At 63.1% G+C, this 41,679-nt stretch carries 59 protein-coding genes, 1 tRNA gene and 1 pseudogene; 24 read left to right on the top strand and 37 right to left on the bottom strand.

The window, feature by feature from the left end; genetic code table 11:
• Both AAHG09_RS29640 and AAHG09_RS29635 read left to right on the top strand, forming a co-directional pair.
• Nucleotides 1-125 (top strand): annotated as a pseudogene (locus AAHG09_RS29640) (IS481 family transposase); the annotation flags it as partial.
• Nucleotides 126-139: 14 nt separating this feature from the next.
• Nucleotides 140-397, top strand: a complete 258-nt coding sequence (locus AAHG09_RS29635; protein WP_342111562.1) for a hypothetical protein — start codon at nt 140-142, stop codon at nt 395-397.
• Nucleotides 398-536: 139 nt separating this feature from the next.
• On the opposite strand, the gene AAHG09_RS29630 is transcribed toward AAHG09_RS29635, so the two are convergent.
• Both AAHG09_RS29630 and AAHG09_RS29625 read right to left on the bottom strand, forming a co-directional pair.
• Complete coding sequence (locus AAHG09_RS29630) at nt 537-788, bottom strand: 3',5'-cyclic-nucleotide phosphodiesterase (RefSeq protein ID WP_342111560.1); 252 nt, start codon at nt 786-788, stop codon at nt 537-539.
• A 127-nt stretch (nt 789-915) separates the two neighbouring features.
• Nucleotides 916-1,155: a 3',5'-cyclic-nucleotide phosphodiesterase gene (locus tag AAHG09_RS29625; protein WP_342111558.1), complete on the bottom strand. Its 240-nt coding sequence runs from the start codon at nt 1,153-1,155 to the stop codon at nt 916-918.
• A 225-nt stretch (nt 1,156-1,380) separates the two neighbouring features.
• Here AAHG09_RS29625 and AAHG09_RS29620 point away from each other — a divergent pair.
• Nucleotides 1,381-1,456 (top strand) — tRNA-Cys (locus AAHG09_RS29620).
• 750 nt (nt 1,457-2,206) lie between these two features.
• Here the strand turns inward: AAHG09_RS29620 and AAHG09_RS29615 are convergent.
• From AAHG09_RS29615 to AAHG09_RS29565, 11 genes are all read right to left on the bottom strand, one after another.
• The gene (locus AAHG09_RS29615; protein WP_342111556.1) at nt 2,207-2,965 is read right to left on the bottom strand and encodes a DUF3800 domain-containing protein; all 759 of its coding nucleotides are present in this window, start codon (nt 2,963-2,965) and stop codon (nt 2,207-2,209) included.
• 43 nt (nt 2,966-3,008) lie between these two features.
• The gene (locus tag AAHG09_RS29610; protein WP_342111554.1) at nt 3,009-3,776 is read right to left on the bottom strand and encodes a hypothetical protein; all 768 of its coding nucleotides are present in this window, start codon (nt 3,774-3,776) and stop codon (nt 3,009-3,011) included.
• A 195-nt stretch (nt 3,777-3,971) separates the two neighbouring features.
• Nucleotides 3,972-4,322 (bottom strand): cyclic nucleotide-binding domain-containing protein, encoded by a 351-nt coding sequence (locus AAHG09_RS29605; RefSeq protein ID WP_342111552.1) that lies wholly within the window; start codon nt 4,320-4,322, stop codon nt 3,972-3,974.
• Nucleotides 4,323-4,633: 311 nt separating this feature from the next.
• A complete protein-coding gene (locus tag AAHG09_RS29600; RefSeq protein ID WP_342111551.1) occupies nt 4,634-5,227 on the bottom strand; it encodes a PAS domain-containing protein in 594 nt (197 codons plus the stop codon).
• A gap of 204 nt (nt 5,228-5,431) precedes the next feature.
• Nucleotides 5,432-5,836 carry a helix-turn-helix domain-containing protein gene (locus tag AAHG09_RS29595; RefSeq protein ID WP_342111549.1) on the bottom strand — a complete coding sequence of 135 codons (405 nt, stop codon included), beginning with the start codon at nt 5,834-5,836 and terminating at the stop codon, nt 5,432-5,434.
• Between the two features lie 407 nt (nt 5,837-6,243).
• Entirely contained in the window at nt 6,244-7,404 is a 1,161-nt protein-coding gene (locus tag AAHG09_RS29590; protein WP_342111547.1) for a YihY/virulence factor BrkB family protein, read from the bottom strand.
• Nucleotides 7,405-7,519: 115 nt separating this feature from the next.
• Nucleotides 7,520-7,846 carry an integration host factor subunit beta gene (locus tag AAHG09_RS29585; protein ID WP_342111545.1) on the bottom strand — a complete coding sequence of 109 codons (327 nt, stop codon included), beginning with the start codon at nt 7,844-7,846 and terminating at the stop codon, nt 7,520-7,522.
• A gap of 376 nt (nt 7,847-8,222) precedes the next feature.
• The gene (locus AAHG09_RS29580) at nt 8,223-8,855 is read right to left on the bottom strand and encodes a TadE/TadG family type IV pilus assembly protein (RefSeq protein WP_342111542.1); all 633 of its coding nucleotides are present in this window, start codon (nt 8,853-8,855) and stop codon (nt 8,223-8,225) included.
• Between the two features lie 16 nt (nt 8,856-8,871).
• On the bottom strand, nt 8,872-9,462 hold the full coding sequence (locus tag AAHG09_RS29575) for a TadE/TadG family type IV pilus assembly protein (RefSeq protein WP_342111540.1): 591 nt from the start codon (nt 9,460-9,462) through the stop codon (nt 8,872-8,874).
• Nucleotides 9,463-9,540: 78 nt separating this feature from the next.
• A complete protein-coding gene (locus AAHG09_RS29570; RefSeq protein ID WP_342111538.1) occupies nt 9,541-10,632 on the bottom strand; it encodes a pilus assembly protein TadG-related protein in 1,092 nt (363 codons plus the stop codon).
• 336 nt (nt 10,633-10,968) lie between these two features.
• Complete coding sequence (locus tag AAHG09_RS29565) at nt 10,969-11,232, bottom strand: hypothetical protein (RefSeq protein WP_342111536.1); 264 nt, start codon at nt 11,230-11,232, stop codon at nt 10,969-10,971.
• Between the two features lie 310 nt (nt 11,233-11,542).
• On the opposite strand from AAHG09_RS29565, the gene AAHG09_RS29560 reads away from it, so the two are divergent.
• From AAHG09_RS29560 to AAHG09_RS29545, 4 genes are all read left to right on the top strand, one after another.
• Nucleotides 11,543-12,304 (top strand): hypothetical protein, encoded by a 762-nt coding sequence (locus AAHG09_RS29560; protein WP_342111534.1) that lies wholly within the window; start codon nt 11,543-11,545, stop codon nt 12,302-12,304.
• A gap of 72 nt (nt 12,305-12,376) precedes the next feature.
• Entirely contained in the window at nt 12,377-13,111 is a 735-nt protein-coding gene (locus AAHG09_RS29555; protein ID WP_412760108.1) for a sigma-70 family RNA polymerase sigma factor, read from the top strand.
• Nucleotides 13,112-13,146: 35 nt separating this feature from the next.
• Entirely contained in the window at nt 13,147-13,329 is a 183-nt protein-coding gene (locus AAHG09_RS29550) for a DUF2934 domain-containing protein (protein ID WP_342111570.1), read from the top strand.
• Between the two features lie 66 nt (nt 13,330-13,395).
• Nucleotides 13,396-13,752, top strand: a complete 357-nt coding sequence (locus AAHG09_RS29545) for a hypothetical protein (protein ID WP_342111532.1) — start codon at nt 13,396-13,398, stop codon at nt 13,750-13,752.
• Nucleotides 13,753-13,757: 5 nt separating this feature from the next.
• Here AAHG09_RS29545 and AAHG09_RS29540 read toward each other — a convergent pair whose 3' ends face one another.
• Entirely contained in the window at nt 13,758-15,431 is a 1,674-nt protein-coding gene (locus AAHG09_RS29540) for a methyl-accepting chemotaxis protein (protein ID WP_342111531.1), read from the bottom strand.
• A gap of 322 nt (nt 15,432-15,753) precedes the next feature.
• On the opposite strand from AAHG09_RS29540, the gene AAHG09_RS29535 reads away from it, so the two are divergent.
• Together AAHG09_RS29535 and AAHG09_RS29530 are read left to right on the top strand one after the other, a co-directional pair.
• A complete protein-coding gene (locus AAHG09_RS29535) occupies nt 15,754-16,116 on the top strand; it encodes an integron (protein WP_342111530.1) in 363 nt (120 codons plus the stop codon).
• A gap of 33 nt (nt 16,117-16,149) precedes the next feature.
• Nucleotides 16,150-16,623: a tellurite resistance TerB family protein gene (locus AAHG09_RS29530; protein ID WP_342111529.1), complete on the top strand. Its 474-nt coding sequence runs from the start codon at nt 16,150-16,152 to the stop codon at nt 16,621-16,623.
• Between the two features lie 47 nt (nt 16,624-16,670).
• Here the strand turns inward: AAHG09_RS29530 and AAHG09_RS29525 are convergent, their stop codons facing one another.
• On the bottom strand, nt 16,671-16,952 hold the full coding sequence (locus AAHG09_RS29525; protein ID WP_342111527.1) for a hypothetical protein: 282 nt from the start codon (nt 16,950-16,952) through the stop codon (nt 16,671-16,673).
• A 509-nt stretch (nt 16,953-17,461) separates the two neighbouring features.
• Here AAHG09_RS29525 and AAHG09_RS29520 point away from each other — a divergent pair.
• On the top strand, nt 17,462-17,863 hold the full coding sequence (locus tag AAHG09_RS29520; RefSeq protein ID WP_342111525.1) for a hypothetical protein: 402 nt from the start codon (nt 17,462-17,464) through the stop codon (nt 17,861-17,863).
• Between the two features lie 28 nt (nt 17,864-17,891).
• Here AAHG09_RS29520 and AAHG09_RS29515 read toward each other — a convergent pair whose 3' ends face one another.
• Entirely contained in the window at nt 17,892-18,257 is a 366-nt protein-coding gene (locus AAHG09_RS29515; protein ID WP_342111522.1) for a hypothetical protein, read from the bottom strand.
• A gap of 231 nt (nt 18,258-18,488) precedes the next feature.
• On the opposite strand from AAHG09_RS29515, the gene AAHG09_RS29510 reads away from it, so the two are divergent.
• Nucleotides 18,489-19,385, top strand: coding sequence for an outer membrane protein (locus AAHG09_RS29510; protein WP_342111520.1), 897 nt, complete (start codon nt 18,489-18,491; stop codon nt 19,383-19,385).
• Between the two features lie 259 nt (nt 19,386-19,644).
• Here AAHG09_RS29510 and AAHG09_RS29505 read toward each other — a convergent pair whose 3' ends face one another.
• Complete coding sequence (locus tag AAHG09_RS29505) at nt 19,645-20,385, bottom strand: carbonic anhydrase (protein ID WP_342111568.1); 741 nt, start codon at nt 20,383-20,385, stop codon at nt 19,645-19,647.
• Nucleotides 20,386-20,753: 368 nt separating this feature from the next.
• Here AAHG09_RS29505 and AAHG09_RS29500 point away from each other — a divergent pair, with 368 nt between their 5' ends.
• Nucleotides 20,754-20,951 carry a hypothetical protein gene (locus tag AAHG09_RS29500; RefSeq protein ID WP_412760107.1) on the top strand — a complete coding sequence of 66 codons (198 nt, stop codon included), beginning with the start codon at nt 20,754-20,756 and terminating at the stop codon, nt 20,949-20,951.
• A gap of 8 nt (nt 20,952-20,959) precedes the next feature.
• Here the strand turns inward: AAHG09_RS29500 and AAHG09_RS29495 are convergent, their stop codons facing one another.
• Nucleotides 20,960-21,178, bottom strand: coding sequence for a hypothetical protein (locus AAHG09_RS29495; RefSeq protein ID WP_342111516.1), 219 nt, complete (start codon nt 21,176-21,178; stop codon nt 20,960-20,962).
• 195 nt (nt 21,179-21,373) lie between these two features.
• On the opposite strand from AAHG09_RS29495, the gene AAHG09_RS29490 reads away from it, so the two are divergent.
• A complete protein-coding gene (locus tag AAHG09_RS29490; RefSeq protein WP_342111514.1) occupies nt 21,374-21,517 on the top strand; it encodes a hypothetical protein in 144 nt (47 codons plus the stop codon).
• 126 nt (nt 21,518-21,643) lie between these two features.
• A complete protein-coding gene (locus AAHG09_RS29485; RefSeq protein WP_342111512.1) occupies nt 21,644-21,835 on the top strand; it encodes a hypothetical protein in 192 nt (63 codons plus the stop codon).
• Between the two features lie 12 nt (nt 21,836-21,847).
• On the opposite strand, the gene AAHG09_RS29480 is transcribed toward AAHG09_RS29485, so the two are convergent.
• Nucleotides 21,848-22,279: a hypothetical protein gene (locus AAHG09_RS29480; RefSeq protein ID WP_342111510.1), complete on the bottom strand. Its 432-nt coding sequence runs from the start codon at nt 22,277-22,279 to the stop codon at nt 21,848-21,850.
• A 694-nt stretch (nt 22,280-22,973) separates the two neighbouring features.
• On the opposite strand from AAHG09_RS29480, the gene AAHG09_RS29475 reads away from it, so the two are divergent.
• Nucleotides 22,974-23,420: a Ros/MucR family transcriptional regulator gene (locus tag AAHG09_RS29475; RefSeq protein WP_342111566.1), complete on the top strand. Its 447-nt coding sequence runs from the start codon at nt 22,974-22,976 to the stop codon at nt 23,418-23,420.
• Nucleotides 23,421-23,438: 18 nt separating this feature from the next.
• On the opposite strand, the gene AAHG09_RS29470 is transcribed toward AAHG09_RS29475, so the two are convergent.
• Complete coding sequence (locus tag AAHG09_RS29470; RefSeq protein WP_342111508.1) at nt 23,439-23,957, bottom strand: Ros/MucR family transcriptional regulator; 519 nt, start codon at nt 23,955-23,957, stop codon at nt 23,439-23,441.
• Between the two features lie 90 nt (nt 23,958-24,047).
• Nucleotides 24,048-24,749 carry a response regulator transcription factor CtrA gene (gene ctrA, locus AAHG09_RS29465; protein ID WP_342111506.1) on the bottom strand — a complete coding sequence of 234 codons (702 nt, stop codon included), beginning with the start codon at nt 24,747-24,749 and terminating at the stop codon, nt 24,048-24,050.
• Between the two features lie 341 nt (nt 24,750-25,090).
• On the opposite strand from ctrA, the gene AAHG09_RS29460 reads away from it, so the two are divergent.
• Both AAHG09_RS29460 and AAHG09_RS29455 read left to right on the top strand, forming a co-directional pair.
• Nucleotides 25,091-25,438 (top strand): hypothetical protein, encoded by a 348-nt coding sequence (locus AAHG09_RS29460; protein ID WP_342111504.1) that lies wholly within the window; start codon nt 25,091-25,093, stop codon nt 25,436-25,438.
• A 60-nt stretch (nt 25,439-25,498) separates the two neighbouring features.
• Nucleotides 25,499-25,759 carry a hypothetical protein gene (locus AAHG09_RS29455; protein ID WP_342111502.1) on the top strand — a complete coding sequence of 87 codons (261 nt, stop codon included), beginning with the start codon at nt 25,499-25,501 and terminating at the stop codon, nt 25,757-25,759.
• Nucleotides 25,760-25,823: 64 nt separating this feature from the next.
• Here the strand turns inward: AAHG09_RS29455 and AAHG09_RS29450 are convergent, their stop codons facing one another.
• Nucleotides 25,824-26,042: a hypothetical protein gene (locus AAHG09_RS29450; protein ID WP_342111500.1), complete on the bottom strand. Its 219-nt coding sequence runs from the start codon at nt 26,040-26,042 to the stop codon at nt 25,824-25,826.
• 432 nt (nt 26,043-26,474) lie between these two features.
• Complete coding sequence (locus AAHG09_RS29445; protein WP_342111499.1) at nt 26,475-26,762, bottom strand: hypothetical protein; 288 nt, start codon at nt 26,760-26,762, stop codon at nt 26,475-26,477.
• Between the two features lie 944 nt (nt 26,763-27,706).
• On the opposite strand from AAHG09_RS29445, the gene AAHG09_RS29440 reads away from it, so the two are divergent.
• Nucleotides 27,707-28,249: an SEL1-like repeat protein gene (locus AAHG09_RS29440; protein WP_342111497.1), complete on the top strand. Its 543-nt coding sequence runs from the start codon at nt 27,707-27,709 to the stop codon at nt 28,247-28,249.
• Nucleotides 28,250-28,693: 444 nt separating this feature from the next.
• On the opposite strand, the gene AAHG09_RS29435 is transcribed toward AAHG09_RS29440, so the two are convergent.
• From AAHG09_RS29435 to AAHG09_RS29425, 3 genes are all read right to left on the bottom strand, one after another.
• On the bottom strand, nt 28,694-28,873 hold the full coding sequence (locus tag AAHG09_RS29435; protein WP_342111495.1) for a hypothetical protein: 180 nt from the start codon (nt 28,871-28,873) through the stop codon (nt 28,694-28,696).
• Between the two features lie 227 nt (nt 28,874-29,100).
• The gene (locus AAHG09_RS29430) at nt 29,101-29,577 is read right to left on the bottom strand and encodes a hypothetical protein (protein WP_342111493.1); all 477 of its coding nucleotides are present in this window, start codon (nt 29,575-29,577) and stop codon (nt 29,101-29,103) included.
• A 112-nt stretch (nt 29,578-29,689) separates the two neighbouring features.
• Entirely contained in the window at nt 29,690-30,283 is a 594-nt protein-coding gene (locus AAHG09_RS29425) for a recombinase family protein (protein ID WP_342111491.1), read from the bottom strand.
• 302 nt (nt 30,284-30,585) lie between these two features.
• On the opposite strand from AAHG09_RS29425, the gene AAHG09_RS29420 reads away from it, so the two are divergent.
• From AAHG09_RS29420 to AAHG09_RS29400, 4 genes are all read left to right on the top strand, one after another.
• Complete coding sequence (locus AAHG09_RS29420) at nt 30,586-30,900, top strand: AbrB/MazE/SpoVT family DNA-binding domain-containing protein (RefSeq protein WP_342111489.1); 315 nt, start codon at nt 30,586-30,588, stop codon at nt 30,898-30,900.
• Nucleotides 30,890-31,282, top strand: a complete 393-nt coding sequence (locus AAHG09_RS29415) for a type II toxin-antitoxin system VapC family toxin (protein ID WP_342111487.1) — start codon at nt 30,890-30,892, stop codon at nt 31,280-31,282. Before AAHG09_RS29420 ends, AAHG09_RS29415 begins: the two co-directional genes overlap by 11 nt.
• 651 nt (nt 31,283-31,933) lie before the next feature.
• Nucleotides 31,934-32,263, top strand: a complete 330-nt coding sequence (locus AAHG09_RS29405; protein WP_342111486.1) for a hypothetical protein — start codon at nt 31,934-31,936, stop codon at nt 32,261-32,263.
• 5 nt (nt 32,264-32,268) lie between these two features.
• The gene (locus tag AAHG09_RS29400; RefSeq protein WP_342111484.1) at nt 32,269-32,520 is read left to right on the top strand and encodes a hypothetical protein; all 252 of its coding nucleotides are present in this window, start codon (nt 32,269-32,271) and stop codon (nt 32,518-32,520) included.
• A 470-nt stretch (nt 32,521-32,990) separates the two neighbouring features.
• Here AAHG09_RS29400 and AAHG09_RS29395 read toward each other — a convergent pair whose 3' ends face one another.
• The 5 genes from AAHG09_RS29395 to AAHG09_RS29375 all read right to left on the bottom strand — a co-directional run bounded on the left by AAHG09_RS29395 (nt 32,991) and on the right by AAHG09_RS29375 (nt 36,835).
• Entirely contained in the window at nt 32,991-34,007 is a 1,017-nt protein-coding gene (locus AAHG09_RS29395; protein ID WP_342111482.1) for a phytanoyl-CoA dioxygenase family protein, read from the bottom strand.
• 414 nt (nt 34,008-34,421) lie between these two features.
• Complete coding sequence (locus AAHG09_RS29390; RefSeq protein WP_342111480.1) at nt 34,422-34,784, bottom strand: stability/partitioning determinant; 363 nt, start codon at nt 34,782-34,784, stop codon at nt 34,422-34,424.
• Entirely contained in the window at nt 34,781-35,464 is a 684-nt protein-coding gene (locus AAHG09_RS29385) for a ParA family protein (RefSeq protein ID WP_342111478.1), read from the bottom strand. The genes AAHG09_RS29390 and AAHG09_RS29385 overlap by 4 nt, the downstream gene beginning before the upstream one ends.
• Nucleotides 35,465-35,659: 195 nt before the next feature.
• Complete coding sequence (locus AAHG09_RS29380; RefSeq protein ID WP_342111476.1) at nt 35,660-36,328, bottom strand: recombinase family protein; 669 nt, start codon at nt 36,326-36,328, stop codon at nt 35,660-35,662.
• A gap of 237 nt (nt 36,329-36,565) precedes the next feature.
• The gene (locus tag AAHG09_RS29375; protein ID WP_342111474.1) at nt 36,566-36,835 is read right to left on the bottom strand and encodes a hypothetical protein; all 270 of its coding nucleotides are present in this window, start codon (nt 36,833-36,835) and stop codon (nt 36,566-36,568) included.
• A gap of 208 nt (nt 36,836-37,043) precedes the next feature.
• Here AAHG09_RS29375 and AAHG09_RS29370 point away from each other — a divergent pair, with 208 nt between their 5' ends.
• A complete protein-coding gene (locus tag AAHG09_RS29370) occupies nt 37,044-37,271 on the top strand; it encodes a hypothetical protein (protein WP_342111472.1) in 228 nt (75 codons plus the stop codon).
• A gap of 34 nt (nt 37,272-37,305) precedes the next feature.
• Nucleotides 37,306-37,500 (top strand): hypothetical protein, encoded by a 195-nt coding sequence (locus AAHG09_RS29365; protein ID WP_342111470.1) that lies wholly within the window; start codon nt 37,306-37,308, stop codon nt 37,498-37,500.
• Between the two features lie 78 nt (nt 37,501-37,578).
• Here AAHG09_RS29365 and AAHG09_RS29360 read toward each other — a convergent pair whose 3' ends face one another.
• From AAHG09_RS29360 to AAHG09_RS29335, 6 genes are all read right to left on the bottom strand, one after another.
• Complete coding sequence (locus AAHG09_RS29360) at nt 37,579-37,710, bottom strand: hypothetical protein (protein WP_342111468.1); 132 nt, start codon at nt 37,708-37,710, stop codon at nt 37,579-37,581.
• A 234-nt stretch (nt 37,711-37,944) separates the two neighbouring features.
• On the bottom strand, nt 37,945-38,205 hold the full coding sequence (locus tag AAHG09_RS29355) for a hypothetical protein (RefSeq protein WP_342111467.1): 261 nt from the start codon (nt 38,203-38,205) through the stop codon (nt 37,945-37,947).
• Nucleotides 38,206-39,510: 1,305 nt separating this feature from the next.
• Nucleotides 39,511-39,777, bottom strand: a complete 267-nt coding sequence (locus AAHG09_RS29350) for a hypothetical protein (RefSeq protein ID WP_342111465.1) — start codon at nt 39,775-39,777, stop codon at nt 39,511-39,513.
• A gap of 61 nt (nt 39,778-39,838) precedes the next feature.
• Nucleotides 39,839-40,015, bottom strand: a complete 177-nt coding sequence (locus tag AAHG09_RS29345) for a hypothetical protein (RefSeq protein ID WP_342111463.1) — start codon at nt 40,013-40,015, stop codon at nt 39,839-39,841.
• 7 nt (nt 40,016-40,022) lie between these two features.
• On the bottom strand, nt 40,023-40,250 hold the full coding sequence (locus AAHG09_RS29340) for a hypothetical protein (protein WP_342111461.1): 228 nt from the start codon (nt 40,248-40,250) through the stop codon (nt 40,023-40,025).
• A gap of 296 nt (nt 40,251-40,546) precedes the next feature.
• Nucleotides 40,547-41,260, bottom strand: a complete 714-nt coding sequence (locus tag AAHG09_RS29335; protein WP_342111459.1) for a DUF4142 domain-containing protein — start codon at nt 41,258-41,260, stop codon at nt 40,547-40,549.
• Nucleotides 41,261-41,679: the final 419 nt, after the last annotated feature.

The raw sequence follows: 41,679 nt of genomic DNA, 5'->3' as shown, positions 1-41,679 counted from the left end.
TCGCCCGCCGCCTCAAGACCTTGCGCGGCCTCACGCCCTACGAAGCCATATGCAAGGCATGGTCGGCCGAGCCCAGCCGCTTCAGGTCAGACCCGCTCCACCAAATGCTGGGACCAAACATCTAGAGGTGACAACGGGCATGAATGCCCCGCTCAGCCACGCCCAAACCCAGGACGAGCAGGCCCTGGCCCTGCTGCGAGCGTCCAGCGCGCAATCGGCTATCATCACGTTCTGCGGCAAGCACTTCGCGATCGACGGAACGACCCCCCTGCGGATCTCACAGACCGCGCGTGACGTGGCCACCAAGGTACTCGGTCCCGAACGGGTCAACGCCGCCTTCAAGGACGAATTGGCGCGTCGCTACGCCGAGGTGAAAGAGATCGGTGAGCAGCAGTGATGCACCGACCAGCGTGATAAGTTCTCGGGAGATTAGGATCTTTAAAGAATAAAGTAAGTACATTACTGCCGACGCGGTCTCAATGTCTGAGCTGATTACAAAATGAAAAGCCTCGGTGATGTAATACAGGGCGATAATGCTACTTGCCCACACTGCCTTGGTATGCCTTGATCGCACGCCGGCAGTTCTCCGAGATCTTGTCCATGTTTTTCTTGAAGCAAGCGTCCATCTCAGGGCTGTCAGGATCATTGCCGCTGCAGAACGTGACCGCATCACCAGAGCAGTAGGTTTTCAGATCTTTGTTGCCGCGCTTCGAGGCCGACGCATCGGGGGCCGCGAGGGCGGGAGCTGCTACGGCGATGAGGCCGAGAGCGAGGATGCTGTTGCGCATATGGGATACCTGGCTGAGGAAGTTCGTCGATCCGCTAACGGCTCGACTCGGTGATCTATCCCTTCCGCTGACGGAGCTGAGGCTCGCGCCTTCCGCGGCTTTCGGGCTGTGATTGAGCGTCGAGTGGCTACTTACCGCCGGCCTTCTCGTAGGCATCGATGGCGCGGCGGCAGTTCGGAGACATCTGGCTCATGTTTTTCTTGAAGCAGGCATCCATTTGGGGGCTGTTGGGATCAATACCGGCGCAGAATTGAAGGGCGTCCCCCGCACAATAGGTCTGCAGGTCCGCGTTCCCGCGTTCGGGCGTTTGCGCTGAGACGGGGGCTGTGATCGCGATGAGGCTGACGACGAGGATGAGGCTGCGCATTCGTGGTCCCTGACCGGAGCAATTCATCAAGGCCTAACGAACCTAGCGCCAGTTTTTATCCCTTCCGCTCCCGGAACCGGATCCCGGCCCCGCTGCCGTTCTAGAGATGAGCCCTCAGGCCGGTGGTCCTCATTGGTAGGAGAACGCTAAGGCTCCCGGCAGCCATCTGAGGATCCTTCATCGCTTGGCCTAGATCCGCTCGTAGCGGGGTGCTTCAGAGAGGACGGCCAGGTGGGTGAGTGTCCAGCCAGGAGCCTGCAAAGCTCCGCACGTCCGGTTCGACTCCGGATCCCGGCCTCCAAACTGGGCCCTCTCATCGGCTCGCCTCACTATCACCCTCGGCTGAGGACCAGATGCTGAACCACTCCAATGCCGCCAAGCGTGAAGGGAAGGTGTGGCGCTGAGCTGTGAACAGCTTGAGTCAGCCGCGCCACCTGATGTGATTACGGGCTGACGGCGTGGCTATGCAGACGTGCTATCATGGTCATGGATCCGCGCTGATCGGCTAGGTGTCTGCTATGTCCCTGACGAGCGTGGAAGAGACCGAGTTTGAGATGGTCCGGCGGCATATCCGCGAGGGAGCGGGTCATCTCGCCAGTCAACGATTTCTCATAGCTCGGATGAGAATGAGCGGTATCCCGACCGAGGAGGCCGAAACGATCCTCGCCACCTTCGAGGATAACCAGAGGCAACATGAGGCCCACCTCGCGCAGATTGCGGGTGCAGAGCGGTAACGTCAATCCGTCCAAGCTGAGACCGGACGGACTGCCATTTCTTGATGTTCTACAGCCGTTCCATTTCTCCGCACGGGCGATGCGGAGCAGCAGACCTTCTACCAAAGGAACGTGACGACGCCTGGTAAGGTCCTACGGCCCGTGAAGTGGCGCACGGTGGAGTAGGTCCTCCACGCTCAGCTCGATCGCCAAGAGCAACACGAGTGCGGTTTCCGTGAGCATCGACATCGGCTGCGAGGAGGCCCATATTGTCCTGAGGATTGGGGATATCCCGGTCGGCAAGGGGGTTCCGGGTTCGCCCGGACCCCTTTGTTTTTTCAGGGGAACATCTTCAACCCGGAATGGCCGGCCAGCTTGGGGATGAGCACCTCGAACGCCCGGTTCGGTTGAGTGGGTCGGAGAGCTCGTAATCCGCAGGGGCGAGCGACGAGATCCGCCAACTGTAGCCCGGCAGCGTTCGCATCCTTGCGCGCGAACACCGGCTCGAACCGAGCGTAGGAGAAGTCGGGCGAACGGTAGCCCCAGTTGGCTTGGTTCGCGGTGATCCGGCGAAATTCCAACTCCAACTCGGCGTCCTCGTTCTTGCCCCGGCTCTCGAAGACCACGTGGACGAGCCGCCCCTCCTGCTCGTGACGCTGGAGGCAGTTGAGCAGACGCTCCATGCAGAAGCGCAGCGCGATCTCGTAGGGGCTCCACGGGTTCGCGTACTTGGCCTTGAGCCTGAGCTTGTCGATGGTTCCGACGCAGAGGCGGAATGGGGCCGCGCCGATCATTCCCGTGAGGTCAGCCATGAAGTCGGCGTTGGTAGCTGGGTCCGCCAGCATCGCGAAGGGGCCAATCTTCTTCCGGATGTCGCGCTCGTGAAACACGACCTGATCGTGACCCCAGTAGGCGAATTTGAGCCGCTGGAGGGCAGGCGTCACCTCACCCACGTACTCGTCACGGGTCATGACGATGAAGGCGAGCGCGAAGATGGGGTAGCCCGCGTCGATCGTAACGAGGCCGTGATCACCGCTCTCATCGGCATACACGATGAGGTCCGACAGGGTGCTGGGATCAATGCGGGCGCGGCTCACGCCGACAAGCTTAGCAGCGAACGTGATGGTTGTCGGGGTCTATCTACTCCGCCGCGTAGACACCGAACGCCGGGATCGCGGGATCGTCGAAGCACATCCTGACGACGCGCTTGCCCAGCGGATACATCTCGCGCAGACCCACCGTGAGGCCCAAGGGTTCCTCGGCCGCCTGTTCCGCTGGGTCGTACCAGCCGTCATCCAGCGTTGCCACGACCATTCCGGCCCGCTCAAGCTCGTTGGCGGGGGCGATCCAAGAACTAAGCGGCATCGTCGTGTACATCAGCTTTGTGAAGTGGTAGGTCTTCCGCACGTCGTCCTCGACCAAGCCCATCTCCTGCGGGGTGAGGTGGTCGTTCTGAGCCCGGTAGATGGTCTGCAATAGGTGCAGCGACGGTTCGGTCAGAGCGTCGAGAGCGCGGGCGATCTCCAGCCGCTCAGCCGGTAGCAAGGTAGAAGTGCCCAGCTCCGAGACCGCCCTCGCTAGGGCGTCGGCCATACGTGGGTTGGTCTCCATCAGCATTCGCCGGATCGCGGCCTGCGCCGAGAGTTGATAGATCTCATCCGCCTTGAGCCGCTCGCGAGTTCCAGCTTCCATCCGATCGATGCGTTCGCCAAGATCACCGAGCAGTCGATCCGTCAGCCGCGCGTTACCGTAATCGACGACGGCCTGCCCGAAATCGAACACTAAGGCTGCCCACGGGATGGTGCTCAATGCCGCCTTCGCGCTGATCAACCCAACCTTCTGGAGCACCTGTGCGCCCGCGACCATTGGGACGGTGCTGTTCCGGTTCGAGGTGGTCTCGTCGCTCAACCTGCGGCTCCTACTGTGGAGGTTGGTCCCGCCTGACGGCGGACGGCTGACGCCGTCTTGAAATTGTCGAAGGATTAGGCGGTCAGCCATTCCAGCAGGTTCGACGCGGCACTCCGGCTTAAGCCGAACCGCCCCTGAAGTACGTTGGCAAGTTGCGGACGGCTGATGTCATCTGATGGACGACCGTCTCTTGCATCATCTGTCGGACCCACTGCGCATCGCGAGCCGCACGCACGAGGTTGTCAGGCAGGACACCACCAGCATAGCAAAAGATTGTTGGGCTAGCTTCCGTAGATGAGTATGCGGCACAAAAGCGATAGAGGCGCGGGTCACCGTAGCCATCCCAAAATCTAGCGATGACAGGTGCAGGCTCTGCAGGTCCGGCAGATCGCCAGGCACGTGAAACGATAGGATCTGGCGCTGGCCGTCGGTGAGGAGCTGATAGCAGCAGGTCCAGCCATCGAGGATCACGCAGCAATGATTGGATGGACCATCCTCATAGACGATGTCCCGGGAGGCTTCGATCGTTCGGATGATGAGCGGCAACTCTAGGATCGCGCGTTCATCCGCCTTGGGTAGCGGTGTCGCTCCCCCCAGCCTGCAGGCTATCAGGCCGAAGGGGTATCTGGACAGTGCCATCGTCCCACGCTGCATTGAGCAGACACGCGCCCATCGTGCGGGCGCGAACTGCCGGTCCTCCCAGTCCTGCAATCAACTTGGAATACTGTATGCAGTTGCATCCATGACCCATCGGGTAGGTGAGGCGGCGGCATCGGGGTCAGACTGTGCGAGCTGCGAGCTGACCGTAGATTTCGAGGGTCGCTCGACTGGGCCTGTTCAGCTCTACAACACCGTGATCAGTGCGTGAGCAGGGAGTCGTACCCGCGCAAATCCGACAGTGAAGTGCCGGCGGCAATCTGGCGTCCGAGCAGGAGCAGAACGCTCCTCGTTGCATCGAGCACGGCCTGTCCTTCCTCGCCCATGGCCTCGACGTTCGCGTACAACGCGAGGGCGTGATCGGCTGCTCGATGAAGCGGATCGGTATCTTCCTCGTACCCGCTGAGGTTCGACCATCGGCAGGCCGGAGCAGCTGCTGGTCGGCAGTTCGTGATGTCCATGACGACGCCGCGGCCGCCGGCAAACGCTTGGCCGGCTTGTCGTACTTGGTAGTGGCCCCGCACGAGAACCCACCGTACGTCCCCGGGTGTGGGCGTCACACGGTACTCGCTCATCAGGATGGTGCCATGCGTCGTGACGCAGAGATGGCGGCCGAAGAAGATGCAGCGGTCGTCGTGGTGGATCGCGTCCCTCAGGCGATCGATGCAGATACCTTTAGCAGCGTCTTTCGGACAGAACCCCCAGAGCTGAGCTGCCATCGGATCGCACCGTAGGACACCTCCGGTAGCGTCTCGTTCCCAGGCACCGATCTGCGTCGCATCGAAGGCGGACATGGCCAACCGCTTCGAGGACCCCTTCGACGAACCAGACATACCCGACTTGCGTCCCAATACACTTTTAAGTGGTGTTGACGGGGCAATGTCGGACATTTGTGGCCGCATTTTGCAATCTGAGCTATATATCGGCTGTGCGTGACCGTTCGCTGGTCGATATCCACGGAGAGGCATCGAGAGCACACCCTGATGCCTCGGCTCGACCTAGGATCTCGCAGCACCCTCCTGACGGAGCGTGGCCGCAGCCTTCACGATCGACAGCACGCTCTCACGCGTGCTCTCATCGCTGATGCTCGTAAAAGCCGTGACTAGCTGCATCACCTGCGGATCGTCGTCGAACATTCGAACGTCGCTTCCGTCGAGACCACCCGTCAATCGGTCGGCAAAGAACGTCTCGACCGGTACCTTCAGCAAATCAGCGATGGTCTGTAGCCGCCCGGCACTGATGCGGTTGCACCCCTTCTCGTACTTCTGAACCTGCTGGAAGCTGACCCCGATGGCATCGCCCAATGCGGTCTGACTCAGACCCTGCGCGATCCGGAGTGTCGCGACACGGCCACCGATCGAGCGATCGGCCTCGGTAGCGGTTTTCGGCGCTTTCGTCGTCATCGTGAGTGACAGCCTCAGAGTGTGATGGGCACGAGGTCGCCACCGTGTATGCCCGGTGCAAGCCGCATCTCATGATTGTACACGAGCATACAGTGCAACCGCTATCGTAGCGAAGCAACACTACCTTGGGATGTGAAATGCCAAAGTAACACGCGTGATTGTGGGTGTTCCAGCGGCTATAGAAGCACGATGCCGCGCCAATCCTGCCAGAACCCTGACAGCTGCCGCGCCGCTGGCCGTGGTGGGCCCTGTCGGATCTGCGACGCGGAGGCGATCGCGCGCCGCGCCGTCCTGTTGCGTGAGCGCGTTCTTGCGAACCGGGCCGAGGGGCGCCCCCTGTATGCGCCACGCCCTAGCCAGGAGGCGGATCAGGCACGTGGGTCCAGTCTTGAACTTTGAGAGGGCAGCTATTCTGCGGCTGCCCCCACGCTGTCGGCCATCTTCGCACCCCGGGTGCCGAGAGGCTGAGGTTCGCCCACTGTGGTGTCCTCGGCGGTCTGGTGCTCCGTCTCGGCGTTCACCTGCGCACCGAGTAGCACGATCGTCGTCGAGATCCAGATCCAGGTCATGAACCCGATCGCCGCGCCCAGCGAGCCGTAGGTCTTGTTGTAGCTGCCGAAGTTGGCGACGTACCACGAGAACAGCAGCGAGCCCCCGAGCCAGAGTACCGCCGCGATGGCACTGCCGCCTGTCACCCAGCGCCAGCGGGGGGCATCACGACTCGGGCCGTAGCGGTAGAGCACCGCCAACCCGCAGAGTACGGCGAGCAGGAGTACGGGCCAGCGTAGCAGCGCCAGCCACCAAGCGTCCTTGCCGACGCCGATGAACTCGAACACCACCGGCAGCACCACGACTGAAACGAGCGCCAGGATCAGGAACAGCAGCGCGCCTGCGGTGAAGGCGAGCGAGACAAGGTTGAGCACGACGAAGTTGCGCTTCTCGCGCTCGTTGTAGACGAGGTTGAGCGCGTCGAACATGTGCTTCATGCCGCCATTGGCGCTCCAGACCGAGAGGGCGATGCCGATGATCAGGCTCAAGCCCAGCGTGGCGTTGCCTTTCTCGTTCAGTGCTTTGATCTGTTCGCCGACGATGTCGAGCGCCCCCTGAGGCAGGATGCCCTGGAGGCTGGTGAGCTGGTCGTTGATGGTCGAGGTGTCGGCCAAGAGGCCGTAGACGGACACCAGGGCGGCGATTGCCGGGAAGATCGCCAGCAGGGCGAAGAAGGTGACGCCGGCCGACACCAGCATGATCCGGTTCTCGCCGACATCCCGGTAGGTGCGCAGTGCGATGTCCTTCCAGCCCTTGGCCGGGATCTCGGTGGGCTTCGAAGCCTGGCGGCCGCGGTCGGCTTGACTGTGCGCCACCTCGTGGGCTTCTCGTCCGGAATGAGAGGGCGATGCTTGCCGCGCATTGCCCTCATTCTTGGCTCTGCTGTGTCTGCCCGTAGTGGAGCGGCGCGGGAGCGCTACGAGGCCGAGGAGGGCGGTGGCGAGCGCCAGCGTCCAGACCGTCGAGGCTTCTCCCCCCGGTTCGCGGGATGGTTCGGGGTTCGGGGGGAGAGGAGCCATGGCCGGATCGCTGCCTCGTGGACGGATGCTGAAGATCGTCGCCGAAACGACGAGCCGTCAAACCGCGTTGCAGGTAATGCCGCGTTAATTCTGGGCTTAAGGCCAGGTAGAGCTGTCAGGAGGCTCGCAGCAGCCGGTCCGCTTCGCACTCCTGATCCTCCGGCTTGAGGTTCAGCCGCGCACGCATGGTCTTGCCCGGCTTGAAGTGGATGACCCGCTTGGCCGCGACGGCGACGACCTGGCCCGAGAGTGGGTTGCGGCCAGTGCGGGCCTTCCGGTCCCGTATCGCGAACGTGCCGAAGTCGCGCAGTTCCACGCGGCACCCATACACCAGAGCGTCGGTCATCTTGTCGAGGATAGCATTGACCACCGCCTCGACGTCCTTGGCGTAGAGGTGCGGGTTCTGCGCAGCGATGCGGGTGACGAGCTCGGACCGGATCATGCGGCACCGATGCCGCGACGCTCATCGAACCGCAACCGTACCGCGGCGCGCTAGCGTTTCATTAACCATCCGACGTGAGGAATGCCCTCGACGTCCGGAAGCCATTCGGGGCGCCTCCCTTACCTCGCCCGCCCGGTCCACCGCGGCGGGCTTTTCTTTAACGGGTGGCTGGTACGCCTCGCGAAGGTTCGATCTCATGCCCCCGATGCTCGGATCTGGATCAGCCCGCCCGGTTCGCCGCGGCGGGCTCTTTCGTAGCTTACGTCTCCCGCTCGTCGGTCTCGTAGTCGGCCACCACCTTCAGCGCCGCCGCGCAGGGCATGCGTTTAGGGCCTCGGGACGTCACGCCAAGCTAGCCCACGGAGATGTGCTCGGTTCAGGTGCACGCCTTGCCGTTCGGCAGGACCACCTCATTGTAGGTGGACTTGTAGGTCTGCCCACCGCGCATCGGCCAGGGCACGCTTGCTCTGAAGGTCAGCTGATTGTTCGCCCCGCCCACGAACCGCATCAGGTTGCTGCCGAACATCGCCGGGTAGGGGACGGTCACCTCGGCCAGGACGTAGCGCATGCCAGCGAGTTGGAAGCCGTCCGGAACCTTCAGGTCAGTCGCAGTCCCAACCGCTCGCGTGGTGCCGTTGCTCGTCGCATAGCTCGAACACACGCGCGGTGTCTGACCAACACCGTCGGCGGTGACGCCGAGTGCCGTGACGACGATCGCAGCTCCACTGCTCGGATAAGGTGTGAGCACGAGTTTGGCTGAGGCCAAGATGTCGGTCATCGCCGCCGCCGCCATCGTAGCCTGCCCGTCCCCCTGGGACGTGAGATCCGCCACCGCGCGCGCCAGGAGTGTGACCCTGCGGTAGTGGTCGATCGCGCGCCCGAACTCCGTCACGCCGAACAGCAGAGCCAGCATTACGGGAAGGATCAGTGCGAACTCGATCGCCGAGACGCCGCGCGCATCATCACGGAAGCGTGAAGCCGCCTGATCGCGCCTGGTGATCGCGTTCATCACAGCCTTCCTCATGTCAGCAGCCCTGCACCGAAGATGCGTCGTACGGCTCGGTCCGGAACACGGCTGTAGATTGCAGCAACCGCGCGCCGTCTCCGAAGCCGGGCAGGCCCGCGTAGAGGAAGCTGAACGCGACGCGGTACTTGGCCGCCGCGGTGAAAACCACGATCGCCCCCGGCTGGGCGCAGGTGTAGTTCGTACCGAAGCCCTTGGTCCAATCCCCAGTCTTCGTGTCCAGCGGCGTCGGCACGGTGCCGTTGGCGAACGAGGTGCTCAGGACCACGTTGAGCTTCAGCGTGCTGCAGTCGAACACGGTGGGGACACGCGAGGCTGATGCGCCGCAGATGGCCGTCTTCATGTTGGCGAGCAGCGTGCTGGCGTCGGTCTGGCCCGTGTTCGCCTTCTGAAACTGTCCCGTATAGATCGTCCGGCCGGCGCGCTGGAGGGCGTCGTCGAGGTTGCGCGACGCCCAGACCATCAGGCTGGTCTGCAAGATTACGGCGAGCAGGCTCAGAAACGGCAGTGCGATCAGGGCAAACTCGACGGCTGTTGCGCCGTCCTCGGCGCGCGCCAGACGACCGAAGACCCGAGTGCGGCCTTGAGCCATTCGGCTAGGATCTTTCGGGGAGGGGCGCATCCGAGGGCCTCGCGAGGGATAAGCGATTTGGTGGACCGCGATGACGGATCACTCGACGATCCGTAGCTTCTTGTCGGCGACCTTCACGATCGTTGGGCACGACACGATCAAACGGATATCGTCGTAGTCCATGTCACTCCCGGCGTTCGGTGGCCGATCCTCCCAACCGTAGTACATGTACTTGCCGTCGCTACAGCTCCCGGATGCAGTCACTGGGTTGTGCGTCGTATGGCTATTCGGCAGAATGCCGCCATCGGATTTGTTTTTGCACTGGCTCAAGCTATCGCAGATGATCGTCTCTAGAACGGGGTTCGAGACCATACTAATCGGCAAATACGTGCTTCCGTAGTAGACGCGATACCCTTTAATGTTCATTGATTGCGTGCGCAATCCGGTGTCGATAGTCGTATCAGTATAGTATTCGTAGGTTTCTTGATTGCTGGCATCCCAGAGCGATTTATTGCTGCGGGCGTTGCGGACGTTGTGCAGCATGTAGCTGGGTGCCTCGTTGGCACCACAGGTCGGTATGATGCTCTTTGAGTAGTCGGTCGGCGGCGTACCGTTATCCGCGATGGGGACGATCCCGCGGCGACCCTTGTCGGACTCAGCCTGCCGCTTGGGATCGGACGAGTAGCAGTACATGTAGATCCGGTTGTAGTCCGCGGCCTCGGGCGAGAGCTGGCTGAACGTCGGGGGGCTCGTCTGATACACGGGCGCGACCCGATTGACTGTGGTGGCTGTACCGACCGTGATCTGTCGCGGCATGCCGGGTAGCAGGTGTAGGAGGCTCGTCCGCAGCGTCGTCGAGATCGTCACCCGATAGTTCGCGCCGTCGATCCATGATCCGGTGATCTGGAAACCGTTCGTCGTAGTGGACGAACCGATCCGGGAGGTCAGCTGGGCGCTCGCGAGGCGCAGCCCTTCGGTTGCGGCCGCCACTGTGTCAGCATTCGCAACGAGCAGCGCGGTCGCATCGGCGACACTGGACTCGACCGCTCGGATACGCACCGCATTGCCGTAGTCGATCACGAGACCGCCTGCACCCAGTAGCAGGGGGAGGCTGAGGCCGAAGATGAAGACGACGTTTCCAGCTTCGGCTCGCGCGAAAGACCGCAATGGGGCCACCACATAATCGCGCATACAGACCCCCCGCTTGGCCAGATTGTTGGGGCGCAGCCGAAGCAGTCTCACGCTTACGTGCTACGCCTTAATACAATCTTTTAGTCAGTAATCATTCGCACCAATCGGGCCTATAGGGCCCATCTTGGAGGTTAAATTATTCTAAAATACCCGCGGCAAGTAGGCTGCACGTAGAGGCAATAATAACATGCATTGTGAGGCCTGTGGCTGTTGGGAGTATGAAATTCGAGATGCGCGGGTCGCGCTACACAACGCAGATCAACGATCTGCCGGTGGCACACGCGTGACCGGGCTGATGATCGCCACACCTCGTCCGCGCCCACGAACCCCAGCGGATCACGGCAGGGTCGGGCGCGCAGCCATGATGGCCGCCGCCAGCGCCGTGCGGATCCCGGCGTCGAGCGGCCTGGACCGGCCCACCTTCTCTAGAGCCGGGGACGCATCCACGAGTGCCGAGACGTCGAGGCTGTGGCCGCTGGCGAAGCGGTAGGGCCCGGCTGTCGGAGCCCTGATGTAGGCGTCGATGGCCGCGACAACCTCGTGGCTCGTGATGATGCCAGCCTTGCGCAGGTCGGCAACGGTCGGTGGTGTGTCAGGCATAGACGCGCTGATCATCCCCTGACGTTGACTTAGCCGTGCGCTCCGGCCGACATGGGCGGTCACGGTCGTACCCGCCCTAGCGAGTCGCGGCCGCCATTCAGGAGACCATCGCCGCGAGATAGACCCTGAAAAGCCAACAGCCCCTTCCCGGCAAGGAAGAGGCTGCTGAAAAACCTGGGGCCTTGTGGGGCCGGATTGGATGCCCCCTACAAGCCATGATCTCCCGCCGGGAGTCAAGCGAAAGCATCGCTTTTCGCACCGGGAAGGCTTTGCCTGGACCCTAGCCGCGGCCCGTGAGGGACCGGGATCGATGTTTCACGCCACCATGCGGTCGGCGATCGAGGAAGCGCGCACGCTCGCGCAGCTCGACAGCCTGTCGCGCACCATCTGGCAGGCTCACGCCGCCGAGACCGTGACCGACGCGGAGGCACAGGGCCTCGCCGAGCTGCTACACACCCGCAGGAATGCCGTGCGCGAGACCGTGGCGCCTGTTGGCATCCCCCTCGGCCGTGTGACGCTGTTCCCGCCCAAGCGCCTACAGCGGGCTCCTGAGCGATCTGTTGCCATTGAGCGCCGCCGCCGGCTGGCCTGCTCCGGTCCAATGCCGCCCGCGCTGGCCTCGCGGTTCACGCAAGGGCAGTTGGCCGTCTTGCGGATTGTGGGCGACGAGATGGCGCGCAACGGCGCCTGCGGCCTCTGCATCGACGCGATAGCGGCACGAGCGGGCGTCTGCCGGCGACTCGCCCAGGCCGCGATCCGGCTGGCCGAGGGGGACGGCCTGTTGACCATTCAGGAGCGCCGCCACCAGGGCCGGAAGTCGGATCCGAACGTGCTCCGGATCATCAGTCGCGAATGGCTACAATGGCTCCGGCGGGGAGGGCGATCCGCGGCCCCGGCGCTTCTCGGCAGCATAGGGTGCAAAACGTTGCACCCCACGGATAGAGGAGATTCACAGAAGCAGGTTGTGGACACGGAACCGAAGAAGGGCTGCCGAGGGGCAGCGGTTGACCTCGACCAATCAGGCCGAACGAGAAGCCGCGCGGTTGGTCGCACTGACCGAGCTATGCCGTGAGGGTATGCAGGCGGTCGATCTACCGAACGGACTTCGATGACCGACGACGCGTGTTCCCGCTTGGCTGCCACGATGAACACGGGACCAGCTGACGAGGCTACGGATGCATCTCGGCCCAAGCTCTCGGAACAGATCCGACAGCGCCTCGGGCGCCTACTCGCGGCCGCCTACGCGCAGGAAGAGGCTGAGCAGAACGCTGCGGGGTGCTTCGCTGGCCTGCTAGCCCGCCTCGATACAGCCGTCGGAGAAGCGCGCAGCCGCGACGAGGCCGAGTTCCGAAGACAGCTTTTGGCTGTGACACCGAGCCTGCGCAGGTTCGCCATATCGCTGGCACACGACGTGATCGCAGCCGACGATCTCGTGCAGGATACGCTCCTGCGAGCCTGGAAGAATCGGATGCGCTTCCAGCCCGGCACGAACTTCGAGGCTTGGACCTTTACGATCCTGCGCAACAACTTCTACTCCGGTCGTCGCAAGCACCGGGAGGTGCAGGACGATGACGGTAGCTACGCTGCACGTCTCACCTCGCTACCCGAGCAAGGAAGCCGTCTGGAGCTGCAGGACGTTCAGGGCGCCCTGAACCAAATACCGCAGGTCATGCGCGAGGCTCTGATGCTCGTGACGGTGTCGGATCTGCCTTACGAGGAAGTGGCCGCAATCATGGGCTGCCAACTTGGAACCGTGAAGAGCCGAGTCTCCCGCGCGCGCGATCTGCTTGCACGAGCGCTCGGCTATACCGGAGCTGAGATCGGCAGCGATGCCGTGCTGCTCTCGGCTCTGGACGGATCCCGCGGAGTTAGCGGGTGAGCCAGGATCCGTGTGCCTCATGCGCTCTGGAGCCAATGGTCTCACACGCAGAGATCCGGGAGCGTGCCTACGATCTATGGGACCGGCATCATCGGCTTGATGGCTATGAGCTGGAGTTCTGGTTCATGGCCGAGCGTGAACTCAGGACGGAACGGCGGGCTACGCAGGCAGATCGTGATGGTGTGATGGCCGTCGCCATAGACGCTGCTGAGCTTTAGGCATGTATCCCAAGGCTTGGGACGAAAGCCGCCTTTTTGGGGTTGGATACCTACAGGCGCAGCATCATGAGCGACGGCATCATCCCACTGCGGCAAAGGAATGAAGGGCGATCCGCGCTTGCCCGGGTCGACGCCGCCGCGGTGGAGATGCTCGCCGGTGGCCGAGCGACGAGCCTCCAGGCGGCGCGCGCCGCGGTGATCCTCGCGGACCTGCGCGAGCAGCGGGATCAAATGAACACGCTGCTCGCCGACCTGCGGGGGCGGGGGCCGACTGGTGAGGCTCAGATCGACGAGGCAAACGCTAACCTGATCACGGCGATCAACCAGGGCATCGTGCAGATCGACCTGTTCGTTGCACGGGCCCGAGCTTATGCCGAGGGAGCTACTCCAACAGGGAAGGTTGGGTACCAGCTCGACCTCTGATAGTGTCATTGCCGGTAACGTTCAGCCAACTTGGTCAGCGTTTGAGCCAGTTCGGTGATGTTCACTGAGGCGGACTCGACCTGTCGTGTGCCGGCCGCGGTCTGCTGGCTCGCCTGTCGGATGTTGTGCAAGGCGCCCATGACTTGTTCGATCCCGAGCTGCTGCTGGTTCGCTGACGCGATCACCTGCTGGAACACCTGAGTACCCTCTTCGATCTTCGCGGTAATCTCCTCGATGGTCCGCTGCGTCGTGTCCGAGCGGGTCTTGCCGGCGGCGGCGCGCTTCACCGCCTCCTCGGTGAGCATCACCGAGGTGTTGATGCCCCGCTGGATCTCGCCCAGGATCCCGCGCACCTGACCGGTGGCGGCCTTGGCCTGATCGGCGAGCAGCTTCATCTCCGAGGCGACGACCGAGAAGCTGCGCCCGCTCTCGCCGGCCGCGGCCGCCTCGATGGCGGCGTTGAGCGCCAGCAGGTGGGTGCGCTCCGAGATGTCGTTGACCGTCTCGATGATGTCGCCGATCGTCTGGGTCTTCTCCGACAGGCCGACGATGTTGCCGGCTACGGCCTCCGCCTGCTCGCGGATCGCGTCCATGGCCTTGGCGGTGTCCGACACGGCGCGCAGGCCCTGGCGGGAGGTCTGGGCGGTGGCCTGGGCGGTGGCGATCACCTCGGTCGCGCGCTTGCTGATCTGGGTACCGGTCTGGGTGATCTGATCCATGGTGGCCGCTGTCTGCTGCACGGCGGCGAATTGCTGCTCGACGGAGGCCGCCTGCTCCTGCGCCGAGGCGCGGATCTCAGCCGCGGCCGCGTTCAGGTCGGCGGTGGCAACTCGGTTGGTCTTGGCGAGGTCGGAGAGCCCCGCCGCCATCGCGTTGAGATTGGTGGCGAGGCGGCCGATCTCATCGCCGCCACGTGCTTCAAGCCGCCCCGAGAGGTCGCCTTCACCCACCCGGTCGATGAACCCCGTCAGGCTCTTCAGCGGCTGCACTACCGCCCGGGCGATCAGCCACGTGATCAGGATCGCCAGCACGACCGCTGCCGCGAGAGTCAGGTAGATCGACACGCGCGAGTGCTCATAGATGTCGGCCACTACGTTCTGGCCGGCCGTCACGCTCTCGTTCAAAGCGCCGCGCGCCTTCTCGACGCCTGCGACCGTGGCTTCGTACTGCCGGGTGGCATCCTCGTTGCGGTCCTCCACGCCCTGGAAATCACCCGATGCGGCGGCCTTGAGCTGAAGCTCGCTGGCATCGCGGTAGCGCCGGTAGGTTTCGTTGGATTGCACGAGCACCGCAGAGAGCCGCCCCCAACCGTCCGCTCGCTCCGCCGAGATTGCCTGAGTGCGATAGGTATTCGCCTCACGGATCAGGTCGTCGAAAAGCTTGTCGGTCTCGGCAGCCGTCCGACGCCAGATCCCGAAGATGTCGACATCGCGCACGGGCCGGTTTTGTGCCTTCATCAGGCTGGCGATCACGGCGTTGCGCCGCAGGATGCCCAGGTTGCGCGTTTGGTTCCCAAGATCGTCGACCTGTCGCATCATGGCGATGTCACGACCGATGATGCCGTCAGTGGCCTCGCGCACGGAGCCGAGTTGCCCGATCGCATAGAGGCCAAGCGCTGCGATCACCACGATGACGGCGCCGAAGCCGAGCAGGATGCGTTGGGCGATGGAGAGGGACACGGTTACCTCTGAGCAAGGGCATCATGGCGATCGCTGAAATTGCGACCGACCGAGTGGTACGAAGCCCAGGATCTCGCATTGTGTGCTGGGCGCCTACAACCGACTCAGTTCCCAGCTTGCTGCACGGTGTCGTGAAGGCTGGCGCGGTGCGGCGGGACTAAGCATTGCGAGTGCCAGCCCACGACCTGGATCCTCCGATGGGCGGCTGTGTTGTCCGGTCTCTCACTGCTGGGTGACTGCGTCACCGTTCCTCATAAAAACCCGACAATTCGGTACCCTCATGCCTTCAATAACGTCGCGGCTTGGGCTGCTCCTGGCACTCATGCTGCCCAATATGGCCCTTGCGGAAACCACACCTCTGAACGTGCCGATCCTGATGCACGGTTCGATCGGCGACGATGCCTGTGCTGAGAAAGGGCACGTCGTGGAAGTTGGGCCTGAACCGGACAACGTCCTGCCCGTAAAAAGTGGACCGGGCGAGGCGCCGTTCCGCGAAATCGGGCGGCTGCACGACGGCGATATGGTCGTGATCTGCGATAAGCTCGGCCCGTGGCTGGGCGTCGTCTACGGCTCGGCGCTTCTTGGCTGCCAAACCACGATCCTCGTACCGGTCGAGCAGACGTACACCGGCCCCTGTGATCACAGCTGGGTGATGGCCCGCAACGTCAGCATCGATCCGAAGTAATATTGTCCTCAGCCAAATCAGCAGGCGAGCATCATGCCCTTCGTACAAGACATCCTCGCCCGCTTCCGTCAGACGGTGACCGCCTATGCGGGTGACGAGACGCTGATGCAGGCCGGTGTCCCTGCGGCTGCCAATATCATCGTCGCCGACGGTGAGGTAGCGGGCGCAGAATTCGAGACTGCACTGACTGGCGTGCTCGCCAGCCCGATCCTGGAGAAGGGCTACGACGTTCTGATGCTGGAGGAGGCTCTGTACGAGGCGATCGGTCGGGCGCGCACTCGCGCTGGGCGAGTTGACAACCTGCGCCGGGTTGCAGCCATCACCGGACGGCCGGCGGAGCAGCGCGAGAGCGTGTTCCTCGTGGCAGCGGACGTAGCTGATCACGATGGCATTGCAGAGATAGAGCACGTTGCGTTGGCCGAGATCGCTACGGCGCTACTCGTCGATAAGGCGGCGCTGCTGCGAACGGTGCCAGCAAGGACCGCGGTACGGCGCGCAGCCGTGTAGGACTGCTATTGCGCCCGGCTCGATCGCACAGCCTGTGGTTACGACGTTTAGTCAACGGTATCATCGAGATAGGCCTGCAGGCTCGTGTACGCCGTCTGCAGGATGACGAACCGAGATCGTGCTTCCAGGCCGCGGATGCGGTGGTGCCGTGCCACGAGGCGCAGGGCTTCAGCCTCACCGAAGCACCCGGCCTGCTCGAACGCCTCGGCTGACTGTGCGACCGCATGCGCCAGCGTCTCGTCGGCGCTCACCTCATTCGTCAATCTGCGCATCTGTGTCAGGGCCAACGCACGCACGGCTGAGGTTCTGCCGTTTATCTGTGCCTTCACGCGCCCTCATTCTGCGATGTGATCACCATCAGCACGGCGCTTCTCGGCGATGCGGTCGTGCAGCGGCCACGCCTAGATCGCATCGCTATCGACCCAACTGCCTGGCCTCGCGTCCATCAACGGTCGTCTCGCGGCACCGGTTACTCAGGCCTGTCACACACTAGAGTCGCATCAAAGGACCTCGGTAACCTCCGAACGCGTTGCTGAAGGGTAAAAAATCGCTCTTTCAGGAGGACACACTCATGGCCGATCCCGGCATGCCGACACCCACTGAACCTGACCTTCCCACGCCCAGCCAACCGCCGGCCGAGCCCGTACCTGGCGATGTGCCACCCGGACCAGGCCCTGAACCGACGCCCGATCCCGCCCCAGGCGATCCGGCCGGCCCAGACGTCGTGCCCGGTGATCCGGTGGGACCCGGCACGGTCATGTAGACTGCGTCGCCCCGTCGATGTGACAGCTATAAAGTTCCGGTTAGCTATTCAAAGGGGTTGGCCGGAACAGCCAGCTTGACTGTTTGTTCTGTCGACATGGAACACTATCGATCCACCCTGGCCACCACGGCGGTCGCAGTTGCCGGACTGCTGGTCGCCGCTCATGTGCTGCACCCGGGCGATTACGAGCAACCTGATCGAAGAGCGCGGGTCGTCACGGTGGCGATCAATGCGCCCTCAACCTCGACTGCTTGGGCCGACCCACCTGGGAAACTACACGGCAGCGAGCCCGCGTTGGTGATGGCCAACAATAGGGCGCTGCTGTCGCATCATCTGACGGTGACTCTGCCAGCAGGAGTGCGGTCGTCGCCGACATTGTCGGGCAAGCTTATGCCGCTGGCCCCTCAAGGGAAGGCTGTTGAAGGCGACCCGATCGGCGACCTAATCCGCGACCTGGATCTCAATCAGGCGAGTTGACGATCAAACTATCTTCGCCAGCAGATCCTCAGGCGTATGGCCCACCGAACAGATCGCCCATCGCCTTGCGCCGAAACAACGTGCGCCAGCGCCGCCTCTGATGCTCAAGCCGATCGTGGATCATGTGGCATTGCTGGCAGAAGGCCGCGAGGTTGGCGTCCGCGTGGTTCGAGGTGTCGTGGTCACGGTGGGTCGTGGCTAAAACGACCCGGGTCCGGCGGGCGTGGCCGATGATATTATCTTCCGCAGCGATCCGGATCCGACGCCCCCACCCGTCACGCCACCGGCCGGCTTCCGCGTCCCACCAGCGCCCGTCGCCAAGGTGGTAGACCATTTGCCCGTGCGGACGCCCGCAGCCCTCACAGCAGCCCCTCGCCCGGCTGAACCGGATCACGGCCGAGAGCTGTGTCTAGTCGATAGGGTAAAAGAAGCGGTGCTCGGGCCGGATCGGCATGACCTCGCCCTTATGCTGCAAAAAGTGGAATAATTCTGACAGGGACAAAGCGCCCGCGCTTTGTCTTGCGCCATATTCCTGCCGCAAGTGTGGCCGGCGAGATACATCTTTGCTGTAGCTGGTCGGGTACGTTCCGCTCAGATCAAGCCATCTGACGGAAATCCCCCAGTCATGAAGACGCTCCTGGCCTCGCTGGCCGCCTTCACCGCCCTGACCGCTGCAGCCTCGGCCGCCGACCTGCCGCGCCGCGCTGCTCCGCCGCCGGTGTTCACCCCGGTGCCGGTGTTCACCTGGACCGGCGCCTACTTCGGTATCAACGCCGGCTACGCCTTCGACGCCTCCAGCAGCGACAACAACCGCGGCTTCGTCCAGACCAACGGTAGCCCGGTTGTGCAGACCGCCACGGGTGCTCTGGTCCCCTTCCGTGCGCTGGCGCCGAACGGCTCCACGCTGATCTACAACCGCAACAACCGTGAGGGTTTCTCTGGCGGCGGCCAGATCGGCTACAACTACCAGTTCACCCCGGGTTCGGGCGTCGTGATCGGCTTCGAGGCTGACGCGCAATACCTCGATTTTGGTGGTCGTCCGCGCTACGCCAATACCGGCGCGATCGCTGCCAATTTCCTGCCGGTCAATGGTACCCTCAACACGATCGATTTCTTCGGCACCGTGCGTGGTCGTCTCGGCTACGCCTTCGACCGTACCCTTGTGTACGCCACCGGCGGCTTCGCCTACGCCACCGGCACCGATGACGGCGCCCGCATCGGCCTTCAGAACTTCGCTGGTCGCCGCGACGACTTCAAGACCGGTTACGCGGTCGGCGGCGGTGCCGAGTTCGCGCTGCCCACCGACTCGTTCCTGAATTTCTTCCGCTCCTCGGCTGTGACGTTCAAGGTCGAAGGCCTGTACGTCAGCCTCGACCGCAACCGCACCAGCCTGCCGCTGGTTGGCGCTGCCGTTACCGCCGCCGGCGTCCTACCGGTCTACACGACTGCCGCCAGCAACCGGAACACGAACGACTTCGCCGTCGCCCGCGCCGGCCTGAACTACAAGTTCGGCTCCTACTGAGATCCGGTCGCGCTGCTCCCGCCTGCAACGCTGGGAGGTGCGGTGGCGGGCGAGGGGTAGTTGGTCCTCCTCGTCGCTCTCTGCCGCCGAAGAGCAGTCCCCTCCTCCGACTGACCTTCGCATTCCAGCCTGATCAAACTGGCCGCTAGATCGGCAGCACCCTGGGAGCTGTGCTCCTGGGGTGTTTCTTGTTTGTCGATGCACGGAAGGGCGGCCGCGGTGATGTCCTGAGGCTCAGCTCGCTGAGCTACGTCGCGCCTCAGATATCCTCCATCCACTCAACGTGGCCGTCGGAAAGGCCATAGCGCGCACCGACAACCTTGACCTTCCCAGCATCGAGCGCGTCTTTGATGACGAGGCTTTGGGTCGTCAGTCGCTTGGCGACGCGGCGCGCATTGTTCCGAACGGACGCTTCTAAGAGGTCGCCATCCTGGCTCTTGGCTTCCAGCACGGCCGGCACGATCGGCTGAACCATCTCGCCGATGACGCCCGGGAAGGTCGCGTTCTTCTGCACCACGTCGACCGCGGCCGCGACGGCGCCGCAGGATTGGTGACCGAGCACGATCACGAGCGGGACACCCAGGACGCCCACGGCATACTCGATGCTGCCCAAAGCGGCCGTATCGACCGTGTTGCCGGCGTTCCGGACGATGAACAGCTCGCCGAGCCCGCGTCCGAACAGGATCTCGGGCGAGACCCGGCTGTCAGAGCAGCCGACCAGCACGCAGAACGGTGCTTGCCCACGGGCGAGTTCCAGACGTCGCTCACGGCCATTTGCCGCCAGGGACGGGGCTTCGTTCCGGAAGTTCTCGTTGCCCTCCTTCATGAGCTTGAGGGCTTCGGCTGGCGCCAGCGCAGTCTTCGCCACGGGTGAAGCAGCCCGCGCAGCGGCATTCGGTAGGGCAGTCACAGCGAAGACGCTGGCCGCCCCCATCAAGAGGCTCCGGCGGCCGAACCGTAGCGAGCTGTCCGCGGCGCAGCAGTCGCAATTGATATGCATCGAGCCGATCCCCCTCAATCTTCGCTTAAACCCGGCATTGGCGGTTCGCGCTGATGGCATCTCGAACGATCGGCGTCCTCTTTTAATCCCAGATGTTCTGTGCCGCCGTGTGGAGGTTTCCGCCTGGTATAGAACAGCTGCTGATGGCCTCGCGACACGCATGGTCTGTTAAGCGTCTTGGTCCACCATAACCCTCAGCGATCGGCTTCGGCTGCGCGCCGGAAGAGCAGCACCGGGGTTGGGTTCGCGATCGGCTCCGGTGCGGCCTCGCCGGTGCAGTCGCTATGACCGGACGCGATTGCGGCCGAGCTTGAGCCCAGATAAACGCGCTACCTTCACGGTGCCCGGGTGCGGGAATGGGCGATGTGATGACCGCCCTGTTGCTGGCGTTGGCGACCGAGAACGCCGAGCTCCGTGAGCAACTGGCCTCAGCTCAAAACATGCTTATCGAGACCGCGATCGACGCCGGCAACATGCATGCCCTGGTGGAGGCGATGCGGACCGAGCGCGATGCGTGGCGGGAAGAGGCTGCGCAGCTGAGAACGCGCAACCTGCGAACAGGCTGACAAGCCACCTACACCAAAAGCGGCTCGCCCAGCTTCACTCCCAGCCGTTTCGCTGCGTCGCGCGACAGACCGCCGACGATCTCCAGCTGCGCCTTAGGCAAGACGTTCAGTGCGATAGCTTCCAGCGCCTCGTCCGGGGTGGTCGCCAATACGGCGTACACGCGCACCGGTTCGTGCTTCTGAGACACGGATACGAGGTAGGTGCGGCGCTTCGGCGGCTTCGACATGTTGCCGGCTTATGGGCCGAGAGGCTGTCCGTCATCGTGATCGTACGCAGGTCTCACGGGTCCGACATGGGGTAAACCTGTCAACCATGCGGATGGGCATAGCCTGGTCGCTCACAATCCCGCCGCGATCGGCGTGCCTCCTGAGCACAATAGCGGGGGCGGCCCGCTATGTTCATGCCGCCAGGAGTACCTACGTTGCGCAACACTCTGCTGGCCCTACTGGCCGTTCTCGCAGTCATGGTCGCCCACGCCCTCTATCGGCTGATGAGCCTGCCGTTCCGGGCTCTACGCGGCCTGTTCCGGCACAAGGCTCGACCGGTCCTGCTGACAGCTCGCTAACCGCGCCCTGGCACTGTTCTTTTGGCCCAAGTTGCGTATCGGCCCAATCGCGGGTGAGATCGGACGCTCCCCCGCCCCGTGGGCAGATCGGGGCGGGGCTGAGCGGTTGATACGAAAGAGGCCTCTATGCCAGTCCTGCCAGAGCGGAAGCTGTCCGACGCGGAACTGGACCGGCTGGCTCGTGATCTGTTCGCCGAGGTGCGAGCACAGCATGCCGCGAAGCCCCAGGGCAAGGCAGACGGCGACACGACCGCCGATGCCGGGGTGGATCTGCTCGACTGGTTGCTGGACGGTGGTGATGGTGACGGCGACGATTAAGCCGCCTGCGCCTCAATCCTTGAAGATCCGGACCTCGCCGTTCGAAAGCTCATCGCGCTGGTCGGTGCACCACTGCTGCGCACCGACCTCCTTCACCTCGGCGTAGCGCCGCGCCAGTTCGTCCGTGAAGGCGGCGTTGGCCCGTTTGGGACCGAGTACCTTGGTGGCCACGTCACGCGCGGTCTGTGAGACCCGCAGGGCGGTCGTCCCGTCGATCGCGAAGTGCTTGCCGCAGAACGTGATGATAGCCGATTGCGCGCTGGACGCTCGCAGCAGGGCCAGGGCCTGCTCGTCCTGGGTTTGGGCGTGGCTGGGCGGGGCATAGAGACCAGCGGCGAGGGTCAGGGCAACAGGGGCTTGGCAGCGCATAACCACGTCTCCGGCGGCCGCACCGCGTGCTTTCATCAGCGGGGCAACGACGAAAGGATCGTAGGTCGAATGCATGCCGAGCGCGATGCGGCCGATCGATCACGGACGGTATCCATGCGATCCACTCAAGGGAAGTTGGTCCGATGGCCGTCGAGCGTTGCAAGGGTTTGCTAACCCACAGCCTCCAGCATCGCCGCTATGTCTCGGCGAACGCTTCGAACCCTGAAGGGCGCTCTTTGGATCGCCGTTCTCGCTCTCTGCTGCTTCTCGGGCTCTATGCTGGTAGAGGCTAATCGACCCGCAGAACGAGCCGTAGCGCACCTGCCGTCTGCGGATCCCACCACGACTGGAACTATCGATCGGGCTCCTATGCGATGGTGTGGAGCCGCCTCTTGGTGTCGCTGAACCGCAGATTAGGTAACGCCGTTCTCGATCAGCGGCTGACCCCTGAACCCTGACCCCCGCCCTCCCCCGGTATATCGTATCGGTGGCTGACAGGGACGCTCGGGCAACCTTCCCTTTCTGACCTTTCGATCAGGGCTTGTGCCTCACCTTATGCGCGTCGTTCGGCCCGACGTCCGGCTGCCGTCATACCGGTGCGGGCAGTGCGAGGCTCGATGATACCGCCGCAATACGGTCAAGTATTTAGGTCTGAGGGTGTGACAGTTTCGCCTATATATGCGACTCAACGTCGTTCCGCCTTGTTAAACTCGCGTGGAATATCACTTCGGATGGAGGAATGCCCGCAAGTAATGGAATAAATGGTGTTATGTCCGAAAATATTCACAGTTCCGGCTCAGGTTTGGCAGAGTTAGCCGGCGAAATCGTCTCGGCCTACGTTGCGAAGAACTCTGTTCCTGTCGCCGAGCTTCCGAAGTTGATCGAGAGCGTCCACGGAGCCCTGGTTAATCTACATCTTGGCACGTCAGCGCCGACGCCCGACACAGATGTTGATAAGTCCAGCTCGACCGAAATCCGCAAGTCGGTCCGCTCCGACGGTATCGTCAGCTTCATCGACGGCAAGAGCTACAAGACGCTCAAGCGCCACCTGACCGGCTATGGGCTCGATCCGCGGTCGTATCGCGACCGCTACGGTCTGCCGGCAAACTATCCGATGGTCGCCCCCAGCTACGCTGAGAAGCGCTCCGCGCTCGCTAAAGCAATAGGGCTCGGTCGGCCCGGTGGCATGGCTGAGCGCGGGCGAAAGCATGGATGACCGCCTGAACTGCTAACGTCAGGCTATGTCATGCGCCTCGGTCTTCTTCGACCTGCCGGCCCGCTTCGGCTTCTCGTTGGCGGCCTCGGCAGGCTCCACATTCTGTGAAACGACTTTCTTGCGCAGGCTGCCGAGGCCCGCGCTCTTGGCGAGTGCTGAGCGCATTTCGGAGTAGCGGGTGGTCACCATCGGGTAGTCCCGCGGAAGGCCCCACTTTTCACGATAGGCTTCAGGACTCAGGCCGAGCTTCGTCAGGTGCCGTTTGAGCGTCTTATAGCTCTTTCCGTCCTCGAAGCTGATCAGCGCGTCGTGGGTGATCGACTTGCGGATCTGACCGGGCGTCAGCCTATCGACCGGCGCAGCAGCGGTGATGTCAGGGGTGCCGAGTCCGGTGAGCGCAGCGTGTGTGCTGGCAATCAGGGAACCGATTTCGCTCGATTGTATGTGGTTGTTCGACACGTAGGCTGCGACGAGGTTCGTCGTCAGTTCGATATGATCGATGGCTTTAGCTGGATTTGACACTGAGTTGTCGCTCACGATGCACCTGCTTCAGTGAAGCGAGCCATCTTTGCTATCGGACGGGAAAAATCAACCTGCGTTCCTGGTTTGGTCTCTACTATCCGAATTTCAGCTCGCTAAAGCTCGCATCTCAGGTGCGCCCTCACGCATCACGTAGCCGCGGCCCCAAACGGTCTCGATGTAGTTCTTACCCCCGCTGGCGCTGGCGAGCTTCTTACGCAGCTTGCAGACGAACACGTCGATGATCTTCAGCTCGGGCTCGTCCATGCCGCCGTAGAGGTGGTTGAGGAACATCTCTTTGGTGATGGTCGAGCCTTTCCGGAGCCCGAGAAGCTCCAGCATCTGGTACTCCTTCGACGTCAGCGGTACGCGCTTGCCGTCGACCGAGGCCATCTTCTCGTCGAGGTCGAGCACGAGATCGTCGACCGCGATGGTCGACTGGGCGTGGCCCTTGGAGCGGCGCACGATGGCGTGAATGCGCGCCACCAGCTCGTCCTTATGGAACGGCTTGGTCAGGTAGTCGTCGGCGCCGAAGCCGAGACCCTTCACCTTGTCCTCGATGCTGCCCATACCGGACAGAACGAGAACTGGCGTCTTCACCTTGGCGACGCGCAGATTGCGCAACACCTCGTAGCCCGACATGTCGGGCAGGTTCAGATCGAGGAGGATGATGTCGTAATCATACAGCTTGCCGAGATCGATACCCTCCTCACCGAGGTCGGTGGTGTAGGTGTTGATGTTCTCGGACTTCAGCATCAACTCGATGCTCTGCGCGACGGTGACGTCGTCTTCGACCAACAGAACGCGCATGATGCAACCTCGATTTGAGACGCATCATGTCTCGTAAACGATACCGAATTGTTAACGGTTGAGTCGCTAGAATAGTTTATAGTGGTAGGCTGGGCGGCCCATTTGCGTTGTGTAATCATTGAGTGCGTCGGGTTCAGCACACCGTTGCTCAGTGCAGCTTTCCGCTATGTGATAAAACGCTATCGGCTCGTGAAAGCATTTGCTGCCCACGACGCAGTGGCGGTGTCATGGATCCTACCACTCCATCTCAGGAGTAGATTGCGGATACTTGGTGCAACCCCTCGGGTTCCCCCAGAGACGGAGGGCACCTGATGCCTCAAGCGCGTGAGCGAGCTACGAGGGTGACGCTGCTGGAAGTCGATGGCTTGCCGCCCGTTCTGGCAACTTTGCTGAGGCCCTGGACGAATGCAGTCGAGAACTGCTGCCTCGGGATGGGCGATCACGTCGCAGCGACGGCGGCCGACGCCTCGGCAAACATCCCGCGCTGGGTGGTCACGACGCCGGCTCTGAAGCACATGATCGCTCAGGCACATCTCGCTTCGGACGCCTTGGCGGGCGATCTCGATCGATCTCACACCCTCGCGGCGCCTGCGCGGACTGATGCGGTCGCTACGCTCACGAACCTGATCGCGTCCCTACGGAAAGCTGAACCCAACGCGATCACGGTATCGCTGAAGCTCGGCTGGTGAAGTGGGCTGGAACGTCATCGGACGCAGTCCGTTACCGGCCCAGCTTAGGAGGAGGCCGACGTGAAGCACATCGTCGCTGGAGGGTTGATCGCGGCAGGCTTGCTCACCGTCCCATCTGTGCCGGCAGTCGCGCAGAGCATCGACATCGGACCGGGGGGCGTGCGGATCGACCCGCGCAGTGCGCGCGAACGCGAAGACGATGCGATCCGCCGGGAAGAGCGTCGTGAGGAGTTCAGGGAAGAGCGGCGTGATGCGATCCGCCGCGAGGAGCGGCGGCGCGAGTTCGACGAGGATGGGCCACCCCGGCGGGATCGATACTGAAAACGGGTAGATGCTGGCGGCGGGGTGTAGCCCCGCCGGTTCGCTGTTGGTGGTCTGGCTGCAGCTACTCCGCCAGTCCGGACCACGCCGCGATCAGCATCGCTCTGCGTGCCATGGCGTAGTCTGGCGCCTCATCGACCAGGCGGAGGCGCAGGTCGTCCAGAGCTTCACCCCCACCAATCGCAAAGGCTTGCTCGCCGAAACGGCGCATAGCTCGGTTGAACGCGATTGCGGCAGGGCTGCCTGGATCCAAAGTCTCGCTACTTGCCAGCAAGGCCGACATGCAGGCTGCGATCGAGTGAAGAGCACCGTTCTGCAACAGTGCTGACGGTTCTCTATGCGGGCCAGTGCGAGACACAGCTTCGACTGCGATCAGATCCTCTGCGTTCTGAGCCATCACAGCATGGAATGCTACGATGCAACAATTGGGGCGATCATCGCGACATCGAGTTTGGTCATATGGCTGCTTCAGGACAGCCGAGCTAATGAGGAGGCCTGCGATGACGAAGTGGATTACTTCCGCCAACCGCCACGTCGATGCCGTCGTGACGGCTGCCATTGGGTTCAGTCTGTTCGTGCACGGGCAGTCCATGATCCTGCCTTCACACTTCGTGTGAATGACCACGAACAGGGGCGATGTCAAACCCTCCCGCTCGCAAGCCGCGCGCCGGTGGCACTCCACCGAACGATGCTGCAGCAGTTCGGGCGTTGGGAACTACCCTTCGTATTCCGAGCGTCTGTGATCCCGATCCGTCGGTCGGTCCGCTCGTTTCTTCGGCTTTGCCCCGCGGTGGATCAAGCGTGCGGCGGTAAGTACGGTCGCCAGCCAGCTTATCTCCAGAACGAAGACCATGAGGGCTGTGTCGATCAGAACTTCGCTGAATGAATGCCCGTTGACTGCGCCAGCCACCCCGGTCGCGAGCGCGATCATAGTGACGATGGGGATGAGCAGGTACCAGCTCAACAGCGTTCCGCAGGCAGCCCCTAACAGGGCGATCAGCAAATATGCCATCCAGCGCTACCCCCCTTCGCCAAGCTTCTTCGAGCGACAAAGTGCTAGGAGGGTACAACGGCAGCATGTGTTAAACGATGCTGTATTGATTGCGACAAAAGCGACGGTTCGTCACCTGACTGGGCACGCGGAAGGCTGCATTCAATTCAAAAGATCTTGGCCTGTGACGAAAATCATATGAGACTTACAGCAATCCAGTAGGCGATGGCGCTAACCAAAACGCCCCATATGACGCCGACGATGCAGAATGCGACGAGTCTACAAACCGGCATCGAGACGCCTCGAAAAACGACGTGTCTTCCGCTGTCCTCGTGCGGGAATTCGGAACTGAATATTCGACAGAGCAGACTGATTGCATGCAACATAGAGGGCATCACGCTTCGGAGCCTGCCTCTCATAACTTCATTGGGCCGTTTTCGTCCCCGTCGCAGTACGTAGCCAAAGATAATTCACAATTTCTGCAGGAACTTTCACCCCGCAAAAACACGTGTAGGTTGGTGCTACCCCTTGGGCGATGCTGGCCGCTCGGTATGCTGGGTGACCATTAGCTGATAGCAAGACCCGGATCTAAACTGTGTTGGCGTTTGCGTGCTCGACACGGCGCACCATGACCGGCCCGAGTCGCGGAGGGTCAGGCGCATGCAATTTCCTGCCGAGACGGTTCTACCCCCATCGCTCATGGTCGAGCTTATCGACCTGTTGGGCGACTTCCCGCCTGACCAGAACCGACGACAGGCCGAGGTACTTGGGATCCGCTTGGCGGATCTGGAACGCCGAGCACGCGCGCAGGAAGCGGCTCCAGAGACGGTGGCGGCAATCCAGGGGGCGCGCGTACTGCTGGGTCTTTCGGAGTTACCGCCCCTACCGCCATCGGATGCAGGCGCGTGATAGCCGACCTCGCACCGATCTCGGAACGCATGCGTGTCGAAACTCGCATGGTGCGCAGCTTCGAAGCCTATCCAGCCGACGCGTTCGCGCGCGAACGCCCGTTCTGGCGCGGACTTACAGAGCCGCGCCAGCCCACCGAGCGCACCTGCGCGCTCCACCCCGCCGACTGCTACGACCTGTGCGTCGGCTGGGCCAACGGACCCGCCTGCTTCAACCTCGCGCAGGCCTTCGAGCACCACTCGCTGGATACCCCTGACGAACTCGATCGTCAGCGCTTCCACGCGCTGGCCTGTGCGATGGGCTACCCGGCCGGCTGCACCAACCGCGCCGCGGGCATCCGGAACGGTCAGTATCGTGACGATCCCTTCCGCACCGTGCCGCTCGCGGACAAGCAGGCGTGCGAGTATCGCAGCTTCCTCATCGACTGCGACCGGCGCAGGGCGTGGGGCTGCGCCATGCTGGGGCAGGCCTACCGCAATGGCGAAGGGGTGGCGTCGCAACCGAAACGAGCGCGGGCAGCGTTCGAGGCCTCCTGGAGATCAGCCCGAAGTTCGCGGCCTGCGACTTCGCCAAGCAGCAGCTCGAGATGATGGACCACCCGCCGCCGCCCAATGCTGACGGCGCCGGATCAGGTGACGACTGATCTGGCGCTTACTGCGGCGGAGCTGAGGACTGCCGATCCAACGGGGCGGAGAGAAGTGACAGGGTCGGGCACGGCGATCCTCAGTCGGTACGGGAGAGGCGGGCGAAACTCGCAAGCCCGTGCCGGCGGTCGAAGGTGGTGCCCACCGATTTGGATGCGTTGCTCCGAAGAGCGCCCTGCCCGGATAGGGCCACTCAGTGCCACTGAGTGCCAGTCAAAGTACCACTGATGTGCCACAAGCTCAGGGGTATCACACCACACGCACTGAAGTTGGTTGCCTACCAGTCGCCACGCCTTGTGCCCTTAAACCGACGCCGATCGCAGCAACGTGGAGAAGGCTGAGGCAGCGCCGACATTGTCGGACGTTTGTCTCTGTTCGGCCGCCCTTCCGCTAAACGCCGGCGCGGGTGATCGCGTGTGCCAGGACGGTGAAGATCAAGCCACGAGCGAGAAAGGCCTCGATCCGGGGCAGATGCCGGAGCACCACCCGGTCGAACAGAACGGTGACGTCACCGCAGCTTTGATTGGCGGCGAAGTCCCCTGCCCATCCATCGAGTTCCGCCCGCACCATGAGGTGTCGGTTACCCGGTCGGAGTTATGCTCGAACGAAGACGATCATGACAATTGCCAGCATCTCACAACAAAGCCCGGCAAAAGGCAGCGCTGGGTGATGCTGGGAATTGAAGTCAAAAGCAGTGTGCACACCTGTGCATCTTCGGTGCGGGGCGGGAGCGAGCCTATCGCGAGGGGGAAGCCTCGCCGGTGTCCGGGTGGATATCACCATGCCGTAGGAGGACATCAGATACCGACGGAGCCGAACAGATCGAGCTGTCCGGTTGCGCGGTGGCCGCGTGCGGACGGGCGGAGGGCGAGGCGCTTGGATTTCGCCGGGGTGGCCGCCGGCAGATCGACGCCGGGTTTGCCGTAGAGCACAGCTCCGACGATGTGGCAGCCGTCGCCCCGGTGGAACACGTTCGCCGTGTAGGGCCCGGCGCGCAGGATCTCCTGCACCAGCGCCTCGTCGATGCTCAGGCCGGACAGGGCAGTCAGCAGGCAGGGCAGCCCCGCCGCCGCGATGGCGAACGATTGGAACTCGGCGGCGCGCTGCCGCCAGACCTGGCGCACGGCTCCGGCGCTGGTCTGCGCGAACGGGTTGGGCGCGGGCCGCGTCGCCCCATCGGCGACGAAGGCTGCGATCGCGTGCCGCTCGGCGATGTGCGCGGCGGCGAGCAGGGAAGCGGCGAGCTGGCGTTGGGTGATCGGCCTGTCAGTCATGTCGGACAGCTTCGTCCCCAGGAGTTCCTATGCTTTCGCTCGATAACCAGAAGGCGAGGGTTGGATAGAGCATGAAGGACACGCCGCCGCTCGGCCGTTCCGGGCGAGGATCTCACGCAACCTCAGCCTGACGTATCGCGGCCTGCACCCGCCGGATCGTGGCTCGGCTCGCCTTGAAATCGCGCGCGATCGCCGAGGCGCCTTGGCCCTCGCGCAGTCGCTGCTCGACCATACGACGTCGCTCCTCACTCAGGCTCGCGGGACGTCCGATGGCTTTACCCTCGGCGCGCGCGCGCGCCAGGCCTGCCTGGGTTCGTTCGATCAGCAGATCGCGCTCGAACTCGGCGACGGCGTTGATCACGCCCATGGTGAGCTTACCGGTCGAACTGGTGAGGTCGACGCCGCCGAGGGCGAGGCAGTGGACGCGCACGCCGATTTTGGCCAGCTGCGCGACCGTGCCCCCGACATCCATCGCGTTGCGGCCCAAGCGGTCGAGTTTGGTCACGACGAGGACGTCGCCGTCCTCGAGCCGATCGACGAACTTCGTGAACCCTCGTCGCTGTGACGTGGCGACGCTCCCCGACACCGTCTCGGTAATCACTCGCTTGGCCTCGACCTGAAAGCCGGCGGCGCGGATCTCCTCGCGCTGGTTATCTGTGGTCTGACCAAGGGTGGATACCCGGAGGTAGGCGAAGGTGCGAGGCATGGCCCAAATCTGATCGAAACCGATGGCCGAAACTAAATCGTGGCCGAAACCACCGCAAGCCTATGTTTCGGCCATATCGCTGAGGCATGGCCGAAACCGTTCGGTTCCGGCCATGCCTCCACGCCCGCAACGCACGCCGATTGCCCCAGATGTGACCATCATCGAGAGAATTGCCAGAACAGGATTTTATGGCATACGACTTGAGCCGGCCGAATATCCGATCGATGGTTGGGAAGGAAGTGATGTGTAGTCGCTCGTCCTCGGTTGACCGCGCTCGCCTGCGCTGATGGGATCATGATGTCATGAATGCGACGCTGTCCAAAATCGACGCCGGAGGTCGGCTGATCATTCCAGCCCAAGCGCGAAAAGCCCTCAGTCTGGAGTCTGGTGGGCCAGTCGTGCTGACCCTGGTGGACGGCGAGCTTCGGGTGCGCTCCGTCGCCTCGGCCATGGCCGAGCTACAGACCCAAGCTTCCTCCTTCCTGTCCGACGATGGTGCCTCGGTAAGCGCCTTCCTCACGTCACGACGTGCTGAAGCCGCCAAGGAGCAGGGAGGATCGATAGACACCCAAGATCAGGCGGTCGCGACCACGACGGAGTCCGATCGTGGCGCGTAGCGTTCTCGATGCCTCGGCGCTGCTCGCCTACCTGCGTCGGGAACCCGGTTGGGAACAGGTGCTACAGGCCTTCACCGGCACCGCCACGATGACGACGGTGAATTTTGGCGAGGTCGCCGGGTGGCTGGTCCGCAATGGTGCAGATGAGGCCGCCGTGAGAGCCTTGCGGAACGGCCTCGTGTTTCCCCTCACATCCGTGGACGACGATCTCGCCATCCGTGCTGCCCTGCTGGAGCCGCTGACCCGCTTAAAGGGGCTCGGGATCGGGGATCGGCTCTGCCTCGCGCTCGCCGCGCGCTCCGGCGCCGTCGCCCTCACCGCCGACACCGCCTGGCAAGACATCGCTGACGCTGCCGGCGTCGAGGTGCAGCTCATCCGTTGAGGTCAGGAGGGACCAACACAAGCAGCATTTACCCGACGCTCGAAGTGCCCGCCCAGCTAGGTGATACGGTGGTCTGTGGCGGAAACGTTTCCGCTCACGCGCGCGTTACCGCCTTTCATCGACACGGAGCCTCAGATGCGCCATCGCACTTTCGTCACAGCTATCCCATTGATGCTGTTCTCGGGCGCAGCTTTCGCCCAGGCGCCAGCGGCGGCTCCGACAGCGACGGCTCCAGGCGCGCCGGGTGTCGCCGCCCCTCAGCCGGGTTCGACCGGTTCTCCGGCAACCGTGACAGAGACTCCGACTGGTCGCCCCGCCGACACCATTACCAACAACTCAGCGGCTGGCGGCAACGCCGGTCAGCCCTTTCGGGCCGTGCCCCAAGGTGGCGCGGGCGGTGGCAACAAGTGACATGCTGAGCACAGCTCTGGAATGCACCTTGCTCTGCGGAGCACCCAGTTCGTTCCTGAGACCACGGACCACCTCAGCCCGCCCGGTTTACCGTGGCGGGCTTCTTCATGGCTGCACGTATGTCAGGGCGCGACCAGTTGGCAGGCCTGTTGCCTGTCGTTCGACATGGCTGTGTTCCATTTTGAATGCTCCATCCATCGCCGCTTCGCGAGTGGGCTTTCGGTCGCCACCGAGTAGATCGTGGCGCGAACGGATGACGATGTGATCGCGAAGGCTGATGCACGCTTCGCAGCCCTGATTGCCAATCGCGCGGGATGTGCGACCCTGAGGAACGACGCCGGGCAGATGATTTGGTCCGCGCGACGGCTCAATGTCACGGAAAGCAATATGGCCATGGCCGAGACGGACAAGCCATCGGGTGTGAGTGTGGTACCGCCGACGGTGCCGATCCCAAACGTCAACGTGCCAGACCCAACGACCGGCAGCGAGCCCGAAAGCAAGGACCCGGTCAAAGAGGCTGAGAGCAAGCCCAACGATCCGGATGAGGCGGCCAAGGATGGATTGGCCTGATCATCATGCGCCGCTCGATCGTGCTCACCGCTGCTTTGGGTGCCTTCGCCTACCTTCCTGCGGCCGGGCATGCGCAGAACATGTCGGACCCGCCTCGAAAGCCTGCAGCAGGCGCGGCAGCAGCCGGTGAGGAAGCGGCATCAGCCGTCGATCCAGCGGTGCTCGATCGCTACCGGCAGCGGGCGGACGTCCAGAAGCTCAGGGAAGGGCCGGAGCGGAAGGCGTTCATGGGGACCTGCGTCACGCCCGAGGATTGAGGGCGGCCAACCTGGAAATTCTTGCTCCCTATAAGAACCTACTCCCGCTGTGCCTCTTGAAAGCATTGGCTTACCCGATGTGGTCGACTACCGCCCGCGGATCCTAATGGCTTAGACAATCATCTTTCCTTTGTGGCCGCGACCCGGCCCAGGCTTTCGGTTGTGCTTCTTTGGAGGGGTCTCGCCCACGCGCACTGGTGTCTCACCTTCGCCCAGCACCGACATGACCACTGCACGGAAGTCGTTGCACAACCGCGGCTCTACGGCCTCGCAAGCGCGCGGGCAGACCCCACGCCAAGCGTCCCGGTCGACGCGCGCAGAGCGGTGTCGGTCGGACACGACGACGCTGAACGACAACCCGCAGTGCGGGCAACATACCGGCACGAAACGCATGACCAGCCCCGGATGGACCGAAAGAAACGCCCCGGAGGTGGCATCCGTCTATCAGGTCGTATTCAAAATGCGATCGATCACACAACTCGCGGCGGAGCGTCGGCGGTGAGCGGGCCCACTGGGCGCCAGACGTTACGGCGCAGGCCAAGCTGCTCAAGTCGGTCGAGCAGCCACCACTCGATCCGGGTGCGCCAGCGGGCGAGGCCCGTGAGCGACCAGACATCGAAGCCGGCGAGCGGCAGGAACGGGTTGTGCCGATCGTAGGCCCAGACCTCGATACGTACCGCCGGCCGCAGGGACGGTCCGCGGGCGTGGAAGCCCACCGTGTCGCCCACCACCAGCGTGTTGCCCGGAACCGCGAAGGCTACGGGATCAGCGTAGCCCATCCGCTTCAGCTCGGCGGGGCTCGCCCGGAACGAGCCGCGGCCGCTGAGCCGGTCGAGGCCGCTCGCCGCGTTGATGGCGGTGCGCCGCTCCCAGGCGAGCCGCCGCTTGGTCAGGCGGTGCGAGCCAGGCACGTAGGTGAACGGCCCCTCGTCGGCGGCGACATCGGTCAGGAACAACCACGCTTTCATAGTTGGGTGGAAGGTGTCGATGTGGAAGTTGGTCTGCGGGTCCGGTGGCGCGTCAGTGACGTGCGACAGGATCGTCTGCACGGTCAGGATCGGCTCGCAGTTGAAGCTCGACACGTAGCGCAGCAGGTTCTTCCACTCCGGCATCGCCAGGAGCTGGCGCACGGCCGGCATCCGCGTGAGCGTCGCCGGATCAAGGGGGATGCGACGGGTGACGGTATCACCCTGAATTTGCTCCCGACCCTGGGCGGTGATGCTGGTGACCTCGGCATAGACCCCTCGGTACAGGGTGGAAGGCATAAAGTCCGCACGCCTGATGAAGCCGTCTCGGGCGAAGTCGGTCCGGTCCTGGGGGTTTACCAGATAGGCGAGCTGGCGGCGGCGCAGACCCGCCATGGCGTGGGCCAGACGCACCCGCAGCGTATGCAGGCCGGCGCGGTTGAGGCGCTCGGAGCCGAGGATCGGGTTGTCGATGAAGGATTTAGCGCCGGAGGCGATCTGCGCCAGCCAAAGCGGCGACATGAGAGTGCTGCGAACGGTTTGAGCGATCGGCATTGTTGCAAGCCCTGCAATCTGATGGACCAGCCCTTCCATTGCCGGTCAACTTAAAGTCAGCAACCAAGCGGGGCGAAATCTAGACGGGACTCGCCAAAGCGGGGCGAAAAGAATTCACGAACAAGTTATGAGCAGGCAGTTCCTCCGCTCGTGCTGCATGCATGCGACGATCCTTCCATTGAGGAGGATAAGTCGCCCGGATCAAGGCGTATGGTTGCAAAAATCCACTCCCGGAATGTCCTTTGAAGGCGTTGGCCCGGCGGATGTAGCCCACCACCGTCCGCGGATCCCGGTGGCCCGACTGATCCATGATGCGGGCGAGACCCGTACATATGGGCCGATGTGGCAAGCTGGTAGCTACCAGCTACCAGCTACCAGCTATCAGTTTTCAGGTTTGCTTCGCTCTAACAGGTCGACAGCTCGTTCGAACGCTTCGCCAAGCCCCCAGCCATGTGCGTCTGCGACCCGGGTAAACGCCTCGATCGTCTCCGGCTTTAGTTTCAGGTTCAATTGAGCCGTGCGACCTGTCCGGCGGCGGCGCTGCTGCCGCGGCGTCGCCAGCGCCAGCGCCAGCTCGATCTTGGCAGGTTCCCGGCTACGGAAGCCGGTCGCTTCGGCTGCCTGCTTTGTCACTTCGAGGGCTGGCTTATCGTTCCGGGGCTTCGGTTTGGCCCAGGCTGAAGGATCGATGTCGTCGAGTTCGTCGCCGAAGCCGAGAGAGGCGCGTTCTTTGCCGGCCGTCACGCTGCAGACCTCGCGCTCGCTGCCTTGAGCTTCGAGACCACCTCCCCCGCGAACTCGCGAGCGTTCTGAATGGCCTTTTCGAGGTTACTCGTCTGAGTCGCGACTAGCCCCGACAGCGTGCCGCCGAAATCAAATAGGTCCCTGAAGGCAGCCCGCTCCACGATCGCCGTCTCGAACATCTCGATGCCACCAGCCTGCAACTGCTCCTGCACGTTGCGCAGAGCGCGAGAGGTCACGGCCGCGCCGGTCCGGGTGAGCAACACAGCGTGAGCGATCCGCCGCCTCGACAACTTCTCCGAGTTGCGGATGAGGCGGATCGTCTTTGCCGCGCCTTTGGCATCCATGCTCGATCCCTGCGTGGGAATTACCACCAAGTCAGCCATGCCGATAGTATTAGCTACCAACAAGCTAGCCGTGCCCTCCAGATCCACAATCACGAAGGCCGCTTCGCGTTCCGCGCTATCGATAGCGTCCACGATGCTCTCTTCCGTCACGTCGCTGATGATCGTGACGTTGTCGGGCTTCCCAGGAAGCCTCGCCCACTGGCTGATCCATCGCTCCGGGTCAGCGTCGATGATAGTGACGGAGGCACCCTTCACAGCCAATTCGGTCGCCAGAAGCAGCGCGCTGGTCGATTTGCCGGAGCCACCCTTCGGGTTGGCAAAGGCTATGACAGGCATGGTTCCTCCGATTTCGGATGCCGCACTCACCACGTCACGCGCAGCTTAACAGCTAGCTAACCGATATCGGCTGGTAGCCGCTAGCCACTCGATAGCTAGCCAGTAGCTCAGAAATACCAAGTAGCCTTCTAGTACCAGAGAGACAGTTGGTAGCTACCAGATAGCTAAAAGGTAGACCTGTGGTTTAGTTAGGCATTATGCTGCGCCTAGCACCCGGTGTACCTGCGCAGCCGACCATGCCCCGCCCCGAGCCGCCGGGATGCCTCGCTTGTTTAACGCAGCTGCAATCTGGCGCAGAGAGACAGCGCCCTCAGCCCTGGCGGCCGCGATCATCGGTGCGAGATCCAGGGCACGCTCCTCCGCTCGACATGCCTGCTGCGTCCGACCGCGTGCTTGGCCGGCTTCACGGTTCGACAGGTTCTCCGGCTTGCCCAACCTCACACCACGAGCCTTGGCCGCTGCCAGCGCTGCCTTCGTTCTGGCGGAGATCATTTTACGCTCGGCCTGGGCGACCACGGCCATGATGCCGACCACAAGCTCGTTCGCCTCGGGCATGTCGGCCGCTACGAACCGGACGCCGGCCTTCTGTAGGTTCAGGAGAAAGGCAGCGTCACGCGAAAGGCGATCGAGCTTGGCGATGACCAGCGTCGCCCCGTGCAGCCGGCAGAGCGCCAGAGCCTCGGATAGGCGAGGGCGGGCATCCCGTGATCCACTCTCGACTTCGACCAGTTCGGCCACATGACGCCAGGAGCCACCCGCCAGAAAGTCGGCGACGGCTCGTCGTTGCGCTTCCAGCCCGAGGCCGGATCGACCCTGCCGCTCCGTCGAGACACGCAAGTAGGAGACGAATGCCGTGTGAGCCATGCCGGATTTGCGGGGTGTCTCGTCCGAACGAATGGTCGTTTAACCGGATGAAACACCCGCCCGCGATGGCGCCAGAGATACACCGAGGCTTCCCCAAGCTCGGCCCCGAACCCATGTCAGGATTATCCGCCGCGGGCACGGTCGGGGTGAGCGAGGCCGGGCGAGCCGTGATATGGCCGCCCGGTTGCACCCTAACCGCTGCCAGGGCTTAGCCCGATCGCCGGCATTAGGTCTCGCTCAATCGCCGTCACGCTGCGGGAGGCGCTCTTCGAGGTGGGTTGCTGCGTCCGCATAAAGTTCGAAGCGACGCTGTAGGACCGCACGCTTCTCGGGCTTCCGCGCCTCCCCCATTTTCCCCTTCGCCTTGTCGGCCCGCTCGCGCATCTTCTTGGCCAGCTTCCCGAACGCCTCGTCGATCTTGGTGCTGACCTTCTCAGCCTCGGCCTTCACCGCGTCTTGGTGGTCTCTCAAGGCGCCGGGGAACGTGCTCTTATCGTCCTTGGCCATTGTCAGCCTCCATCGATCCGTGCGCCACTTTTAAGCTATGCACTGCGACGGTGCGATCACGGTTGCCCGGCGCCCCCGGCTGTGGCGATGGCTCGGTCGGCAACACCAGTTTGGAGTGTCCGCCGGTGCTTGCCGGACTCGTAGACGGCTGATTGTGCCGCGGGGGACGCCGGTGGACAGGGCAGGGGGCTCACCGTAGCTCCTCGCCATGGCCAAAGAGATACCGAGCGTCGCCGACCTAAGCCGCAAGTCCGAGGTGTCAGACGACGAGATTGAGGCCGCGACCGCCGCCTATCTCGCGGATGAGAACGCCAAGCCTTTCGCTTCAAAGTCCGGCCACACCATCGATGTCGCCAAGGCGATCGAGATGCACTCGCAGGCCAAGGCACTGCTTTCCAATGAGAAACCAAGCCTGGCCTGCGCCGCACGATGGTGAAGACCGCGGTGATCCTCGGCTTCCCGGTCCAGGGATGAGCGAGCAATCGGACCATGAGCAACTGCGTGAGCGTGTGGTGGTGCGCCTCGGCGGCTTCATCCAGGGCATCGGCATGATGGTCCCGCAGGCGCGGGAGATCGTCGAACGAGCCATTGCCGACGCCCCGCATGCCGACCCAAACGACATTGAGGCGAAGGCGCGCGCCCGGATGCTGATCGCGCTGGCCTAGGGCACGGATCGCCGGAACCGTCGTGGAAGTTCGTGGCCGGGGACATGTCTGCCCGTGTCCTCTGCGGACGGATGTCGATCACGCCAGCAAGTTCTGGATCAATTCGTGATGCATGCGGCTGAGCACGATCGTCCTGTCGATCTCGTTCAGGACGTGCTCAGCGTAGGCCCGCGCGGGCGAGCCCTGGGGGAGGCGTGACAGGACGCGCATTTGCTGACCGCGCCTCTCTTCAGCCTCCGCAAGCTGCCGCTCCGCCTGTAAGAGCGGGGCGTGCAGGAGCGCATCCGAACGAGAGACTATTGCAGTCATAGAAGCATCCTGAGTGCTGCCCCGCTGCCCGATCTTATCACGGGCTGGCGAGGCTCGATGCCGTTCCTCACGGCCGGGCCAAGTACGCGACGCGGCCGCGCGGTCCAGTTTGGGTACGAAGCCCCGTAGATGGCGCTACTTGATGGGATCTAGGATCTGAGCGCGTATCCAGGCCCATTCGGTCGTGGTCATGTTGAAGAGATCGTCCCGGTTCTCGTTCGTGAGATCAGCCCCGAACAGCTCGGACCCCTTCGCATTCTTGATGGTCTGATCGAGGTTCGCGACGACGGCTTTGACCTCGGATGCGTGTTCGGTGCTAAGGATCGCAAACAAGCGAACGGTCAGCTGCTCTAGGATCGTCACGCGAGCGCGTAAGCGGAGGGTGGTGTCATCCATCTGCCTGTCCTCGATCTCGGGCATCGCACAGGGGCAAGTGCGTTCTGGAGAACAGGAAGACGTGCCTTAAGTTCGTAAGCATCAAGAGACTTCCCGGTCTATCCCGCACTCGACACTGACGATGAGCGGCTTGATCGCTTGCATAGGAGGTCGGAGTGCAAAGCGCACGCCCCGGGCACTGAGGCGATAGCCGGCAAAAGGTCTGACATGGCGCCGCAGTACGGCCGAAAGGTTGCTGAACCGCAAAACGCCCGCTCGGCCCCGCCCCGATCTGTTCACGAGGCGGGGGAGCGTCCGATCTCACCAGCAGTAGGCCGATACGCAACGTGGCCCGCGCGTAGGATGAGGCCACCTGGTTAGCGGGCTGTGCGGGCATACCAGCATCGAGCGTCCCGCGCTGGGAACGGGTACGGAGAGGCAACCGGGCGAGCCGTGATGATATGGCCGCCCGGCGACTAAGCTCTAGCTAATCAGATCATGATTGAGGAAAATCCTGGGTGGGCGCACGTCAAGCTGGCGATAGCCGCCATACTTCTACTGTTCGCGTTCCTCATCGTCGTGGCGCGCGCGATCGCACATCTGTCGTAATCAGCACTCAGCGTGAACAGGGCTTCTCAACGGCTTGGCTCAAGCGCGCTATCCGACGCCATGGCCTAAGAGATCTTCAGCGTTGGCGAGCTGCGCCGGAAGTCCAAAGTGACAGCCTTCGAAATGCCTTAGGCCCGCTGCTGGGTGTTTGCGGTTGAAGCAGCGACTTTCGCGGATTGACCCAGACCCGATGGGCTTCCTCAATCCGGCCAATTTCCAATAGTACACATCATCGCCCAATCGACAATGGCCGTAATTAAATGGACCAGCGACGCGACAATGCTTGGCCTGCGCCGCACGATGGTGAAGACCGCCGTGATCATGGGCTTTCCAGTTCAGTGGTAAGTGGCCCCATGCTCTGTCGGCCGTTGGCGAGATCAGCCATCCTGATCCGGCCGACGATCATGGCAGCAGCCTTCGTCGCGTAGGGGTAGGCTGACTGCTCGCAGAAGAGTCCGTCTGCCGTTGACACAACCCAGCGGAAGCAGCCCGTATGGGTGGGGCAGGGCACTACGCTCACACGAACGGCCCGAGAGGTAAGGTACGTTACCGGGATCGGATGCTTACGAGCCATCTGCCGTCTACGAGGCGCAAGGCAATCAAGTTTCAGATCTAGTGGTGTGACTAGAGGCACACCAACGGAATGCCGATCAGCCAGGCAATCTCTACCCAGGCGCCTGAGCTGACCACGGGATGGCGGCGGTTAGCGCCATTCCCCTACATCAGCCTAGCCAGCAGGAGCGCGGACCTGATTGCCGCTCGCCGGCTTCCGCTTTTGGCCGTCGGTTCCTTGAGGGTGGCTGTCGCATGCCGATCCGCCTTCACGGCCGCTGTCAGATCCACAGCGTAGCCGGAGGCAATTTCGAACGCACCGACCTGCGGATTGGTGAGAAAAGCCTCGACCGCGGCATCAAGCTCGGCCTGCGTGATGACTTTCGCTTCCAGCAGCTGGCCGATGCGCTCCGACAGCTCAGTCTTTGACACGCGACACCTTGATCCGCCGGTAACCCGAGCCAACCGACCGGGCGACCATCGGTTTGTCGACTCATGTCCGCTTGGTGTCGAGACCCTTCAACGGAACGCCGGTTCGGAAGCGATTGTGTTTGCGACCCATGGCATCAAGCTCGGCGCCGACCGCGATCCTCACGAAGGGGCGAAGCTCCTCGCTGACGACGGGCAACAGCCGAGCGCGGAATTGCTCGTCGGGCTCAGGCGTGGCCATGCTTCAGCTACGCTCTTTCACTGCTGATCTCGGGCTCATCCCCGGTGACCAGGTCATCGGCGACGACACGCAGAGCGTGTTCCACCAAGGGTGGCCATTCCAAGCCCTGATCCTTCAAGAGACGGGCGGCACGCGTCAGGGCCGCAATCTGCTGATCGGGGATCTGGAGCCCCATGATCTGCGCGGAGATGATGCGATCAGCAACCGATATCGCGAGGCCGGCGACCTGCGCCAACTGCTTTGTCCTATCGGGATCGCTGCCCTCGATCACTTCAGATGGCCCTTCGCCTTCAGATGCTCGGCGGTACGATCCGGTAGCCTCATCACCTATCCCCTCCGCTTCCGAAACCGGATCCCGGCGGCGCTACCGTCCTTCAGGATGAACTGCAGGCTGGTCGAGCCGTGGTGATATGGCGGCCCGGCTGGGCACGAGCCAAGCCAATCAATGTGCGTCGGGAAGGCAAAAGGCGACGGGACCATGCCCGCCGCCTTCCGAGAATATCAGGCTAGGGTGTGCCGCTACGTCGGGCTTTACATACCCTGTTGCAGCTGTTGTGCCGCACGGTAGTGGTGCTCGTAGACCGGCAGCGCCTGCTGCGCGTAGGTGCGTAGAACCGGGCTCGGTCCCGACGCAGCGTAGGACCGCGTCATGGCAATCGCCTGCTGATGCGACTGCAGCTGCTGCTGGACGTACAAGCTGTCGAACGCTGGGCCTGCCGGGGTCGCCGAGAGGTCCGACAGCATCGCCTGCTGGGCTGGGCTCGGCGCGACAACGGTGGAACCGGTATCCACGACCTCACCCTGGCCGACATTGCTGCCGACCTGCGCACCGCGGGCGGCTCCAGTACCTGCCCCCTCCAACCCGCCGACTGGTCCGCCCGACAGAGTGCCGCCGACCACGCCGGCGGCGGCTCCAGTCGCTGCGCCAACCGTACCGCCAGCCACCGCGAGCGGCGCCGCGAGAATGCCACCCACCGGGCCTCCGGCGTCGGCTCCCTGTAACCGGTCGTAGTTTCGCTCACCGCCGACTAGGGCGGCATTGGCGGACCGATGATCGCGGATCGCCTCTTCCGCATAAGCACGTACCGCTGGGTTGCGGGTTTTCGAAAGTGCGATCTCAGCCGCCTGAATTTCGTAGGCGTTCGCCTCCAGGGAGCGGACGCGGAACTCTGTGAAGCCCTGGGCCAGCGCCGGCGCCGAAACGGACAGCACTAAGGCAGCTGCTACTGCATAGGATTTGAACATAGCCAACCTCGGGAAGCTCGATGTGCGGACCGCTCCGGGGGCGGTTGTTCGGCAGCGACGATACGCTTCCCGATCACGGTCACGGTTCGACGCTCCAACGGTGCATTCTGTGGTCGGTTCCTGGTTCAACTTGACCAGGCCCCTCCCGATTGAGGCGAACGCATTTGCCGAGGTCGAGAGCAAGCTGGCATAGCTTGGAACAGATTGCCTACTCTGAGGCTTGCCGCCGGCGATCACTACGATGTGCTGGCGTCGCCGAGGAGACGGTCGTGCGCTGTCGAGCCTTCATAGCCCTAGATGTTTGATCCCAGGGTTTGATGGTGCACTCTTCACGCTGGAGTGGAGGGACGCGCTATGGGCCAGGTTCTTCACGGCAGCGCCACAACGACGGAGGCGATCCGTCGAGCGATCCAGCATAG

The organism is Methylobacterium guangdongense (assembly GCF_038442355.1).
GTDB classification, from domain to species: Bacteria; Pseudomonadota; Alphaproteobacteria; order Rhizobiales; family Beijerinckiaceae; genus Methylobacterium; species Methylobacterium guangdongense.
This window is presented reverse-complemented; position numbering and strand designations above follow the sequence as displayed.

Coding starts and splice junctions, on each gene's coding strand:
- AAHG09_RS29550 (WP_342111570.1), top strand. CDS start 13,147: ATGGTCTCACACGCAGAGATCCGGGAGCGTGCCTACGATCTATGGGAC.
- AAHG09_RS29560 (WP_342111534.1), top strand. CDS start 11,543: ATGTTTCACGCCACCATGCGGTCGGCGATCGAGGAAGCGCGCACGCTC.
- AAHG09_RS29475 (WP_342111566.1), top strand. CDS start 22,974: ATGTCCGAAAATATTCACAGTTCCGGCTCAGGTTTGGCAGAGTTAGCC.
- AAHG09_RS29385 (WP_342111478.1), bottom strand. CDS start 35,464: ATGCCTGTCATAGCCTTTGCCAACCCGAAGGGTGGCTCCGGCAAATCG.
- AAHG09_RS29420 (WP_342111489.1), top strand. CDS start 30,586: ATGAATGCGACGCTGTCCAAAATCGACGCCGGAGGTCGGCTGATCATT.
- AAHG09_RS29380 (WP_342111476.1), bottom strand. CDS start 36,328: ATGGCTCACACGGCATTCGTCTCCTACTTGCGTGTCTCGACGGAGCGG.
- AAHG09_RS29545 (WP_342111532.1), top strand. CDS start 13,396: ATGAGCGACGGCATCATCCCACTGCGGCAAAGGAATGAAGGGCGATCC.
- AAHG09_RS29500 (WP_412760107.1), top strand. CDS start 20,754: ATGACCGCCCTGTTGCTGGCGTTGGCGACCGAGAACGCCGAGCTCCGT.
- AAHG09_RS29595 (WP_342111549.1), bottom strand. CDS start 5,836: ATGACGACGAAAGCGCCGAAAACCGCTACCGAGGCCGATCGCTCGATC.
- AAHG09_RS29530 (WP_342111529.1), top strand. CDS start 16,150: ATGCCCTTCGTACAAGACATCCTCGCCCGCTTCCGTCAGACGGTGACC.
- AAHG09_RS29575 (WP_342111540.1), bottom strand. CDS start 9,462: ATGGCTCAAGGCCGCACTCGGGTCTTCGGTCGTCTGGCGCGCGCCGAG.
- AAHG09_RS29440 (WP_342111497.1), top strand. CDS start 27,707: ATGGTGCGCAGCTTCGAAGCCTATCCAGCCGACGCGTTCGCGCGCGAA.
- AAHG09_RS29360 (WP_342111468.1), bottom strand. CDS start 37,710: ATGCGCGTCCTGTCACGCCTCCCCCAGGGCTCGCCCGCGCGGGCCTAC.
- AAHG09_RS29555 (WP_412760108.1), top strand. CDS start 12,377: ATGAACACGGGACCAGCTGACGAGGCTACGGATGCATCTCGGCCCAAG.
- AAHG09_RS29625 (WP_342111558.1), bottom strand. CDS start 1,155: ATGCGCAGCCTCATCCTCGTCGTCAGCCTCATCGCGATCACAGCCCCC.
- AAHG09_RS29435 (WP_342111495.1), bottom strand. CDS start 28,873: ATGGTGCGGGCGGAACTCGATGGATGGGCAGGGGACTTCGCCGCCAAT.
- AAHG09_RS29425 (WP_342111491.1), bottom strand. CDS start 30,283: ATGCCTCGCACCTTCGCCTACCTCCGGGTATCCACCCTTGGTCAGACC.
- AAHG09_RS29510 (WP_342111520.1), top strand. CDS start 18,489: ATGAAGACGCTCCTGGCCTCGCTGGCCGCCTTCACCGCCCTGACCGCT.
- AAHG09_RS29480 (WP_342111510.1), bottom strand. CDS start 22,279: ATGCATTCGACCTACGATCCTTTCGTCGTTGCCCCGCTGATGAAAGCA.
- AAHG09_RS29590 (WP_342111547.1), bottom strand. CDS start 7,404: ATGGCTCCTCTCCCCCCGAACCCCGAACCATCCCGCGAACCGGGGGGA.
- AAHG09_RS29365 (WP_342111470.1), top strand. CDS start 37,306: ATGAGCGAGCAATCGGACCATGAGCAACTGCGTGAGCGTGTGGTGGTG.
- AAHG09_RS29375 (WP_342111474.1), bottom strand. CDS start 36,835: ATGGCCAAGGACGATAAGAGCACGTTCCCCGGCGCCTTGAGAGACCAC.
- AAHG09_RS29450 (WP_342111500.1), bottom strand. CDS start 26,042: ATGTCGGCCTTGCTGGCAAGTAGCGAGACTTTGGATCCAGGCAGCCCT.
- AAHG09_RS29370 (WP_342111472.1), top strand. CDS start 37,044: ATGGCCAAAGAGATACCGAGCGTCGCCGACCTAAGCCGCAAGTCCGAG.
- AAHG09_RS29585 (WP_342111545.1), bottom strand. CDS start 7,846: ATGATCCGGTCCGAGCTCGTCACCCGCATCGCTGCGCAGAACCCGCAC.
- AAHG09_RS29355 (WP_342111467.1), bottom strand. CDS start 38,205: ATGGATGACACCACCCTCCGCTTACGCGCTCGCGTGACGATCCTAGAG.
- AAHG09_RS29535 (WP_342111530.1), top strand. CDS start 15,754: ATGCTGCCCAATATGGCCCTTGCGGAAACCACACCTCTGAACGTGCCG.
- AAHG09_RS29395 (WP_342111482.1), bottom strand. CDS start 34,007: ATGTCGCCGCTTTGGCTGGCGCAGATCGCCTCCGGCGCTAAATCCTTC.
- AAHG09_RS29580 (WP_342111542.1), bottom strand. CDS start 8,855: ATGAACGCGATCACCAGGCGCGATCAGGCGGCTTCACGCTTCCGTGAT.
- AAHG09_RS29495 (WP_342111516.1), bottom strand. CDS start 21,178: ATGTCGAAGCCGCCGAAGCGCCGCACCTACCTCGTATCCGTGTCTCAG.
- AAHG09_RS29630 (WP_342111560.1), bottom strand. CDS start 788: ATGCGCAACAGCATCCTCGCTCTCGGCCTCATCGCCGTAGCAGCTCCC.
- AAHG09_RS29430 (WP_342111493.1), bottom strand. CDS start 29,577: ATGACTGACAGGCCGATCACCCAACGCCAGCTCGCCGCTTCCCTGCTC.
- AAHG09_RS29335 (WP_342111459.1), bottom strand. CDS start 41,260: ATGTTCAAATCCTATGCAGTAGCAGCTGCCTTAGTGCTGTCCGTTTCG.
- AAHG09_RS29570 (WP_342111538.1), bottom strand. CDS start 10,632: ATGCGCGATTATGTGGTGGCCCCATTGCGGTCTTTCGCGCGAGCCGAA.
- AAHG09_RS29635 (WP_342111562.1), top strand. CDS start 140: ATGAATGCCCCGCTCAGCCACGCCCAAACCCAGGACGAGCAGGCCCTG.
- AAHG09_RS29485 (WP_342111512.1), top strand. CDS start 21,644: ATGCCAGTCCTGCCAGAGCGGAAGCTGTCCGACGCGGAACTGGACCGG.
- AAHG09_RS29565 (WP_342111536.1), bottom strand. CDS start 11,232: ATGCCTGACACACCACCGACCGTTGCCGACCTGCGCAAGGCTGGCATC.
- AAHG09_RS29505 (WP_342111568.1), bottom strand. CDS start 20,385: ATGCATATCAATTGCGACTGCTGCGCCGCGGACAGCTCGCTACGGTTC.
- AAHG09_RS29600 (WP_342111551.1), bottom strand. CDS start 5,227: ATGTCCGCCTTCGATGCGACGCAGATCGGTGCCTGGGAACGAGACGCT.
- ctrA (WP_342111506.1), bottom strand. CDS start 24,749: ATGCGCGTTCTGTTGGTCGAAGACGACGTCACCGTCGCGCAGAGCATC.
- AAHG09_RS29400 (WP_342111484.1), top strand. CDS start 32,269: ATGCGCCGCTCGATCGTGCTCACCGCTGCTTTGGGTGCCTTCGCCTAC.
- AAHG09_RS29345 (WP_342111463.1), bottom strand. CDS start 40,015: ATGGCCACGCCTGAGCCCGACGAGCAATTCCGCGCTCGGCTGTTGCCC.